Origin of the sequence: Amycolatopsis jejuensis (assembly GCF_000717335.1) — a bacterium.
GTDB lineage: Bacteria > Actinomycetota > Actinomycetes > Mycobacteriales > Pseudonocardiaceae > Amycolatopsis > Amycolatopsis jejuensis.
Genome location: NZ_JNYZ01000024.1, coordinates 56,721 through 114,391, shown reverse-complemented (window position 1 = coordinate 114,391; position 57,671 = coordinate 56,721). Strand labels below are relative to the sequence as shown.

Here is a 57,671-nt window from a genome sequence, read left to right as displayed (position 1 = left end):
AACCTGATTCAGCGATTCCAGAACCAATCCTTACCCCGAGCCTCACGCAGGGCCTGCTTCTTCCGATCGGGAGTAAGGCGGTCCAGATACAGCTTTCCGTCCAGATGGTCGGTTTCGTGCTGCAGACACTGCGCCATCACGTCCACGCCCTCGACCTCGATCGGCTCGTTCCGCAGGTCGACGCCGCGCACCACGGCGTGCTTCGCGCGCACGGTCGGGAACCACAGCTCCGGCACGGACAGGCAGCCCTCGCCGATCTCGTGCGTCTCTTCGGAAAGGTGGGCGATCTCCGGGTTGATCACGTACCCGGTCAGCCCGCCCACGTCGTAGCTGAACACCCGCAGCCCGACCCCGATCTGCGGTGCGGCGAGTCCGGCGCGGCCCTCGGGCTCGACGCCGTCGAGCAGGTCCTGCACCAGCGCCTCGATCTTGCTGTCGAACGTGGTCACCGGATCGCACACCGACTTGAGCACCGGGTCACCGAAATAGCGCAACGCGCGCATCGCCATGGTCGAACGTCCTTCCGCAGGGCCACGGGAAGTCTAGTGACGGCCGGACCACCGACCGGCGGCCCACGCACGGTTGCGCAGCGTCATCCACCCGGGGTGGTCGTGGCCTCGATCGGGTTCCGGCGCCACGGCGGCTTGCACCCCGTGCAGGGGCCTTTCTAGGCCAGACGAGCCAAGTACCCGCAATTTCCCCGGCCCGCGAGTGAAACCCGGCAACGCACCTTGTCCGTCCAAAACATTTCTCGCTAGCGTCGGGTGAAGCGGAAATGACTTCCGAAAGCGGGGCCGCGCACCGGCGCGGTTTCGGTGCGCGTCGATAACCCCATGCGGTCCGAAAGGAAGTTTCACGATGACCTCTGTTGCCCACCCGGTGACTCACACCGCATATCAGCAGTCGGTCGCCGACTACTGGAATGCAGAGAAGGACCCGGTGAACCTCCGCCTGGGTGACGTCGACGGTCTCTACCACCATCACTACGGTCTCGGCGACTACGACCCGGCGGTTCTCTCCGGCAGCGGAACCCCGCGTGACGAGGCGATCATCGCCGAAATGCACCGGCTCGAAACCGCGCAGGCCGACGTCCTGCTGCACCACCTCGGCCGGATCGAACCGGGCGACCGGCTGCTGGACGCCGGCTGCGGGCGGGGCGGCTCGAGTGTCATGGCGCACCAGCGGTTCGGCTGCCGCGTCGACGGGATCTCCATTTCCGAACAGCAGGTCGAATTCGCGAACGAGCAGGCGCGGAAACGCGGGATCGCCGATTCCGTGCAGTATCACCTCCGGAACATGCTGGACACCGGATTCGACAGCGGTGCATTTGCCGGAATCTGGAACAACGAAAGCACCATGTACGTCGACCTGAATGATCTTTTCGCCGAACACGCGCGCCAGCTCCGTTCCGGTGGGCGATACGTCACGATCACCGGGTGCTACAACGACGTCACCGGCGGGCGGTCGCGCGCGGTGAGCCAGATCGACCAGCACTACATCTGCAACATCCACGCCCGCAGCGACTACTTCACCGCACTGGCCGCCAACGGTTTCGTACCCATCAACGTCGTCGACCTCACCGCGGCCACCATTCCCTACTGGGAGCTGCGCGCGCAGTCGCCGGTCGCCACCGGCATCGAGCAGCCGTTCCTCACCGCCTATCGCGAAGGCAGCTTCCACTACCTGCTCATCGCCGCCGACCGCGTCTGACCAGCAGGTCCCAGGGAGGTCGCCATGTACGGAACCGCAGCCATCCGGCTCCATCCGGAGGCCGGGTGCACCACCGGCCTGCTCGGCGGGCCGCTCGGCTTGGGGACGTCGGCGGCGCGGATCGCGACGCAGTTCGCGCCGGTCGGCCCGCCCGATCCGGCGTATGCGGAACACCAATGGGGCGACGGCAGTGCATCGCCGCTGTACTGCCCGATCGTGGAGCGCGTGGACGAGCCGCTCGCCGAGGAGGTCGACCGGCGGCTGGTCGCGTGGGCGGAAGACTGCGGGTTCACCGGCGAAGGCTTGCACCAGATCGCGCACGCCGGGTTCGGCAGGCTGGTGATGCTCGCCCATCCCGATTGCGCCGATCCCGACCGGCTGCTGGTCGCCGCCCAGCTCAACGCGGCGTGGTGGGCGGCCGACGACTACTACGCCGACGACAGCACCCTCGGCGCCGCACCCACGGAGCTCCCGCCGCGCCTGGCGCTCGTCATGGCCGCGATGGATCCGGTCGCGCCGGCCGGCGAGTTCTCCGCACCGCTCGACGCGGCGCTCCAAGCGGACCCGATCCGGGTCGGGCTGCATTCGGCGATCGACCATCTGGGCAGGCACGGTTCGCCGGTGCTGGTCCAGCGGGTGTGCTACTCGACGTTCGCGATGTTCGTCAGCTGGGACGCGTACGCGGCCTGGCGGCACACCGGCCGGTATCCGCCGGCCTGGGAGTACCTGGCAGCTCGCCAGCACGACAGTTTCTACACATCCATGACCCTCATCGACGCCGTCGGCGGCTACGAACTCCCTGCGCCGCTTTACTACGACCCGCGCGTGCGAGAGGAGATGATGCGTGCGGGTACGGCGGCGGTGCTGGTCAACGATCTCTACTCGGTCGCGAAGGACGCGGCCGACGAGAAACCGGTCTGCAACATGGTGCTGCAGATCGCCGCCGACCGGAATTGCCCGGTCGAGGAAGCCGTGGAGATCACGGTCGGGCTGCACAACCGGATCGTCCGCGAGTTCGAGGAAGGACACCGGGCGCTGCAGGCGGTTCCTTCGCCGGAGCTGCAGCGGTTCCTCGACGGCGTCCGCGCCTGGATGGGTGGTGGCCTCGAATGGCATGCCACCAACCCCCGGTACCAATCCTGATCCCTGTGAGTGACAAGGTGGTTTCGCTGTGACTGTCATCGATCCGGTCGACTCCGCGGACGTGGAGGACCAGGAACCGTTGAGCTTGGGGCGGGCCGCGGCCCGGCAGCTGGCGACGACGACGAAGTCCGTACCGCAGATGCAGGGCATCAGCTCGCGGTGGCTGCTGAAGGTGCTGCCGTGGGTCGAGGTGTCCGGTGGTACGTACCGGGTCAACCGCCGGCTCAGCTATACCGTCGGCGACGGGCGGGTCACGTTCAGCCGCAACGGGTCCGAGGTCCGGGTGATTCCGCCCGAGCTCGGGGAGCTCGCGCCGCTGCGCGGGTTCGACGAGGAGGAGGTCCTTGCCGAGCTGGCCGGGAGGTTCGAGCAACGCGAGGTCGAACCGGGCGACGTGCTGGCCGAGTTCGGCAGCCGGTCGGACCGGGTGTTCCTCATCGCGCACGGAAAAATCACCAAAGTCGGCCTCGGTGCGTACGGTGACGAAACCGCGCTCGGCACGCTCGCGGACGGCGACTACTTCGGCGAGAACGTTCTGACCACTGCGGACGAGATCTGGGAATTCACCGCCCGGGCAGTCACGTCGGCTACCGTGCTGAGCCTGTCACGGCAGGAGTTCGAAGGGGTCCTGAACCGTTCGGACGCGTTGCGCGCCCACCTGGACGCCTTCATCGCCGGCGGATCCTCGGCCCGCAACGAACACGGTGAAGCTGAAATCGCCCTCTCCGCCGGACACGACGGTGAGCCGGCCTTGCCCGGAACGTTCGTCGACTACGACACCGCGCCGCGCGAGTACGAGCTTTCCGTGGCGCAGACCGTGCTCCGGATCCACAGCCGGGTCGCCGATCTCTACAGCGAGCCGATGAACCAGACCGAACAGCAGTTGCGGCTCACCGTGGAGGCACTGCGGGAGCGGCAGGAACACGAGCTGGTCAACAACCCCGATTTCGGCTTGCTGCACAACGCCGATTTCGCCCAGCGGGTGCCGACCCGCACCGGCCCGCCCGGCCCGGACGACCTCGACGAGCTGCTTTCGCTGGTCTGGAAGGATCCCGGATTCTTCCTGGCGCACCCCAAAACGATCGCGGCGTTCGGACGGGAATGCAGCAAGGCAGGCATTTACCCGGGTTCCGCCGACCTCGGCGGGCACCAGGTGCCCGCCTGGCGCGGGGTGCCGATCCTGCCGTGCAACAAGATCCCGGTCACCGAAACCCGGACCAGCTCGATTCTGCTGATGCGGACCGGTGAACAGGACCAGGGCGTGGTCGGGCTGCATCAGACCGGGCTGCCCGACGAATACCAGCCCGGCCTGAACGTCCGGTTCATGGGGATCAGCGAACAGGCCATCCTTTCCTACCTGGTTTCGGCCTACTATTCCGCCGCCGTTCTCGTGCCCGATGCGCTCGCGGTGCTGGAGTCCGCCGAAATCGGCCGGGAAGGCTGATCGGAGTGACGACGACGGAGGAGCCGAGGCTTTCCCTCGGCGTCGCCGCGGCCCGGACCCTGGCCACCACCACCAAGTCTCAGCCGCAGATGCGCGGGATCACTCCGCGGTGGCTGCTGTCGCAACTGCCGTGGGTGGAGGTGCCCGGCGGAAGTTACCGGGTCAACCGGCGGCTCACGTACACCGTCGGCGACGGCAAGGTGAGCTTCTTCCACACCGGTGCGCGGGCGCAGGTGATCCCGGCCGAACTCACGGAGCTGGAACTGCTGCGCGGCTTCGATGACGAACCAGCTCTCGCCGCACTGGCCGACGCGTTCGAGCAACGTGAATACGAACCCGGCAGCACACTCGTCACCGCGGGCGACGCTCTCGACCTGCTCGTCCTCGTGGTGCACGGCAAGATCACCCGCCACGGCAAGGGCGAGTACGGCGCCGAAACCCACGAGGGCACAGCCACGGACGGCGACCACTTCGGCGCAGAGCTGCTGGCCCGCGACGACGCAGTCTGGACCTTCACCGCACGCGCCGCGACCCGGGTGGTCGCGCTGGTCCTGCCCCTGGCGACGTACACCCGGCTCAACGGACGCGCCGATTCCCTGCGCACGCACATCGCAAGCGCAGCGACCCGGCCCCGGAAACCGCAGAACCGCAAGGGCGAAGCCAGTATCGATTTGTCCGCCGGACACGACGGCGAGCCTGTTTTGTCAGGCACGTACGTCGACTACGAACCCGCGCCGCGCGAGTACGAGCTGTCCGTGGCGCAAACCGTGCTGCGGGTGCACAACCGGGTGACCGACCTGTACAACCATCCGATGGACCAGCTCGAGCAGCAACTGCGGCTCACCGTGGAAGCCCTGCGGGAACGACAGGAACACGAGCTGATCAACAACACCAACTTCGGCCTGCTGCACAACGCCGACCTCAAGAACCGGATCACGACGCGAACCGGCCCGCCGACGCCGTTCGACATGGACGAGCTGCTCTGCCGACGGCGCAAGACCCGGTTCTTCCTCGCCCACCCCCGGGCCATCGCCGCTTTCGGCCGCGAGTGCACGAAAACGGGCGTGTACCCGTCGCCCGTTCTCGTGGACGGCAAACGAGTACAGGCATGGCGAGGTGTGCCAGTCCTGCCTTGCGACAAAATCCCGATCACCGAGGCAGGCACGACGTCGATCCTCGCAATGCGCACCGGCGAAGACGATGCAGGCGTCATCGGCCTACGCCCGAAATCCCTGGCCGACGAGTACCGCCCAGGGCTGAACGTCCGCTTCATGGGAATCAGCGACCGTGCGGTCACCTCCTATCTGGTCAGCGCGTACCACTCGGCAGCGGTTCTGGTTCCGGATGCTTTGGGCATCCTTGACGATGTGGAGATCGCCCGCTCCTGACCTCCTTTGGTGAGCGGGGTTCGCCATGCAGGTGAGTGATGCACCTGCAAGCCATTGGGGCGCCGGGGATCGTTGGCGCACCTCTTGGTGGTGTCGGGGTGGGTGTTGGTTGGCGGTGGGTGTTGTGGGCGTCGGGCAGGGCCGCCGAGCCTGGGGCGTCGTGGGGGTCGTGGGCATCGGTCGGCTGCGGGTGTTGTGGGCTTCGGGCGGTGTCACCGCCCGGGGACGCCGGTGAGTGTTGGTCGGCGGTGGGCGTTGTGGATGTCAGGGAGCGTCGCAGCGCTCGGGGGTGTTGGTGAGTGCTGGTCAGCGGTGGGCGCTGTTGGACGTTCAGGGAGCGTCGCAGCGCTCGGGGATGTTCGTAAGTGTTGGTCGGCAGTGGGCATTGTGGACGTCCGGCAGCGTCGCCGCACCGCCGCACCGCCGCACCGCCGCACCGCCGCGCCGTGGGCGTCGGAGGAACGTTGCCACGCCCGGGCAGTGTCTGTCAGCGGCGGGTGTTGTGGGCGTCGGGCAGTTTCGCCGCACCGGCGCGAGCTGCAGGCGTCGAGCAGTGTCGCCGCACCGGCGGGCGTCGGGGGCGTTGTTGGGTGTCGGCCGCCAACGGGCACCCTAGGCACCAGGGAGCCTCGCCGCACCGGCGCTGCGGGCGCTGTTGGAGTGGCTCCGCCGCACCGACCTGCGCCGACGAATACCGACGAACACCCGACGAATACCGACGAACACCCGACGAACACCGGCAGGCACCGGCAGGCACTCGACGAACACCGGCAGGCACCGGCAGGCACCCGACGAACACCGGCAGGCACCGGCCAGGACGGTCTCGGGCGGTGCGGAGCCCGCCCAACCCCAACGCGCTCGGGTGTGAACCCGCGAGCCAGTGCGCCCTGGTGTGCCTACACCCGTTAAGGGCGCGAGCGGTCCACCTATCCGCATGCTCCATGCAAAGGCAAGCCCTGCCCGGTCCATCCAGCGCGCCGCCGGTTGGGTGCACGCCTCGCATAGCGGTCGCCCCGCCCAGAGCATTCACGCGCCCGCGGACACCAAGCCGCCAGCGGGTCCGCGCCGACGAGCATCCCACGCTTCTCAAGCTCTCAAACGAAGTCCCTTCGGCGTCGCGCGGAAGCCGGCTTCCCGCAGGATCTCGGCGAGCTCCGAGGTGAGGGCGGCCTCACCGTCGGCGCGCTGGACGGCCAACTGTCCCAGCCAGCCTTCCCGTACGGCGGTCGACAAGGCGGACGCAGCGGCCTGCAGTGAGCCACGCTCGTCGGTGAAGCTCAGCAGCGAACGGCCGCCCCGTTCGACGTACAGCGCCGGGGTTCCGTCGACCAGCACCGCCAGCGCTCCGGCTTTGCGTGCCGGGCGGTGTTTCGTGTCGCCCGTTGCCGCGGGCCACGGCAGGGCGGCCCCGTACGGTTGCGCGGGATCCGCTGCCGCCAGAACCACGGCACGAAGTCCGTCGCTCGCCGACGGGGTAGGTCCCGAGAGCGCGCGGAGCCGATCGACCGCGCCTTTCGCCGCGAACTGCGCGGCCCCGAGACCCTCGACGACGTACCCGCGGATGACCTGTCCGGTGTCCTCCATCCCACGCAGTACCTTGTAGATCCCGGAAAACCCGCCGGTGACCCGTTCGGTGTCGAGCGCACCCCGGGTGAGTACGCCGTGCCGTTCCAGGAACGCCTCCGTCCGGGCATGGGCGCGACGGGTCGGGTCGGCCTCACGGGGTGGAGTGAGTGCCCATCGACCGGCGGCGGTGGGCGGGCCGGTGCGTGACGGCATGGCCGGACGGCCGGCGCGCATCCGGGCGTACCGGCCGCGCGGCGTCTGCCGACGTGGCTTGTGCGCACCATGTCCCGCGACCTGCGCTCGCAGCGGCGCGAGCGTGTCGCCGGTGACCAGCCCGGCCCACGCCAAATCCCACAGTGCCGCCACCACGTCGCCGTCGTTCGGTGGTTGCTCCAGACCCGGCGTGACGCGATCGGCCAGTTGCCGGAAGAACAACGCACCCCCCTCCAACGCCGTGACAATCGCTTCGTGCAATGGCCCGGTCGGCGGATTTTCCTCGACCTCGGGTAGCAGGAGGTCCGCGACGTCGGACGGGGCGAGCGCCAGCCAGCCGTCCCCGCCCGCGAGCGCACCGCAGCCTGCCCAGGTGACCTCACCGGCGGTGGTGAGCTCGTCGAGCAACGCGGGGGAGTAGCCCGGCAACCGGCTCGGCAGGATCAGCGACTCCACCGCGCTCGCCGGAAGTGGCGCGCCTGCCAGCTGTTCCACCACCGACAGCACGTCGTCGGCCGAGGGAGCGGACCGCAGCCGTGCGCCGATTCCGTGCCAAGCGGGCAGGAACCGGCCCAGTGCTGCGGGTTCCACCGGCTCGACTTCCGCCCGCAGCCGAGCGAGCGAGGCTCGCCGCAACCGTCGTAGCACAGCCGAGTCACAGAACTCGACGCCCACCCCGTGGGTATCCGGATGCCCGACGGGACTCAGTTCGCCCCGTACCAGCCTGCCTTCACCGGTGAGCCGGTCGAGAACACCGGTGACCACGGCGGTGCCCAGCCCGAACCGCCCGGCTGCAGCCGTCGCGGTGAACGGACCACGGCTTCGCGCGTAGCGGCCCAGCAGATCGCCCAGCGGATCCGCCACGGGTTCGGTGAACGCCTCGGGAACCCCCACCGGCAGCGCGACGCCCAGCGCGTCACGTACTCGTCCGGCGTCCTCGATCGCCAGGTACCGTTCCTCGCCACCGATGCGGACCCGGATCGCTCGACGCGCCGATTCGAGTTCTGCCAGCCATTCCGCCTGGATCCCTCGTTCCGAGGCTTCCACAGTGGACAGATCGCCGAGGAACCGCAGCAGATCGGCAGCGTCCTCTGCCGACCGGGCATGCCGTTCCGGGTCGAGCCGCTGCAACGACCGCTCGACCTTGGCCACGGCCTCGGGGTCGAGCAGCTCACGGATCGCCTCCGTGCCGAGCAGTTCGGCCAGCAGCGCGGAATCGAGCGACAGCGCCGCCGCTCGCCGTTCGGCCAGCGGAGCGTCTGTCTCGTACAGGAACATTCCGACGTAGCCGAACAACAGGCTCCGTGCGAATGGCGACGCGGCCGGCGTCTCCACCTCGACCAGCCGGACCTTGCGCGCCCGCACGTCGGCCATCAGCTCCCGCAGCCCGCCGACGTCGTAAACGTCCTGCAGAACTTCGCGCATCGCCTCCAGCACCACCGGGAATCGTTCGTACTTCGACGCCACCGAGAGCAGTTGCGACGCGCGTTGCCGCTGCTGCCACAAGGGTGTGCGACGACGGGGATCTCGCCGTGGCAGCAGCAACGACCGTGCTGCGCACTCCCGGAATCGGGCGGCGAAAACCGCCGAACCGCCGACTTCCGCCACGATCAGCTGCTCGACCTCTTCCGGGTCGAGCAGGACGTCGTCGGAGCCGATGGTGACCTCGCCGCCGTCGGTGTCGAGTGCGTCGGGCAGCCGCAGCACGATGCCGTCGTCGGAGTGCGCCACCTGCGCGTCGACCCCGCGGTTTTCCCTCAGCCGCGCGGCAATCGCGAGCGCCCATGGCGCGTTCACCTGCGCGCCGAAGGGCGAGTGCACCACGATTCGCCAGTCGCCCAGCTCGTCGCGGTACCGTTCGAGCAGGATGGTGCGGTCGTTGGGGACATGCCGCGTCGCCGACTTCTGTTCTTCCAGATATGCCAGCAGATTATCGCACGCACGCTGGTCGAGCCCCGCCGCGGCAGCGCGGTCCCGTGCGGTCGCTGTGTCCGAAGTGGACAGTTCGCGGACGAACGCGCCCAGCGCCCGCCCCAGTTCGAGCGGCCGTCCCGCGGCATCGCCTTTCCAGAACGGCATCCGCGCGGGTTCGCCGGGGGCAGGCACCACGATCACCCGGTCGTGCGTGATGTCGGTGATCCGCCACGACGACGTGCCGAGCAGGATCGTGTCACCGACCCGCGACTCGTACACCATCTCCTCGTCGAACTCGCCGACGCGCGAGCCGGGTTTGCCCTCGTCTCCCGGCGTCATCACGGTGAACAGACCACGATCGGGAATCGTGCCACCGGAGGTGACCGCCAGTCGCTGCGAACCCGGCCGCCCACGCAGCTCACCGCCGACCCGGTCCCACGTGATCCGCGCCCGCAGCTCGCCGAACTCCTCACTCGGGTAGCGGCCGGCGAGCATGTCGAGCACCGCGTGCAGTGCATCGTCCGGCAACGAGCTGAACGGCGCCGCCCGCCGCACGAGCGTCGCCAATTCCGGGACTGTCCACGATTCGAGCGCCACCATCGCCACCACGTGCTGGGCCAGCACATCGAGCGGGTTGCGTGGATACCGCACGGCCTCGATCGCCCCGGACGCCATCCGTTCCGCGACCACCGCGCACGACACGAGATCGCCGCGGAACTTCGGGAACATCACCCCGGACGACACCGCACCGACCTGGTGCCCGGCGCGGCCGACGCGCTGCAGCCCGGACGCCACCGTTGGCGGCGCCTCTATCTGCACCACCAGGTCCACCGCGCCCATGTCGATGCCGAGTTCGAGCGACGACGTGGCCACCACGCACGGCAGCCGCCCGGACTTCAGTTCTTCTTCGACGTGGGTGCGCTGCTCGCGGGACATCGAACCGTGGTGCGCCCGCGCGATCACCGGCGCCGCACCCGTGGTGACGCCGGATTGCCCGACGGCCTCGGCCGGGAACGCGTCGGCCGGAGACAGCCCGGTGTGCTCGGTCGCGAGTTCGTTGAGCCGCGCGGTGAGCCGTTCGGTGAGCCGCCGCGAATTGCCGAACACGATGGTGGAGCGGTGTGCCCGGATCAGCTCCAGCACCCGTTCCTCGACCGCCGGCCAGATCGACGGCCGCTTCACCGCCGCTCCGGCGATCTCCTCCTGGGTGCCGATACCGCCCTCCGACGGCAGTTGCGACAGCGAGGTCAGGTCGTCGAGCCGCTCCATCGGCGAAGCGGCCGGGCCGTCGAGGTTCGCCATGTCCTCGACCGGCACCTCCACCCGTACCTCGATCGTCTTCGCGAGTTTCGGCTGGACCACGGTAACCGGCCGCCCGCCGGCGAGGAACGCACTGACTTCGTCGATCGGACGCACCGTGGCCGACAACCCGATCCGCTGGGCAGGCCGGGGCAGCAGCGCGTCGAGCCGTTCCAATGACAACGCCAGATGCGCGCCGCGTTTGCCGCCCGCGACCGCGTGCACCTCGTCGACGATGACCGTTTCGACACCCTTCAGCGACTCGCGCGCCGACGAGGTGAGGATGAGGAAGAGCGACTCGGGCGTGGTGACCAGCACGTCCGGCGGGGTCTTCCCGAACGACCGGCGTTCGGCCGCCGTGGTGTCGCCGGTGCGCATGCCGACCTCGATCTCCGGCACCGGCAGCCCGAGCCGGCGCGCGGCCTGCGAGATGCCGGCGAGCGGTGCGCGCAGGTTGCGCTGCACGTCGACCGCCAGCGCCTTCAGCGGTGAGACGTAGAGGATCCGGCACCGCTCGCGCGGGTTCGCCGGTGGTGGTTCCACCGACAGCCGGTCCAGCGCCCACAGGAACGCGGACAGCGTCTTGCCGGACCCGGTAGGCGCCACGACCAGGGCGTGCTGCCCGGCGTGTGCGGCCCGCCAGGCCCCTTCCTGCGCGGCCGTCGGGGCGGCGAAGGCTCCGGCGAACCAGGTGCTGGTCGCCGGGGAGAAGAGGTCGAGGACGTTGTTTGCCACGGGATCCATCATGCGCGGCACCCCCGACAATTTCCGCGGTCCGGCCGGGGTACTCCTCGCCGGATCCCCTCGTGTGGGTGACCAAACGGTTCGGGCCGGAGACGCCGAAAACAGCTATGACCAGCATGAACACGGTGATAGCGACGACTGTGCCGGGTTCCGGGAAGATCGTGAGAGCGGTCGTACCGGCGTTCCGGCGCCGCGCCGGTGTTACGTACGCCGCGTGTTTCGCGGGTCTGCACGCACGGTGACCGGCCACGTGGCAGCATTCCCGCCAGCGCTGCCTGAATCGAGGGGAAGTAACTGTGCGGATCCTGTCGGTGGACCTCGGGACGTCCAACACCGTTGCCGTCCTTTCCGCGCACGGCAGGCCGCCTCGCGTCGTGGAGGTGGACGGGTCGGCAAACATGCCGTCCGCCGTGTTCGCAGGCGAAGACGGCACGCTCATGGTCGGCCGTGACGCTGAACGCCGTGCGCGCCTTGATCCGACGCGCTTCGAACCCAACCCGAAACGGCGTATCGACGAGCAGACGCTGTTGCTTGGTACGGACGTCGTGCCTGTCAACGAAGCGCTCGCCGCCATCCTGCGCCGTGTACTCGAGGAGACCACGCGCCAGTTGGGTGGTGAGCAGCCGGACGAAGTGCGGCTGACGCATCCTGCGCAATGGGGTCCGGTACGCCGCAACGTACTGTTGACCGCCGCGCGACTCTCAGGCTTTCGCGGGAATGTAGTGCTCGTACCCGAACCTGTCGCGGCCGCCGCGCACTTCGCGTCCTTCCCCGGCCGCGCACTTGCTCCGGGACAGGCACTTGCTGTGTACGACCTGGGCGCGGGAACGTTCGACGTCGCTGTCGTCGGTGCGAACCAGAACGGGTACACAGTGCTCGCCGAAGACGGTCTGCCCGACCTTGGCGGCCTTGACGTCGACCAGGCATTGATGGTGCACGTCGGACGCGAGGTGTCGCATTCGGACCCACAGCGCTGGCAACGACTTCTTCGCCCTGAATCCACGGCAGACCGACGTACGCGACGCGCGCTCCAAGAAGACGTGAAGGCCGCGAAGGAAGCACTGTCGCGACATCCGCAGACAGAAGTGCCAATGCCGGAGCCCTTCAAGGACGTACTCGTCACGCGCGGCGAACTCGAAGGCCTGGTGCGTCCGGCGATGCTACGCAGTGTGGAGCTGTTGTCGCGGACGCTCCGCGCTGCCGGGCTCACGCCGGACCGTCTCGCCGGCATCTACCTCGTCGGAGGCTCGAGCCGATTGCCGCTGGTCGGGTCCATGATCGCGGAGAAACTCGGGGTCGTTCCATCGAGCCTCGACCAGCCGGAGACGGCTGTGGCGCTGGGCGCGCAGCATGTCGCGCGCGATGGACTGTCGATGCGTACGCAGAACGTCGAGGACCAGGTTGCTTCGGGCACGTACGCGCCACCTCCGCCCCCACAGAGCAACTACCCGGCGTACGCGCAGCAGCCTGCACCGTCGTATCCATCTGGGCCTGCGCCGTCCAATTTTCCGACGTACACGCCTATGCCACCGGCGAAGAAGAGCCGCAAGAAGCTGTGGATCGGGATCGCGGCAGCTGTGGTGGTTGTGCTCGCAGCGGGGCTGACCGTGTTCCTGACGACCGGCTCATCGGTGCCGACGTACGCCGCCGAGCAGTGCCGTACGCCAGGACAGGCGGACTCTTCCGGCCTGACGGACTGTATGCGACAGCTCGCCGGCAAGGTCGCCGACGCAGGCGGCTGTGCTCCCGGTACGGGCAATGGCCCGGCAGCGCCGGCGAGAAGCCTGGGTACGACGGCGACGTGCGCCGCGCCGGGGCGGGCGGGCACGCAGGTGACGTACGTGCAAGGGCAGTCGGCAGCGGAACTGAAGCAGTACACCGACGGACTGCTCACGTCCGCGGGCGGTGACCGCACCGAAGCGGACTGGAAGGGCAACGCTCTGCAAGGGCATTACTCAGCGGCTGCCGGACGATCGTCGGCGGTCCTCGTGTTCACAGTGCAGGACCGGCCGCTCGTCGGGTTCATCTATCAGGTGAATTCCGGCGGGCAGGCGACCACGCCGGGTGCACTGGCCGATTACTTCGAGCAGAACGTCCAGCCGGGGGAGTGATCCCAGCGAAGCCGGGAAAGCTAGCATTCGCCTGATGCGTATCACGGTGTTCCGACGGCTGATGGCCGAGGAGTTCGGGGCCGGCCGCGCCGAGGTGCTCGCCAAGGACCACGTGTTCAGCGGGCTCGGCGGGCGCACGGTCGAAGAAGCGCTGACCGCGGGGGTTTCGGCCAAGGAGATCTGGCGGGAAGTCTGCGTGGCCTTCGAAGTGCCGCCGGAACGGCGCTGACCTGGCAGTTCCCTGGCCCGGCGGTGGTCAAAGGGGGAAAACCCAGCGCATGGGCGTGTCGCTGCAAGCCTCGAACATCTGTTCGTCTATGGTGTTGTGCACAACGGGGCCAGCGATCCACAGATCGGTCGCCGCGCCTGGAATTGTCGGTCCCTCCCCGTAGCGTCGGACCGGACAGAGCTTGTTCCCCGGACAAGCTTGATCTGGACAACCGAACACACACAGGCCCCAACCAGCGAGGTGGACTTCCATGCCAGCAGCACCCGACAAGGACAAGGCGCTCGAGCTCGCCCTTGCGCAGATCGACAAGCAGTACGGCAAGGGCTCGGTGATGCGCCTCGGCGAGGAGGGCCGCGCGCCCATCGCCGTGATCCCCACCGGCGCGATCGCCCTCGACATCGCGCTCGGCATCGGCGGCCTGCCGCGCGGCCGGGTCGTCGAGGTCTACGGCCCGGAGTCCTCCGGTAAGACCACGGTCGCCCTGCACGCGGTGGCGAACGCACAGCGCAACGGTGGCATCGCGGCGTTCATCGACGCGGAGCACGCGCTGGACCCGGAGTACGCCAAGAAGCTCGGCGTCGACACCGACGCGCTGCTCGTCTCCCAGCCGGACACCGGTGAGCAGGCGCTGGAGATCGCGGACATGCTGATCCGCTCCGGTGCGCTCGACATCCTGGTCATCGACTCCGTGGCCGCGCTCGTGCCGCGGGCCGAGATCGAGGGCGAGATGGGTGACTCGCACGTCGGTCTCCAGGCCCGGCTGATGAGCCAGGCGCTGCGCAAGATGACCGGTGCGATGAACAACTCCGGCACCACCGCGATCTTCATCAACCAGCTGCGCGAGAAGATCGGCGTCATGTTCGGCTCCCCGGAAACCACCACCGGTGGCAAGGCGCTGAAGTTCTACGCCTCGGTCCGGCTCGACGTGCGCCGCATCGAAACGCTCAAGGACGGCGGCGAACCGGTCGGCAACCGCACCCGCGTCAAGGTCGTGAAGAACAAGATGGCCCCGCCCTTCAAGCAGGCCGAGTTCGACATCCTGTACGGCCAGGGCGTCTCCCGCGAGGGCTCGCTCATCGACATGGGTGTCGACCAGGGGATCCTGCGCAAGTCCGGTGCCTGGTACACCTACGAAGGCGACCAGCTCGGCCAGGGCAAGGAGAACGCGCGGAAGTTCCTGCGCGACAACCCGGACATCGCCAACGAGATCGAGAAGCGCATCAAGGAGAAGCTCGGCATCGGCCCGCAGGTCGACGCCGAGGCCGCCGAAGCAGTGCCCGCGCCGGTCGACTTCTGACCCGGGGAGGGGAGGGATCGGCTGGTTCCCTCCCCGGTGCTCGGCGGTTCCTTCGGCGGGTTACGCGGGCCGGTTGAGTCCGGCTTCCGGTGGCCGGTTCGGCTGGACGGCTGAGGTTCAGGGGGCCGGCCGGGCTTCGGGCGCCGGGTTCGGCAGACCTGGTGGGCTGCCGTCGGCAGGTTTGGCTGGCTGGGCTCCTGGCGGCGGGTCTGGCAGACCGGGTTCGGCAGACCGGGTTTGGCTGGCGTCGGGTTTGGCTGGCTGGGCTCCGAGCGGCAGGTTCGGGGCAGGCGGGTTTGGCCAGCCGGGGTTCGGGTTGGCCGGATTGGTCAACGTGAGATTCGCCAGGTCAGGTCGCCAGGCCAGGCACGGGTGTGGCAGACGGCGGGCTGGTCGGCTCGGACAGGGCTGCTCGTAGTGGGCCGGGTTCGGCCCATCTCCGGCGGTGGGCAGGGCTGTTTTGGCTCAGCTCCGGCAGGGTTCCCGGCGGGGCTGGGTAGGGCTGGTTTGGCCGAGCTCCGGCAGGGCTGCTGGCGGGGCTGGGTAGGGCTGGTTTGGCCCAGCTCAGGCAGGGCTGCTGGTGGGGTTGGGTAGGGCTGGTTTGGCCAGCTCTGGCAAGGCTGCTGGGAGCGGGCGGCTGGTTGACCGGGTCCTGGCACCAGGCCAGGTCGGGCGGCTGAGGTCCGGCTGCCGTCGTCGAGCTGGTCCGGCCGGTTCGGTTCGGCCGAGCCGAAGCGGCGGTTGCCCGGGCGCGGACGACCGGGTCGGTCAACCCCGGGGCCCAGTCGGCGGACCTCCAGCCCGGCGGGATTCGGGCTGGAGTCGGCCAGACTCGGGTTCGGTGAGCAGGGCCTGGTCGGCCACGACGTTCGGCCGAGCGGGCCAGGGTCCGGGAAGAACGCCCGGCGGACCGGGTGTCGAGGTGACGGCGCCGTGATGGGCGGTGCCGGGAGTGGGAGTGCAGTCGTGGCCAGGGTGCCGAAGGTCGAACCGGCGGAGTTGCCCCCGGAGGAACGCGCCAAAAAGGCCAAGGAGATCTGCTTCGATCTCCTCGCCGCCCGGCCGCGGGCAGCCGAGGAATTGCGGCAGACGTTGCAACGCAAGGGGTTCGACAGCGACACCATCGAAACTCTGCTCGGCAAGCTCGACCGGGCCGGGCTCGTCAACGACGCCGAGTTCGCCGAAATCTGGGTCCGCAACCGGCACGCCAACCAAGGGCTGTCTCGCAATGCGCTCGTTGCGGAGCTGCGCCGTAAAGGAATCGACGGTGAGGTCGCGGCGCAAGCCGCGGAAGAAGTCGACCGCGACGCCGAGGAGCAGCGGGCTCGGGAGTTGGTACGCAAACGCCTCGGGTCGCTCGGGAACGTCGATGAGCAGACCGCGATCCGCCGGCTGCTCGGTTTTCTTGCCAGAAAGGGGTACCCACAAGGTCTTGCGTACACAGTGATCCGTGACGAACTGCGTGAGTTCGGGGCGGAGTCCACGGTGCTCGACGACGCCGTCGTCGACTGAGCGCCGAGGCGGACGAAAGCCCGCCACGACTCGCCGAGACGAGCGGTGACGGGTCCGGAGTCAGCCGTGCAACGCAGCGGCCTCGGCGGCGAGCGTCTCGACAGCGGCGAAGTCCTTGGCTGCCAGCAGTTTCGGCGGCGTCAGCCACGACCCGCCGATGCAGCCGACGTTCGGCAGCGCCAAATAGGACGGCGCCGACGACACCGTGATGCCGCCTGTCGGGCAGAAGTGCAGCCGCGGCAGGGGTCCGGCGATCGACTTCAGGAACGCGGCGCCCCCGCTGGCCTCCGCCGGGAAGAACTTCAGCGCGGTCAGCCCCCGCTCGGCGAGCCGCATGGCCTCCGACACCGTGCTCGCGCCCGGCAAGAACGGCAGCCCGGTAGCGAAGGCGGCGTCCAGCACTGCGTCCGTACAGCCCGGCGTCACCAGGAACTTCGCGCCCGCCGCGGTTGCCTGCGCAGCATGCTCCGGCGACGTCACCGTGCCGGCGCCGACGACGATGTCCGGCACCTCGGTGGCCACGCGCTCGATCGCGGCCAGCGCGACCGGTGTCCGCAGCGTCAGCTCGATCACCCCGATCCCGCCGGCGTGCAGGGCGCGGGCCGTCGGCACCGCGTCGTCGACGTCGTCGATCACTACGACAGGCATCACAGGGGACAGAGCGAGCAGGTCCGAGCCGGTGGTCACTGACCGACCTCCTGGGTCTGGAGAGCGTACGAGGACGTACCCATTGTCCCGCGTCCGAATGGTGGAAAGCCCCGGGCGAGGTCCAGTTCCGGGGTGAGCGCTCCGAAGACGCTCGCGCCCTGGTCAGCCGGGCCGACTGCGCGGCGAAGAGCGCCGAACAGCTCGCGCCCGGTGCCGGTCCACTCGGCTTCCGACGGCGGTGCATCCACCAGCTCCCGCTGCGCCAGGTCCGCGACCAGCACGTCGAGGGACCCGGAGCGTGCGTCGAACCGGATCACGTCACCGTCGGCGATCCGGGCGATCGGCCCGCCCACCGCTGCTTCCGGCGTCACCTGGATCGCGGCCGGGATCTTGCCCGAGGCTCCCGACATCCGCCCGTCGGTGAGCAACGCGACCTGGAATCCCCGGTCCATCAACACTCCCAGCGCCGGCGTGAGCCCGTGCAGCTCCGGCATGCCATTCGCCTGCGGACCCTGCTGCCGCAGCACCACGACCACGTCCCGATCGAGTTCCCCGGCTTCGAACGCGACGCGGAACGCGTCCTGCGAGGTGAACACTCGCGCCGGAGCCTCGACCACTCGATGCTCCGGTGCCACCGCCGACACCTTCGTGACCGCGCGGCCGAGGTTGCCCGCCATCATCCGCAGCCCACCGTTGGGCGCGAAAGGACGCTTCGCCGGGCGCAACACCTCCTCGTCGAGACTGCGCGTGGGCACGTCCCGCCACACCAGTTCGCCGTCGGACAGAATTGGTTCCTGCGTGTACCGGCGCAGCCCGACGCCCGCCACGGTGTGCACGTCTTCATGCAGCAGCCCGGCGTCGAGGAGCGTGCCGACGAGGAACTGGATACCGCCGGCCGCGTGGAAATGATTGATGTCCGCACTGCCGTTCGGGTACACGCGCGCCAGCAGCGGAACGATTGCCGACAGATCCGAGAAATCGTCCCAGCTCAGCTGGATTCCGGCCGCCGCAGCGACCGCGACCAGGTGCATCGTGTGATTCGTCGACCCGCCGGTGGCCAGCAGCGACACAATGCCGTTCACGAACGCTTTCTCGTCCAGCACCTGCGAAATCGGCGTGTACTCCGCACCCCGCGAGAGCGCGACCACCCGCCGGCCCGCCTCCTCGGTGAGCGCCTGACGCAACGGCGTGTTCGGAGGCACGAAGCTCGCGCCCGGCAGGTGCAGGCCCATCACCTCGACCACCATCTGGTTCGAGTTCGCGGTGCCGTAGAACGTGCAGGTGCCGGCCGAGTGGTAGGACGCGGCTTCGGCGTCGAGCAAGTCTTCCCGCGTCGCGCGCCCCTCGGCGTACAGCTGGCGCACGCGCGCCTTGTCCTTGTTCGGCAGCCCCGAATTCATCGGCCCCGCAGGCACGAGCACGGCCGGCAGATGTCCGAACGACAGCGCACCGATCAGCAATCCGGGCACGATCTTGTCGCACACGCCCAGCAGCAGCGCCGCGTCGAACATGTCGTGGGACAGCGCGATCGCCGTCGCCATCGCGATCACCTCGCGACTGAACAGCGACAACTCCATGCCCGGACGCCCCTGCGTGACGCCGTCGCACATCGCGGGCACCCCTCCGGCGAACTGCGCGACACCGCCTGCCGCCCGGACTGATTTCTTCAGCCACGCCGGGTATTCCTGCATCGGTTGGTGCGCCGAGAGCAAATCGTTGTAAGAGGACACGATCGCTACGCCCGGCGCGCGCAGTTGCCGCAGCGCTTGCTTGTCGATGCCGTCCATGGCGGCGAAACCGTGCGCGAGGTTGCTGCAGGCGAGGCCCCGGCGGACCGGCCCTTCCTCGAAAGCGGCCGCACTGCGGGCGAGATACGCCGCTCGCGTCTCGGCGCTGCGCTCGACGATCCGGGCGGTGACCTCGGCGAGGACAGGGTGCACCGCGGCGGTCGGTTTCGGGCTGCTGCTCATCTCCGGCTCCCGGCTCACAAGTCGTGACGGGTTCGCGAGACGGCGTCACTGACGTCGCGGGAACGTGACGGCTACCACGGTAACCCGGAGGTCCTCACGAGACAAAATCGATTCAGAAACAAGGTGGAGTGAGCAAGGTCACGTCCCCTCGTGGAGGCGTGATCGGGAGTCGGCTCGAGTGTGGGCTGGGAAGGTTGTGTTCCAGGTCTGCAGACGGCCATGATCCTCGAAACGGATTTGATGCGCACTTTACGGGGCGCTCGGAGCGGGGTGCATTTCGGACGTCGAGGATCATTGTTGCGGGGCGGGTTTGCTCAAGGCTGGCGGCGAATTGAGGGCCGGGACAGCGAACTCTGTCGCCGGATTCTTCGCGGCGGAATTGCCACATTTTCCTGATGCGAGCGAACCGCGCATTCGATGCCGGTGTCATTGATTCTGGCGCAGATTTCTGATTGTCGGTGAAATGGCATTCCGGCCAGATCGGTCGACGATGCTGAGCTGGGACTGGTTAGCGATCGGCGCGAGGCTATGGGCGCAGCCCACTCAGCTCGAGCCCATTTCCTCGGCAGTGCGTAAATTGCCGGTATCATTCCTTGTAATTCCCAATCTTCCTGTTTTCTGAGCTGTGATATCGAGGTGAGTGGAAGGTCTGGCCGCGTGGCCGAAGAAAATGCCGCTGTGGTGATGAAATTTTTTACATCTTCTGAGCGCTGAAGCGGACCGAATTGCTGCCCTTTGAGGGCCCGGTGGCAAGTTCTCGCGGACATTCTGGCGAGCCCGCTCCGGCTTTGATCGAACGGTTCATTCCCAGTAGCATTGAGTGATTGGCCAAGAACTCTTCGTATATCCAAAGCCTTCGAGTAAGTCGTCGTTCGTGCACTAGGCGCCCACCGCGCCCGGTTTGACCTGCGCAGCTTGACGTTCCGAGCTCTCGGGCGCATCCCTGGCAGGCCCGCTCTCCAAGGTCAACAGGCAACACGCACGTCGGTGTGCTACTTGTCACAGTGCACGACGCGAGGCAGAGTCGTACCTGGCGACGTTGATCGTCACCCGAACTGCCGGCCCCACCACCAGGGAGGCTCCCGATGTCCACCACAGAGATCGCCGAACTGCGGCGCACCATCGGCCAGTTGCGGCAGTGCGTGGGCGCATTGCGCTCCCGCTACGGCGACGCGTCCGCGGTGCGCAGGCTGGCCAACGACGTCGAGCGGCTCGACATCGACACTGCCGACCTCGACGGGCACCCGCCCGCTGTGCCCGCCCAGCCGAAAGCCGTCGAACGCGTTCCTGTTCCGGATACCCCGTACGACCCGGCGCTGTGGAGCGGCGCCGACGACGAGGGTGTCGGTGGCTACAAGCGCGACCAGCGGTGAGCGCCCCCGCTGACAACGACGTCAGCCGCGCCCGCACCGGCGTACGAGCGCCGGGGCGGGCGTTGCTCGCCGCCCGGACGCTGCGCACCGACCGGTGGTGGCTGCAACCCCTGCTCACTGTGCTGGGGCTGGCCACCTTCATCGTCTACGCGACGGTCCGGTCGTTCGTGCGCACCGCCTACTGGGTGCCGGAATACCACTATCTGACGCCGTTCTACTCGCCCTGTGTGTCCACGTCGTGTGTCGAGGGTTCGAGCCACTTCGGGCACTGGTTCGGCGAGCTGCCGTCCTGGCTGCCGCTGGGTGTGCTCGTGCTGCCGTTCCTGCTCGGCTTCCGGCTCACCTGCTACTACTACCGCAAGGCCTACTACCGCTCGGTATGGTTCTCCCCGCCGGCGTGCGCGGTCGCCGAACCGCACGCGCGCTACACCGGCGAGACGCGGCTGCCGTTGATCATCCAGAACGTGCACCGTTACTTCTTCTACGTCGCTTGCATCGTCTCGCTCGTCAACACCTACGACGCGATCGTCGCCTTCCAAAGCCCCACCGGTTTCGGCTTCGGGCTGGGCAACGTCGTCCTCGTGGTCAACGTCGTGCTGCTGTGGGCGTACACGCTGTCGTGCCACTCGTGCCGGCACGTCACCGGCGGGCGGCTCAAGCACTTCTCGAAACATCCCGTCCGGTACTGGATCTGGACGCAGGTCACGAAACTCAACACCCGGCACATGACGCTCGCGTGGACCACGCTCGGCACGCTCGTGCTGACCGACCTCTACGTGATGCTCGTGGCCAGCGGTGCGATCGCGGATCCGCGATTCGTGGGCTGACTCCGGCTTTCCCGACATTCCGGCAGCACAAGGCAGTTCTCCCCAGCTCGTGAGGTGGCTCATTCCATGACCGAGGTCGAACGGCACAACTACGACGTGGTGGTGATCGGTGCCGGCGGCGCCGGTCTGCGCGCCGTGATCGAGGCGCGTGAACGTGGTTTCAGCGTCGCAGTGGTGTGCAAATCCCTGTTCGGCAAGGCGCACACCGTGATGGCCGAGGGCGGGTGCGCGGCGTCGATGGGCAACGCGAACCCGAACGACAACTGGCAGGTCCACTTCCGCGACACCATGCGCGGCGGCAAGTTCCTCAACAACTGGCGGATGGCCGAGCTGCACGCCAGGGAGGCGCCGGACCGGGTCTGGGAACTCGAGACGTACGGCGCGTTGTTCGACCGCACCGCCGACGGCCGGATCAGCCAGCGCAACTTCGGCGGGCACACGTACCCGCGGCTCGCGCACGTCGGCGACCGCACCGGACTCGAGCTGATCCGTACCATGCAGCAGAAGATCGTTTCGCTGCAGCAGGAGGACTTCAAGGAGTACGGCGACTACGAGGCCAGGATCAAGGTCTTCGCCGAATGCACGGTCACCGAGCTCCTACTCGACGGCGGCGCGGTTGCCGGCGCGTTCGGTTACTGGCGCGAGAGCGGTCGGTTCGTGCTGTTCGAGGCGCCCGCCGTCGTGCTCGCGACGGGCGGCATCGGCAAATCCTTCAAGGTGACATCGAACTCGTGGGAGTACACCGGCGACGGGCACGCGCTGGCTCTGCGTGCGGGCGCGAAGCTGATCAACATGGAGTTCGTGCAGTTCCATCCGACCGGGATGGTCTGGCCGCCGAGCGTCAAGGGCATCCTCGTCACCGAGGGCGTCCGCGGTGACGGAGGTGTCCTCAAGAACTCCGACGACAAGCGGTTCATGTTCGAGTACGTGCCCGAGGTGTTCAAGGGCCAGTACGCAGACAGCGAGGACGAGGCCGACCGCTGGTACACCGACCAGGAAACCAACCGCCGTACTCCTGACCTGCTTCCGCGAGACGAGGTGGCGCGCGCGATCAACTCCGAGGTCAAGGAGGGTCGCGGCTCCCCGCACGGCGGTGTGTTCCTCGACATCGCGAGTCGCCTTCCCGCCGAGGAGATCCAGCGGAGGCTGCCTTCGATGTACCACCAGTTCAAGGAACTGGCCGACGTCGACATCACCAAAGAGCCCATGGAGGTCGGTCCCACCTGCCACTACGTGATGGGCGGGGTCGAAGTCGACCCGGACACCGGCGCGGCGAGCGTGCCCGGCCTGTTCGCCGCGGGCGAATGCTCCGGCGGCATGCACGGATCGAACCGGCTCGGCGGCAACTCGCTGTCGGACCTGCTGGTGTTCGGCCGCCGCGCAGGCCTTGGCGCAGCGTCCTATGTAGACGGTCTGGCTGCCCGGCCGCAGGTGGCTCAGTCCGATGTGGACTCTGCGGCGAAGATGGCGCTGGCGCCGTTCGATCCTCCGGCCGAGGGTACTCCGGAGAACCCGTACACCCTGCACACCGAGCTGCAGCAGTCGATGAACGACTTGGTCGGCATCATCCGCAAGGCCGGGGAAATCCAGCAGGCGCTGGAAAAACTCGCCGAGATCCGGCAGCGGGTGCGGCAGGTGACCGTGGAGGGGCATCGGCAGTTCAACCCTGGCTGGCACCTCGCGCTCGACCTGCGCAACATGCTGCTGGTGAGCGAATGCGTCGCGCGCGCAGCGCTCACCCGCACGGAAAGCCGCGGCGGCCACACCCGAGACGACTACCCGTCGATGGATCGGGATTGGCGGCACCGGTTGCTCGTCTGCTCCGCGCAGCCGGGTGACCATCCGCTGGTGCCGGACGTCGACGTGGTCGTGGAGGAGCAGGTGGCGATGCGGCCGGACCTGCTGGAGCTGTTCGAGCTCGACGAGCTGGGCAAGTACTTCACCGACGGTGAGCTGGAACCGCACCCCGGGAGGAACGCGTGAGCTACCAGGCGAAGTTCCGGGTGTGGCGGGGCGACGACACCGGCGGCGACCTGCAGGACTTTACCGTGGAGGTGAACGAAGGCGAGGTCGTGCTCGACATCATCCACCGGTTGCAGGCCACGCAGGCTGCCGACCTCGCCGTGCGCTGGAACTGCAAAGCAGGCAAGTGCGGCTCGTGCTCCGCGGAAATCAACGGCAGGCCGCGCCTGCTGTGCATGACGCGGATGTCGACGTTCACCGAGGACGAGGTCGTCACCGTCACGCCCATGCGTACCTTCCCGGTGATCCGCGACCTCGTCACGGACGTCTCGTTCAACTACACCAAGGCCCGGGAGATCCCGTCGTTCACCCCGCCGGAGGGGCTGAAGCCGGGCGAGTACCGGATGCAGCAGGTGGACGTCGAGCGCTCGCAGGAGTTCCGCAAGTGCATCGAGTGCTACCTGTGCCAGAACACCTGTCACGTGGTGCGCGACCACGAGGAGAACAAGGAGAGCTTCGCCGGCCCGCGCTACCTCATGCGGATCGCGGAACTGGAGATGCACCCCTTGGACGCCGCCGACCGTCGCGACGCGGCGCAGGACGAGCACGGCCTCGGGTTCTGCAACATCACCAAGTGCTGCACCGAGGTATGCCCGGAAGGCATCCACATCACCGACAACGCGCTGATCCCGATGAAGGAACGCGTCGCCGACCGCAAGTACGACCCGATTGTCTGGTTGGGGGACAAGCTCTTCCGGCGCAGCCGCTGACCCTGGCCGCACTCGACTTGCAATCGTCGCGGTGCTGCCCTGCGTCGGTGCCCGTCTTGGTTGACCGGGTCAGCGCGTGCCGGTGGTTCCTGCGCAGGTTCGCAGCGCGGGCGCCACTTGCCGTGGCGTCGACTCGTCGTGACTTCGGGTCCGGGGTGACGTCCACCCGCGGTGAGATCTACGCAGCACGGCTTCCCACCGCGCGATCGACCTGCGGCGGCGTCGATACGAGAGGTGCCGATGGGCAGCATTGATGGTGCGGCGTCAGTCCGCGGCATCCAGACGTCAAGTGATGCCAAGGGAACGTCGCTGACGGTTTAGCGGTATCAACGCGCGGCGGCATCGACGTCGCCCGGCACTAGCCAGCGGCAACATCGACGTTGACTGGACGCGATGGGATCGATGCCGACGATGCTCGGCATCGATGCGCGCAGCCGCATCGACGTTGACCCACCCGGACGGACAGCCGTGTGAGCGAATGGCTGTCGCACGGCAGTATCGGCCAACCGCGCCGGCGCCGTCGAATTGGAGCGCCAGTGCTGTCGACTTACCGCGTATAGGTTGCTGCAGCCGTCACGTCGAGTGGTTCGTGCCGAGCGGTGGCCTGGTCGGATACCAGGCCACCGTGCCGGCGACGCTCGAGCGGGTACGGCAACCCGCGGCTGTCTCCGACCGTCACACGACCTCGTCCCGTCGCCGCGGCAGCAGCTGCTGTTTGGTGCGTTTCGCCGGCGGTTTCCCTGTGGCGGCGGGATTTGGTTGTGTGGCGGCCGGAGGTCGTCGTGCGTGAGGTCGGCGCAGGCCCGGGCTATCAGGCCGGCCACACGCGGGTCGGGGGAGTGATCGAACGCACCTGTGCGTTGGCCACCGCACAGGGGATTCTCTGCACTTCCACACGGCCACTACGACGATGCTCGTGGGCTCTTGTTGCGTGGGTACTTCGGATATGAGACGACCGTAGCACAGGTCGCGGGTGGATGTGTGGCGCGAGTGGTCGTTCTGGGGCGGGCAGCGAAGCGAGACTTTCCACCCGGCTGGTGAGACGATTGGCTGATAGCGCAGCTGATGCGAGGGGACGGAGGCCTCATGATCACCGGTGCACACGTGATCCTCTACAGCAGTGATGCGGAGGCGGATCGGGCTTTTTTGCGCGACACGCTGGGGTTCACATCCGTCGACGCGGGACAAGGCTGGCTCATTTTCCGCTTGCCGCCGACGGAAGTCGCCGTGCACCCGGCCGGAGGCGGGCCGCAGCAGGAGTTCTACCTGATGTGCGACGACCTCGACGAGACAGTGCGACAGCTGACCGCGAAGGGAGCGGAGGTCGACGGGGAGGTGGTCACGGCGCCCTGGGGTACGCGGGTGTCGATCAGGTTGCCCAGCGGCGGATTGCTGCCGCTCTACCAGCCGCGTCATCCGCTTGCGCATGACCAGGGTTAGCCGGGTTGTTCGCGTCTTTGTCCGGGTTGACAAGGCTTCGTGCCGGGCAAGGTGATCACTGCCCTTGGCTTGGCCGGGGTTTTGTGTCCAATGTGGACTTGCCGGATTCTCTTGCCGGTCAGGGTGAGTTCAGGATGGTCGGTGCACAGGCGTGCATTGTGTTCGGTGGTTCCTTCTTGCTGTGTAACGGGATTCGCTCTCAGCTGAGCTGAAGAATCTGGATGTGGCGGTTCAGGTCTGGACAAACACAACTGGATCACGCCTGATTCGTGCACGGATTCGTTGGTGCTGTGGGGATCTCGGGTCGAGACAGGTGATCCGGGATCACACGTTCGAGTGATGTGGCGGGCTGGGTGGTCGGCGCGAGGCTCGAAATTGTCGTACCCGGATGGGACTCTGTCAGGGAAGTCATCGGAGACAGGGGAGGACACATGACGGTCGAGGCTTCACCGCAGGTGGTCGCGATCAACCGGGGCACCGAGCGGGCTGCCGATTCCGGTCGCACGCGCGGACCTGAACACGAGACGCTTGAGGTGTGGATCACCCGAGGGGTGCACGATAGAGGACGACGGGAGTCGCGGAGTGAAGGTCACGACATCGGATATCGGGGCCGGGCAGGTTTTTCGTCGTGGGCTCGGCGGAGGGGTGGATCGGTGGGTTCGACGTAGGTGGAGCAGAGGTCATCGGCTACGAGGAGGAAAGCGGGGAGTGTCGGTCGCACTTCTTTGACACTCAAGGGAATGCCGCGGTGAGTGGGCTGGTGGCTCAGCGGGATGCCTGTGTGCACCACGGTGAGACGAATCGGTCCACAGCGGAATTCAACGAAGACGGCCGGGTGCAGACGGTGGTCGACGAGCGGACTTACGGGACGGTGGATATCGGGTTTCGATGGAGGTGCGGATGCTCAAGGTCGGGTGAGAGGGCTGGGCTGAGCGGCAGTGGCGTGCTGGTCTGAGGAGGTCGGTGTGGCTGGAGACAGGAGGGTGACGTAGGAGAGGAAGTGATGGGGTGGGACGACGGCACCTGAGCTGGGAGCGCAACAACGTAGCTATCGGTGAAGGTGGTGGTCCTTGAAACGGCAGACCAACGGCGCCGCGAACGGGAAACCCCCGGCTCCGCTGGGATAGCGGTGCCGGGGGCTTCGGGGCCGCGGCCGAGCGTCGGGCGCACGTCAGGCGAGGGTGTCAGGCGAACCATGCCAGGCAACCCTGGCAGGCGACCTACGCTGGGCGACCCACGTCTGTCAGACGTGTCTGGCAGTCACGTCAGGCGAATGTCAGGCCGTCCCAGCCCCGGGAAGGGCTCCACCGCCACCGGCTCCGGCGGCGCCCATCACGACCTGCTCCGCGCGGTTGTCTGTCGTGTCGATGTGTTTCTTGCTGCGGCGGTTGCGCTTTTCCAGGTACGTCGCGAGTGCGGTCAGGAGGAGGCACATCACGATGTAGATCGCGGCCGCGACGAGGGTCGACGGGACGATCGGGCGGCCGAAGTCGCCCTGGGTGCCGATGTAGCGGGCGTAGTACAAGAGTTCCGGGTACGTCACCAGGAAGCCCAGGGCGGTGTCCTTGAGCAGCACCACCAGCTGGCTGATGATCGTCGGCAGCATGGCGCGCAACGCTTGTGGCAGCAGGACCGTGAACATCACCTGGGTCTTGCGCATGCCGAGCGCGTACGCGGCTTCGCTCTGGCCCTTCGGCAGCGAAAGGATGCCGGCGCGGAACACCTCCGCCAGCACCGAGCCGTTGTACAGCGTCAAGCCCAGCACGACCGCGAACAGCGGTGACGTGTCCACACCGAGAGTCGGGAGGCCGTAGTAGAAGAGGAACATCAGGATCAGCAACGGGATCGCGCGGAAGAACTCCACGACGAATGCGCAGATTCCGCGTATCCAGGCGTGATCGGAGAGGCGTCCGGCGGCGAAGACTGCACCGAACACCACCGCGAGGACCGCGCCGAGGGCGAAGGCCTTGAGGGTTGCCAGTACGGCGCTCGCGAGGTCGCTCTGCACCTGTGAGTACTGGAGCCACTCCCACTTGCGGCCGGAGAACTGGCCGCTGTCGGCGAAGCGGTACAGCACGTACGCGATCAGGGCCAGCACGACGACGATGCCGAGGACCGCGTAAAGCCGGTGGCGGACACGGGATTTCGGGCCCGGGGTGTCGAACAGGACGGTGCTCATGCGGCCACCTCACCGGTGCTCGGCACGGCCTCAGCCGTGAATGACACCGCGGCCGGTGCCGCGAATGACGCTGCCGTCGACGCCGCGAATGACGTCGCAGGCGATACCTCGGGCAGCGCCGAGGGCAACCCAACGGGCAGCGCCGAGCGCAACGCAACGGGCGATGCCGAGGAGAACGCCACAGGGAACTCCAAGGGAGACGCAACGGGCGACGCCGAGCGCAACGCAACGGGCGACGCCGTGCTTGAGAATGGTCCGGTCACAAGGATGCTCATCGGGCCACGCTCCAGCGCTTCTCCAGGCTGCGCTGCACCAGTGACAGCACCGACACGAGGATGATGAAACCGAGTGCCACCCACAGCAGGGCGACCATCTGGTTGTCGCCGCGTTCGGAGACGTACTGGCGGATCGCGCCGGCTTCGGCGACCGAGAAACCACTTGCGATCGTCGTGTTCTTCAGCAGTGCGATCAGGGTGCTGATCAGCGGCGGTACCACCGACCGCAGGGCCTGCGGGAGTACCACGCGGCCGATGATCTGGCCGAACGTGAGTCCCAGTGCTCGGCCTGCTTCGGCCTGGCCCACCGGCACCGTGTTGATGCCCGACCGCACGACCTCGCAGATGAACGCCGACGTGTACAGCGTGAGCGCCACCGCGGCCGAAGGGAAGTAGTCGATCTTGACGATGTCGAGGAGCGGGTAGGCGAACACGAGGAACGCGAACACGAGCGTCAGCGGCGTGTTGCGCAGCAGGGTGACGTACGCCGTGCCGATCGCGCGCAGTACCGGGACCGGGCTCACCCTCAGCATGGCGAGGATCGTGCCCAGCACCAGGCTGCCGGCGCCCGCGATGAGGAACAGTTCGATCGTGGTGAGAAAGAAGGGACCGAAGAGGTCCAGATTGTCGAGCAGGACGTCCATGGAGCCTTCCCCGCGTCCGTGTGCCGATGGTGGGTGTGGAGCGGCCGGTGGGCGAAACTTCCACCCACCGGCCGCCGGATCAGGTCAGTACCGCTCGATGGTCGGCTTCGTCGCGGATGCGCCCGACTTGCCGAGGGTGGCGTCGTAGATCTTCTGCCACGTGCCGTTGTCCAGCGCGGCCTGCAGCAGGTCGTCGATCTTGTCGCGCAGCACCTTGTCGTCCTTGTTCAGGCCGATGCCGTACGGCTCCTTCGAGAACGTCTTGCCCACGACCCGGAGGGCGTCCTTGTCCTGGGCGGCGTAGCCCTTCAGGATCGCGTCGTCGGTGGTGACCGCGTCGACGTCCTTCGTGGTCAGCTTCTCCACGCACTGCGAGTACTTCTGGAACTCGACGATGTTGCCCGGCTCCGTGAGGCCCTGCTCGCGCACGCGCTGGATCGGGGTGGACCCGGTGACCGAGCAGACCTTCTTGCCCTTCAGCGATTCCGGCCCGGTGATCGAGTTGTCGTCCTTGCGCACCAGGAGGTCCTGCCCGGCCTGGAAGTACGGCCCGGCGAACGACACGAGCTTCTTGCGCTTGTCGCTGATCGTGTACGTGCCGACGTAGTAGTCGACCTGGCCGTTCGAAATGGCCTGCTCACGGGCCCCCGAGTCGACCGTGGTGTACTTGATCTTGTCCTCGCTGATGCCGAGGCCGGCGGCGACCATGCGCGCGATCTCGATGTCGAAGCCTTCGAACTTGCCGGTCTTCGGGTCCTTCTGGCCGAGGCCGGGCTGGTCGTCCTTCACGCCGACGGTGATCGAGCCCGCGGACTTGATCTTCGTGAAAACCGGCGAGCCGTCGAGCTTCACGTCCTTCGCCACTTCGTAGGTGGGCACGGCGGCATTGTTCGCGCTTTCCCCGCCCGAGCCGGTCGGGGTGCCTTCCTTGCCGCAGGCCGTGAGCAGCAGCCCGCCGGCGAGCAGGCCGGCCGCGAGGGTGCGGATCCTCATGGTGACTCTCTCCTGTATCTGTGTCCGGGAACGTCGGTACCTGTCCGGGTACGGCCGATTACAGCCACCGCGGAGCCAGTGCGCCGGGGGAATCCCCCGAACGGGTCAGTGGGTCAGGATCTTGCCGAGGAAGTCCTTCGCGCGGTCGGACTTCGGCTTGGTGAAGAAGTCGTCCGGCGTGGTGTCCTCGACGATCTCGCCGTCGGCCATGAAGATCACCCGATCGGCGGCCCGGCGGGCGAAGCCCATTTCGTGGGTGACGACGAGCATCGTCATGCCGTCCTTCGCGAGGCCGGTCATCACGTCGAGCACCTCCTGGACCATTTCCGGGTCCAGTGCCGAGGTGGGTTCGTCGAACAGCATCACCTTGGGCCGCATGGCGAGCGCGCGGGCGATTGCCACGCGCTGCTGCTGGCCGCCGGACAACTGGGCCGGGTACTTGTCCGCCTGGTTGGCGATGCCGACGCGGTCGAGCAGCTCCATCGCCGTCTTGCGGGCCTCGGCCTGCGTGGTCTTGCGGACCTTCACCGGCGCGAGCATGACGTTCTCGACGATCGTCTTGTGCGCGAACAGGTTGAACTGCTGGAAGACCATCCCGACGTCGGCCCGCAGCGCGGCGAGCGCCTTGCCTTCCGCAGGCAGCGGGACACCGTCCACCGCGATCTCGCCGGAGTTGATCGGCTCGAGCCGGTTGATCGCCCGGCACAGCGTCGACTTGCCCGACCCGGACGGCCCGAGCACCACCACGACCTGACCGCGCGGGACCTCGAGGTTGATCTCCTTCAGCACGTGCAGATCGCCGAAGTACTTGTTCACGGCGGCCGCCTTGATCATCGGCGTCGCCACCTCCGTGGTCATCCTGGCCTCCAGAGCTTCGTTGGTCGTTCGGCGCCCGCGGGACCGGGATCCCGCTTCGCTGGCCGGAAACCTACTACCGTGACACCGGTTGTAAAGACAGCTTGAGCAATACTTAGGGTTTCAACTACGTATCGGATACAGCTGTCTGTGGCACTGTTCAGCCTAGCCGGATGAGTGACAGCCGCCACTCATGTGTCCACGGCGTGGTGTCGTGGCGTTCCGGGGTGCCCGCTACCGTGGTCGGGATCACCGGGGAGGCTGACCGTGCGGGTGCTGCTCGTGGAGGACGACGACCGGGTCGCGGGTGCGCTCGTACCCGCGCTGACCAGGCGTGGGCTGACGATGCAGCGGCTGGCCTCCGGGGCCGGGGTGCTCGAACGCGTCCACGACGTCGACGTCATCCTGCTCGACCTCGGCCTGCCCGACATCGATGGCGTGGTCCTGTGCCGCCGGATCCGCGCGGTCAGCGACGTCGCCGTGATCGTGGTGTCCGCGCGCGGTGAGGTCGACGACCGGGTGCAGGGCCTTCGTGCCGGTGCTGACGACTACCTGGTCAAGCCCTACGACGTCGAGGAGCTGCTCGCGCGCGTCGAGGCGGTGCGGCGGCGGCGCGGGGAGCGGGTGGCGCAGACCGTGCCGGTGGTCGAGGTCGGCGACGTCCGGATCGATCTCGCTCGGCACGAGGTCGTCGTCGCGGGCGAGCCGATTTCCTTGTCCCGCAAGGAGTTCCAGGTCCTCGCGCTCGTCGCGGGCGCGGGCGGTGCGGTGTGCTCGCGCGAGCAGGTGCTCAACGAGGTGTGGGGGCACCGCAGCGCCGCGGAGAGCCGGTCGCTAGATGTGCACGTGGCCACGCTGCGGACCAAACTCGGCCGTCCGGCGCTGATCGAAACCGTCCGCGGGGTCGGCTACCGGCTGGGCAACGGACGGGACTGAGCGTGCGCGTCCGGTTGCAGAGCATCGTCGTCACGCTCGTCGCGTTGCTCGTGTTCGGGCTCGGCATCCCGCTCGCGCTGAGTCTCGCGGGCAGCCTCCAGCAGCGGCTTTTCCTCGACCGGCTCACCGACACCGCGCGGTTCGCCTCGCTGCTGCAACGCCCGCTGCTCGACAACCAGCTGGGTCCGCTGGAGCCCAAGCTGCGCCGGTACACCGAGGTGTACGGCGTGAAGGTGGTCGTGGTGAACCAGGACGGCCAGCCGGTGCTGAGCTCACTCGGCGGTACGGACGCGGAGCGCATCGACCGGGCCGCGATCCAGGTGCCGGTGAACGAGGCGCTCGCCGCCCGCGCGCCGGAACCGGGGCCGCTGCTCCTGCCGTGGACGACCACTTCGCTGGTACTGGCCGAGCCGATTCTCATCGACGGCGAAGTGCGCGGCGCCGTGGTCACCGAATCAGCCACCGGCCACGTCCGCACGCAGCTGTTGCTGCAGTGGCTGGTGCTCGCCGTGGGCGCGCTGGTGGCGTTCGTGCTGGCGCTGCTCGTCGCGTTACCCGTGGTGCGCTGGACGCTCCGGCCCGTGAGACGGCTGGATGAGGCGACCGGCGCGCTGGTCGCGGCCGTGGTCAGCGGCCGCGAGGCGGAACCGGTGGGGGAGAGCGGCGGTCCGCCCGAGCTGCGGCAGCTGGGCCGTTCGTTCGACCGGATGGCGGCGAGCGTTTCGGAGGCGCTCACCGCACAGCGCGCGTTCGTCGCCGATGCTTCTCACCAGCTTCGCAACCCGTTGACCGCGCTGAAGATCCGGCTGGGCAACCTCGACGGGCACGTCGACGACGACACCGCGGCCGCCGATCTCGACGCGGCTCGGGTGGATGCCGGACGGCTCAACCAGATCCTCGAAGAGCTGCTGTCGATGGCCCGCGCCGAAGCCGCCGGCGGCGAGCTGGTGTCGGAAGATCTCGCCGCGCTGGTCGCCGACCGGGTCGCGGATTGGTCCGTGGTCGGGGCCGCGCGCGAGGTCACGCTGGAAAGCACCGTGAAGGTGGACGGCGCCCGCGTGCTCGTGCCGCCGCGCGGGCTGGAGGTCGTCCTCGATGCGCTGCTGGACAACGCGCTCAAGTTCACCCCCGCGGGCACCTCGGTCGCGGTGACCGCGGAACGCGACGGCGACCGGGTCACGCTCACCGTCCGCGACCACGGGCCGGGGTTGCGCGAGGACGAGCTGGAGCGGGCCACCGACCGGTTCTGGCGCAGCACGGCGCACCAGAATGTGCCCGGGTCGGGCCTCGGCCTGGCGATCGTCACGGAGATCGTCCGGCATTCCGGAGGAAACATTCACCTTTCGCTGCCCGAGGGCGGCGGCCTGCAGATCGCGATGGACTTCCCGGTCGCTTAGACCTTCTCTTCCCGGTAATACGCCAGCGCGCCCGGATGCAACGGCAGCGGTGCGGTCTCGATCCCCGGATGGACGTCGATCGACAGCGCTGCCCGGTTGACCGCGGCGAGCGCCGGACGGGAGTCGTAGAGACCCTTCGTGAGGGCTTTGGCGACGTCGGCGGGCATCGACGTGGGGACGACCAGGAAGTTCGGCACCACGAGCGTCGTGACCGGGCCGCTCTGGTCGTACGTGCTGCCCGGGATGGTCGCGGTCCCGTAGACCGGGCTGAACTCCTGCATCCCCGGCATCAGCGTGGCCATGTCGAGCAGCCGCAGGCCGATCTTGTGGGTGTACTGCGTGATCAGCGGGGTCGGCAGCCCGCCGGACCAGAAGAGCGCGTCGATCTTGCGGTCGGCCAGCGCGGCGAGCGAGTCCTCGAGGCTGAGCTCCTTCACCGTCACGGAGTCGCGAAGCCCGGCTACCTGCAGTACGCGCGCGGCGATGTACTCCACGCCCGACTCCGGCGAGCCGACCGCGATGTGCTGCCCGCGCAGCATCTGCACCGACGTGTACGGCGAGTCCGCGCGCACGACGATGTGCAGGTAGTCGTCGTGGATCCGGGCGAGCGTGGCGAGCTTGCCCGGATGCGCGGCGGCCGAGTCGGCGGCGAGGTCGGCCGCGACGAACGCGACGTCGGCGCCTCCGGACAGGACGCGGTTCAGGTTGTCGCGCGACCCCTGGGTGGCCAGCACCTCCGGCCGTTCGATGCCGAGTTCCCCCGCCCACGCGGTGGCCAGCGGCCCGGCGAGGTCGTGGTAGACGCCCCCGACCGACCCCGCCGCGACCCGCAGGCGCAGCCCCTCGAAGTCCGGACCGCACCCGGCGAGCAGCGCCAGAAGTGCCACGAGCGCCGCCGTCCGCCTCCATCGCATGGGGCGATGGTGCCAGATGCGGTCAGCCGGTGACGTCGGCAAGGCTCGAGCCCATCCGGATGGTGCTCAGCCACTGCGTCGCGGTCTCCGGTGCCTGGTGGTAGAGGCCCCATTTGAGGTAGTTGCGGGTGCCGTCGAAGGTGGTGCCGGTGTAGGTGGTGGAGCCGTCGGCGAACGTCTGGCGCACGCCGTCGAACCAGAACCGGATCGTGCCGTCGTGGCGGCCGGACGAGATCCGGAACGCGAATTCGTGCCACTCGTCATTCTTCGCGCGGGTCTGCCAGAGCGGGACCATCTCGTGCCCGGTGGTCCACTCTTCGAGCTTGAGCTGCCCGTCGCTCACCTTCAGCACGACGGGGTGGTTCGCGGTATCGCTGCTCGGGCTGCATTTCAGCTGGAACAGATAGCGGCTGGTGGAGTCGGCGATGCGGAACTTCGCCGACCAGCCGAGGTAATACGTGCTCCCGGCGGCGAGGTCCGGGCCGACGGCCTCGCACCGCTCCTCTCCGGTGAGCTGCGTGGCGACCCAGACGCGGCCCTTCTGCGGGTCCGCTGTGGTACGGAACTTGCCGTCGGCACACTGGATCGACCGGAACTGCCCGGTTCCCTCGGCCGGGTCGGCCGACCACGTGACCTGCTGCGGTGCCGCCGCGCCCGTGAGCGCGACCGCCGCCACGACCGCCGCCAGGCAGGCGGAAATCTTGCGCACAATTCCTCCTGAGGCGGCGGTCCGATTCCGAACAATGCCGGAGATGTTATCGGAAAGCGGCACGGGAATTCAACGAAAACAGGTGGCGGTACCCATTTTCTTTCCCGGTCAACGGCACCTTCTTCCGTCGGCACAATCCGATTCCGCGAGATCCGGGATTCGCCGTCCGGGCGGGCGGGCGGCTCCGCGCGGGTGCCGGGGTTTAGGCTGGAGGATGATGAACGCGAAAACCTACCAGATCCGCACGTTCGGCTGCCAGATGAACGTGCACGACTCCGAACGGCTCGCCGGGCAGCTCGAGGGCGCCGGGTACGTCCCGGTCGCGGGGCAGGCGAAGCCGGATCTGGTCGTGTTCAACACCTGCGCCGTGCGGGAGAATGCGGACAACAAGCTCTACGGCACCCTCGGGCACCTGCGCCCGGACAAGGTCGCCAATCCGGACATGCAGATCGCCGTCGGCGGGTGTCTCGCGCAGAAGGACCGCGGCGACATCGTGAAGCGGGCGCCGTGGGTGGACGTCGTCTTCGGCACGCACAACATCGGGTCGCTGCCTACCCTGCTGGAGCGCGCGCGGCACAACGCCGAAGCCGAGGTGGAGATCCTCGAATCGCTCGAGACGTTCCCCTCCACGCTGCCCGCCCGCCGCGAATCCTCGTACGCGAGCTGGGTGTCGGTTTCGGTCGGCTGCAACAACACTTGCACGTTCTGCATCGTGCCGTCGTTGCGCGGCAAGGAACGCGACCGGCGTCCCGGCGAGATTCTCGCCGAGGTCGAGGCTTTGGTGGCCGAGGGCGTGCTCGAGGTGACGCTGCTGGGCCAGAACGTGAACTCCTACGGCGTCGAATTCGGCGACCGGCTCGCGTTCGGCAAGTTGCTGCGCGCTTGCGGCGGGATCGACGGGCTGGAGCGCGTGCGGTTCACGTCGCCGCATCCGGCCGCGTTCACGTCCGACGTGATCGACGCGATGGCCGCGACCCCGAACGTGTGCCACCAGCTGCACATGCCGCTGCAGTCCGGATCGGACCGGGTGCTGCGCGAAATGCGCCGCTCGTACCGGTCCACGCGATACCTGAACATCCTCGACGAGGTGCGCGCCGCGATGCCGGACGCCGCCATCACCACCGACATCATCGTCGGCTTCCCCGGCGAGACGGAGGAGGATTTCCAGGCCACGCTCGACGTCGTCCGCGCGGCCCGGTTCTCCAGCGCGTTCACCTTCCAGTACTCGAAACGCCCCGGTACCCCGGCCGCGGACATGCCGGACCAGCTGCCGAAGGCGGTCGTGCAGGAACGCTACGACCGCCTGGTCGAGCTGCAGAACGAGATCTCCTGGGAGGAGAACCGCAAGCTGGTCGGCCGACGGGTCGAGCTGCTGGTCGCCGCGGGCGAGGGCCGCAAGGACGCGGAGACGCACCGGATGAGCGGACGGGCGCGAGACGGACGGCTGGTGCACTTCACGCCGTCCGGCCCGGCAGTGGACCGCGCGGTCCGGCCGGGCGACGTAGTGGAAGCGGTGATCAGCTACGGCGCGCCACACCACCTGGTCGCCGACGGCGACCTCCGGACGCATCGCCGCACGCGCGCGGGCGACAACGCCGAAGCAGGACTTCGGCCCACGACGAGCGGGGTCACCCTGGGACTGCCGGGCTTCGGCGCCCCGGCGGCGCAACCGGCCCCGGTGAGTGAGTGTGCACGGTGAGTGAACCGGGAACGCCGGCCGAGGTCGACCGGCAGCTGAGCGAGGAAATCGACGAGGCGGGCGAGCGCGTGGCCCGGACCGTCGAGCTGGGCAGGCGCGGGTTCACCATCTCGGTGATGATCTTCGTACTGCTGATCGCGCAGCTTCTGCCGTGGGCCGAGGGGCACGCCGGCTGGCAGGTGCTGACCGGTCAAGCCGGCGGCATCCCCCTGCTGTTCGCGGCGACGTCCACCGGCATCGGCGTACTGGCCGGCGCGGTCGCACTCGTGTCGCGCCGCTGGTGGGTCGCCTGGTGCTGCGCCGCGGGCGGCTGGTTCGCCTCGGTGGACGGCCTGCTCGCGATCTGGTCCCAGCAGTCCGCCCACGCCACCGGCGCCGCAGGCAACGGCCCGGGCTTCGGCATGATCATCGCCTGGATCGCCACCATCATCCTGGCCACCCTCTGGATGCGCACCGCCTTCTCCCGCGCCTGAAGTCCGTGAAGGGAACCTTCACGGAATCAGATTCCGTGAAGGTTCCCTTCACGGACTTTCACCGACACCCACCCAGCCGCACCCGCGCACTCACCAGGACCTGGGCACCCAGACCCGGCCCTGCACCCCGATACGAAGCCAAAAACACGGTCGGGAGGGGCTAGTCAAGGCATCTTTCCCGCCTTGACTAGCCCCTCCCGACCGTTGTCACAATCCAGCTTCGGGGTGCCCGCCAAACCTCACCGATCAGCCACCGCAGCCTCGGCAGCCTCCATCCACTCCCGCCACTGCGCCGCCTGCTCATCAGCCTTCCGGGCTCGCCGCTCATCCCCGGCAGCCCGCGCCTTCGCCGCCTGCGCCTCGAACTGCTCGACCCGCTCCCGGAACTGCGCCGCCCTGGCCTGTGCTTCCGGGTCGGTGCGGCGCCACCGGCTGTCCTCGGCCGATTTCACCGCGTCCTGCACGGCCTTGAGCCGTCCGTCCAGTTCACGGATGCGCTCGCGCGGCACCTTGCCGATCTCGTCCCACTGCTCCTGGATCCGGCGCAGCGCGGACTTGGCCGCGTCGAGGTTGGCCGCCACGTCGATCTTCTCGGCCTCGGCGAGCAGCTCCTCCTTGCGCACCGCATTGCCCGCGAACTCCGCGTCCCGCTCGGTGAACACTGCCGACCGGCGGGCGAAGAACGCGTCCTGCGCGGCGCGGAACCGCTGCCACAGCGCCTCGTCGCTGTCCTTCGGGGCCCGGCCGGCGGCCTTCCACTCGGCCATCAGCTCCTTGTACCGTCCGGCCGTCGCGCCCCAGTCGTCCGAATCGGACAGCGTCTCGGCCTCGGCGATCAGCTCTTCCTTGCGGTGCTTGGCACTCGCGCGCTGCTTGTCCAGCTCGGCGAAGTGCGAGCCGCGGCGGCGGTTGAACGACTCGCGGGCCTTCGAGAACCGTTTCCACAGCTCGTCGTCGGTCTTGCGGTCGACGCCCTTGACGGTCTTCCACTCGTCGAGGATCGCGCGCAACCGGTCGCCCGCGACCTTCCACTGGGTCGAATCGGCAGCGATCTTCTCCGCTTCCCCGGCCAGCTCCTGCTTGCGTGCGACCGCGGCAGCCCGTGCTTCCTCGCGCTCGTGCTTGACGTTGACCAGGGCCTTCTCCGCCAGCCCGATCACGAACTCCAGCCGCGCGGTGAGCGCGACGAGGTCGCCGACCACGGCAGCCTCGCCCAGTCCGTCGCGGATCTGGGTCGCGCTCGACAGCGCGTGCTTCGGGTCGCCTGCGCCGGAGTTCAGCCGCGTTTCGAGCAGCTCGACCTCGGTCCGCACGTCGTCGAAGCGGCGCGCGTAGTGCAGGAGCCCCTCCTCGGGCGTACCTGCCTGCCAGACCCCGACCTCCCGCTCGCCTTCCGCGGTGAAGACGTAGACGGTGCCCTCGCCGTCGACCCGGCCCCAGGTGGCGGGCGTGGGTTCGGCGGGCGGCACCGGCGGCGCGGCTGGGCCGGCGGCCTGCGCGTGCGGCACCGGGTGCGGTGCCGGAGTGCCGGGGGACGTGTTCTCCTGGGCCATCGCAGGCTCCTTATCGCCTGTACGCCCGCGGCTGCGGGCGCCCCGCCGCGGAGCGGGGCCGGGTTATGCTGTCGTGCTCTCCGGGGGCATGGGGCCCCAGCGGCATTCAAGCAGCTCAGCGCCCGCCGTGGTACTGGATGAGCCGCCTGAAGCCGTTGATCCTACTTCGACTTGACGCTCCGTGCCCGTGTCCCGGTCCGGCCGGGTACCGTTCGCCAGCGTGATCAGCCCTGCTCAGCCGCCTCGTCCGGTGGCCGTCGTCGGCCCCACCGCCACCGGGAAGACGGCGCTGGCCGTGGAGCTCGCGCTCGAGCTGGGCGGCGAGGTGGTGAACGCCGACGCGCTGCAGCTCTACCGCGGAATGGACATCGGCACGGCCAAGGCGACCCCGGCGGAACGGCGCGGGGTCCCGCACCACCTGCTGGACGTACTCGACGTAACCGAAACGGCGTCGGTCGCCGCCTATCAGCGTGACGCCCGGTCCACGATCGAGCGGATTCTCGATGCCGGCCGGGTGCCCGTTCTGACCGGCGGCTCGGGCCTGTACGTGCAGGCGGTCCTCGACGATCTCCGCTTTCCCGGCACCGACCCGCAGGTGCGCGCGCGGCTCGACGCCGAAGCCGCCGACCTCGGTACCGCGGCGCTGTATACCCGCCTCGGCGAGCGTGACCCGGTCGCGGCGGCCGCGATCCTGCCCACGAACACCCGGCGCATCGTGCGGGCGCTGGAGGTCATCGAGATCACCGGTGAGCCGTTCTCCGCGAACCTGCCGAAACCGGGTCCGGCGCGCTGGGACACCGTGCTGATCGGGATCGACCGCGAGGTCGCCGAGCTCGACGAACGCGTCGACCTGCGGGTGGAGCGGATGTTCGAGGCCGGTCTCGTCGACGAGGTACGCGGGTTGCTCGGCCGTGGCCTGCGCGAAGGCAAGACCGCTTCACGCGCGCTCGGGTACCAGCAGGTGCTCGCCGAACTGGACGGCGACGGCGACTTCGCCGCGGCGGCTGCGGCGACCGCGCAGGCGACGCGGCGGTTCGTCCGGCGGCAGCGTTCGTGGTTCCGCCGGGACAAGCGGATCCGGTGGTTCGACGGCGGGTCGCCGGGATTGGCCGCGCGGGTTGCCGCCGTGCTCGGCCAGTAGGCTGGAAGCATGGGCGGGATCGAGTTCCTCAAGGGCCACGGCACGCAGAACGACTTCGTGCTGCTGCCCGACGCGTCCGGCCGCCTCGACCTCACGGCGGAGCGGGTCGCCGCGCTGTGCGACCGGCAGCGCGGGCTGGGCGCGGACGGCGTGCTGCGCGTGGTGCGCGCGTCGGCGATCGGGGCGGAATCCGCAGGCGAGTGGTTCATGGACTACCGCAACGCCGACGGCTCGATTGCCGAGATGTGCGGCAACGGCGTGCGCGTTTTCGCCCGTTACCTGGTCGACTCAGGGCTGGCCGGCGGCGGCGAGTTCACTGTCGGTACCCGGGCGGGCGACCGGCCGGTGATGGTGCATCCGGACCGCTCCGTGACCGTCCACATGGGACCGGCGACGGTCACCGGCACGTCGGTCACCACGGTGGCCGGACGGCCGTTCTCCGGCGTGGTCGTGGACGTCGGCAACCCGCATCTGGTGTCCGTGCTCGACGACGACGTCGCCGGTCTCGACCTGCGTGACCAGCCGGACTTCGACCACGACGTGTTCCCGTCCGGCGTCAACCTGGAGTTCGTCAACCTGCTCGGCGACGGTGCGCTGCGGATGCGCGTGCACGAACGCGGGGTGGGGGAGACGCGCGCGTGCGGCACCGGCACGGTCGCCGCGGTGGCCGCCACGGTGCACCTCGCGGGTGCCGACCACGGGGAGTCCACTGTGGACATTCCCGGCGGCCAGGTCACGGTCACCGTCGCGCGCGGTGCGTCCACGCTCACCGGACCGGCCGAGATCGTCGCCCGCGGCGAGCTGGACGAATCCTGGTGGCTCGCCGCGGGCTCCTGATCAGCCGATCGTCACTGCCACGGACAGCTCGCCTTCCTGTGTGGTGATGGCGTTCACCGAGCCCGCGATGCGGATGTCGTCGGCCACCGTGGCGAAGGCGTCGAGAATGTCGGTGGGGGCGGTTACAGTGAGAGTCTCCACCGCAGACCGCATTGACACCTTTGCATCACTCTTCGCCCGCCGTACCGCCGAGATCACCGAACCCGCGAGTGGTAGCAGCGACGCGTCCCCGGCGTGTTCCGGCGCAGCTGGCCACTGCGCCTGGTGCACCGAGCCGTCCTGCCACCATGACCACACTTCCTCGGTGGTGAACGGCAGCACCGGCGCGAACATCCGCACGAGCGCGGACAGGACTGTCCGGAGCGCTGCCCGGGCGGAATCCGCTGCTGCCTCGCCGCGGTCGCCGTACGCGCGGCCCTTCACCAGCTCCACGTAGTCGTCGCAGAAGGTCCAGAAGAACGTCTCGGTCACCTGCAGTGCCCGTGCCTGGTCGAGTGCTTCGAACGCGGCGGTCGCGTCTTCGCGCACCTTCGCGAGGGCGGCGAGTACCGACCGGTCGAGCGGTTCCGTCGCGGTCGCTTCCGGTGCGGGGGCGCCGAGACCGAGTACGAACCGGCTCACGTTCAACAGCTTCGTCGCGAGCCGTCGCCCGACCTTCATCTGCCCTTCGTCGACCGCCGTGTCGACGCCGGGCCGCGCGCTCGCCGCCCAGTAGCGCACCGCGTCGGACCCGTGCCGGTCGAGCAGATCCTGTGGCGTGACGACGTTGCCGACCGATTTCGACATCTTCTTGCGGTCCGGGTCGAGCACCCAGCCGGAGATCACCGCGTCGCGCCACGGCAGCACGCCCTCCTCCAGCTCTGCGCGAACCGCAGTGGAGAACAGCCAAGTCCGGATGATTTCGTGAGCCTGCGGCCGCAGCGAATACGGAAACACGCGGCGGAACAGATCGTCGTCAATGCTCCAGCGACCGGCGATCTGCGGCGTGAGCGACGACGTCGCCCAGGTGTCCATCACGTCCGCCTCTGCTACGAAACCACCCGGCACGCCCCGCTGCTCCTCGGCGTAACCGGGCGGCACGTCGGTGCTCGGGTCCACCGGCAGGCTCTCCTCACCAGGTACCAGCACAGCGTCATGGTCTGGCTCGCCGTTCGCGTCGAGCGGGTACCAGACCGGGATCGGCACGCCAAAGAACCGCTGGCGGCTGATCAGCCAGTCGCTGGTCAGGCCTTCGACCCAGCTGCGGTACCGCACCTGCATGTGCGGCGGCACCCAGTTCAGTTCGGCGCCGCGGTCCAGCAGTTTGGCGCGCAGTGCGTCGTCGCGGCCGCCGTTGCGCAGGTACCACTGGCGGCTGGTGACGATTTCGAGCGGCTTGTCGCCCTTTTCATAGAACTTCACCGGATGCGTGATCGGCCGCGGTTCCCCGCGCAGGGCCCCGGCTTCCCGCAGCAGGTCGACCATGATCTGCCTGCCGGTGTGCACGGTCTTGCCCGCCAGCTTTGCGTAGGGTTCCGCCGGAACGCCGGGTGGCGGCTCGGCGCGGAACCGGCCGTCGCGGCCGATCACCGGGCGCGTTTCGAGCTGGAGCGCACGCCACCAGGTGACGTCCGTGGTGTCGCCGAACGTGCACACCATCGCGATGCCGGAGCCTTTCTCGGGATCGGCGAGGTGATGCGCGTGCACCGGCACCTCGACGCCGAACACCGGCGTGCGCACCTTCTGTCCGAAAAGGACTTGGTACCGCTCGTCGTCCGGATGCGCCACGAGTGCAACGCACGCGGGCAGCAGTTCGGGGCGGGTCGGGGAGATCACCACCTCCTGGTCGCCCGCGGTGAACACCGGATCGTGGTACGCGCTCGGCCGTTCGCGATCCTCCAGCTCGGCCTGGGCGACGGCGGTGCGGAAGGTGACGTCCCAGAGCGTCGGGGCTTCGGATTGGTACGCCTCGCCACGCGCGAGGTTGCGCAGGAACGCGCGTTGCGAGATCTGTGTGGTCGCGGGGTCGATCGTCTGGTACGCCAGCGTCCAGTCCACCGACAGCCCGATGTTCCGCCAGACCTCTTCGAACACTTTCTCGTCGGTTTCCGTCAGCTGGCGGCACAATTCCACGAAATTGCGCCGCGACACCGGTAGCGCGTTCTTGCCGGGCTTTTCCGGTGGCGTGAACGACGGATCGTAGGGGAGTGAAGGTTCACAGCGCACGCCGAAGTGGTTCTGCACGCGACGTTCGGTGGGCAGGCCGTTGTCGTCCCAGCCGACCGGGTAGAACACCGACCGGCCGCGCATTCTTTGGTAGCGCGCGAGAACGTCGGTGTGCGTATAGGAGAAAACGTGCCCGATATGCAATGAACCGCTGGCGGTGAGTGGCGGCGTGTCGATCGAGAATACGTCCGGGCGGGTGCGGTCGAACCCGTATACGCCGTCGCGCTCCCACACCGGTACCCATTTTGCGGACAAGCCGTCGACGCCGACCTGGTGCGGGATCTTCTCGTTCATGCCCTGCACTTTAGGCGGCAGGTACAGCGGTTTCCTTCGGCAGATCCCGCAGGTGCCGCAGCGGCGAGCAGACGACCCACAGCGCACCGGCGACCTGCCCGGCCATCGCGGTCCACAGCGCGCCGGTGAGCCCGAGCCATTCGCCGAGCGCGCCGCCCAGCAGCCCGCCGAGCGGCATGGTGCCCCACACGACGAACCGGACGCTCGCGTTCATCCGGCCCAGCAGCCGGTCCGGCGTGATCGCCTGCCGGTACGAGACCTGCGCGATGTTGTAGAGGATCACGCCGAACCCGGTTGCGGCCAGCCCCAGCCCGGCGAGCGCGATCCGCCAGTCCGGCGCGGCGAGCGGGACCAGCAGCGTCCCCGGCCACACCAGCACCGGGACCAGCCAGATCGAACGGGCCTGCCCGATCCGCCGGACGATCGGCCCGGCGCACAACGCGGCCGCGATACCTCCGATGCCGCCCACCGCGAGCAGCCCGCCGACCGCAGCCGGGGCGAGTCCCGCGGTGCGGGTCAGGAACAGCACCTCGACCGCTTGCGCGGCGGCGCCGAAGAGGTTCGACGTCGCGGTGCAAGCGACGATCGCCCGCAACGGCCGGTCGGTCGCCACGAATCTGAGCCCCTCGAGCATCTGCGGCAGAAGACGTTCGTGCTCCGCGCGTCCCGGGCGGGCTTCGACGGTGCGGATTCGCCACAGGCACAACGCGGACGTGAGGTAACCGAAGCCGGTGATCATGACCGTGCTGGCCGCGCCGGCGAACTGCACGAGCACACCGGCGACGCTGGGCCCGGCGATCTGCGCGGACGACTGCACGCCCTGCAGTTTCGCGTTGCCCTCCAGGAGCCGTTCGCGGCCGACGAGCGCGGGCAGGTACGCCTGGTAGGAGACGTCGAAGAACACCGTCGCGAACCCGGTGAGCAGCACGACCACGAGCAACTGCGCCATGGTGAGCACACCCGTCCACCACGCGATCGGAATGGTGAGCAGGAGCGTCGCGCGGATCAGGTCGGCAGTGAGCATGACCGGCCGCTTGCGCATGCGATCCACCCATACGCCCGCGGGCAGGCCGAGGAGCAGGAAGCCGAGCGTTTCGGCCATCGTGAGCAGGCCCATCTCGAACGGCGTCGCCGCCAGCGTGACCGCGGCGAGCAGCGGGATCGCCGTGATCCCGACGAACATGCCCAGCTGGCTCGCCGTGTCGCCGGCCCACAACCGGCGGAAGTCCGCGTGGAAGAACAACGAAGTGCGCTGCACCCGATCGAGTGTTCTTGAGTGATTGGAAAGTGTCAATCACTTTGTTTAGGCTGGTCGCATGGCCAGGAAACGCCGTTCGTCCACCGAAGCCGAGGCCGCCGCGCTCGCGTCCGGAATACGGCTGCGCATCATCCGGTTGACCTCCTTCGAGGCGATGACGAACAAGGAGCTCGCGGAGCGGCTCGGCCGTGACCCGGCGACCACGCTGCATCACGTCCGACGGCTGGTCGACACGGGTTTTCTCGTCCCGCAGGAGCCTCGGCGCGGCACGCGCGGGGCGAAGGAAATCCCGTACCTGTCCACCGGGCTTTCGTGGGAACTGTCGAACGAGTCCGGTACCGCCGCGGTCGCCGTCGGGGAGGCGATGTTCGAGGCCTACCTGGCGGAGATGGCGGAAACCACGCAGGCCGAGGTGGACACCAGCCGCCTGGTCGTGCAGGTACCTGCCGAGGTCGTCGAGGAGTTCAAAGGACGGCTCGCCGACCTGCTCGACGAGTTCCAGCGCCGCCCCCGCGACCTCGCCGCGGACCGCACGGCGATTTACGTCTCGGTCTATCCCAGCCGGTAATCCACTCGGCTCCCGCGCGGAATCGTGGGAGCATGGAGGCACGATGACAGAACAGACACACACCGACCCCAACGACACAGACTTCTACGACGACTCGTACGACCCTTCCGTCGGCGAGATGGAGCTCGAGGACCGTGCGTCACTGCGCCGGGTCGCGGGCATGTCCACCGAACTCGAGGACGTCACCGAGGTCGAATACCGGCAGCTCCGGCTGGAGCGGGTCGTGCTGGTCGGCGTGTGGACCGAAGGCACCGCCGAGCAGTCCGACGCGTCGCTGGCCGAGCTGGCGCGGCTGGCCGAAACGGCTGGTTCGGAGGTGCTCGAAGGCCTCGTCCAGCGGCGCGCGAAGCCCGACCCGGCCACCTACATCGGGTCCGGCAAGGTCCGCGAGCTGCGTGACGTGGTCATCGCCACGGGTGCCGACACGGTGATCTGCGACGGTGAGCTTTCGCCCGGCCAGCTGCGGCAGCTGGAGGAGAAGGTCAAGGTCAAGGTGATCGACCGCACCGCGCTGATCCTCGACATCTTCGCCCAGCACGCCCGTTCGCGGGAAGGCAAGGCGCAGGTCGAGCTGGCCCAGCTGCAGTACCTCATCCCGCGGCTGCGCGGGTGGGGTTCGGCGCTGTCCCGGCAGGCCGGTGGCCGCGCCGGCGGCGCGAACGGCGGCGTGGGCCTGCGCGGCCCCGGTGAGACGAAGCTGGAGACCGACCGGCGGCGGATCAGCAAGCGCGTGGCCAAGCTACGCCGCGAAATCGCGGCGATGGACACGATCCGCGAGACCAAGCGCGGCCGGCGCCTGGCCAACGACGTCCCGAGCATTGCCATCGTCGGCTACACCAACGCGGGCAAGTCGAGCCTGCTCAACGCGCTCACCGGAGCCGGGGTGCTGGTGGAGGACGCGCTGTTCGCCACCCTGGACCCGACGACCCGGCGCGCGCAGACGGCCGACGGGCGCACGTTCACGCTCACCGACACCGTCGGGTTCGTGCGGCATCTGCCGCACCAGCTGGTCGACGCGTTCCGCTCCACCCTGGAGGAGGCGGCCGACGCCGACCTGCTGCTGCACGTGGTCGACGGATCCGATCCGGCGCCGGAGGACCAGGTCAACGCGGTACGCGAGGTGCTCGCCGAGATCACCCGCACCCGCAAGGAGCCACTGCCGCCAGAGCTGCTGGTGATCAACAAGGCCGACACGGCCGACGAGGTCACCCTGGCCCGGCTGCGGCACGCGCTGTCCGGTTCGGTGCAGGTTTCGGCGCGCACCGGCTCGGGCATCGCCGACCTGGCAGAGGTACTCGCGGAGCGGCTGCCTCGTCCGGAAACGGTGCTCGACGCACTGGTGCCGTACGCACGCGGCGAGCTCGTGTCCCGGGCGCACGCCGAAGGTGAGGTGCTGGAGGAGGAGCACGTCGCCGACGGCACGCGGCTGCGGGTGCGGGTCCGGCCGGACCTCGCCGCCGCGCTGCGGGCGTTCGAAACCAACTCCTCGGCGCTCTGAACGTCTTCCGTAGTGCACGGCCTGCGCAGGCCGTGCACTACGGAGGTGGCTTGGTGCGGCTCGTCCTGGCGATGACGGCGGCTTTTCTGCTGGTAGGCGCTGTCCCGGCGGCGGCTTCGCCGCCCCCGTCCCCGGAAACGCTGTGCCGCATCACGGACAAGCGGATCGACGAACTGTCCGGCCTGGTCTCCGACGGCGAACACTGGTACGCCATCAACGACGGCGGCTCGAAGGTGCAGGTTTTCGTGCTGGACCGGAAATGCCAGGTGCAGAAGGTACTCACGGATCCCACAGACCCGTACGACGTCGAAGACCTGGCCCGCTCCTCCGACGGCACCCTGTGGCTCGCGGACACCGGCGACAACCGTGCCAAGCGCGACACGGTGGCGCTGCTGGCCTTGAAGCCCGGCGGCGGCGTGACCACGCACCGCCTCACCTATCCCGACGGCGCCCACGACACAGAAGCCCTGCTGCTGGACCAATCCGGCACGCCATTCCTGGTGACCAAAGACATCCTGGGCAACGCCAAGGTGTACAAACCGGCCACCACGTTGGCATCACCGGGTCCGACTGCGCTCCAGCAGGTCGGCTCCTTGCGCATCCACGGCACGGACACTCCCGGCGGCCCAGTGGGCTCATTCGGCTCAGTGCTGGTGACAGGAGGAGCAACCAGCGCCGACGGCAAGGTCATCGCCCTGCGCACCTACACGGACGCGTACGTGTACGCAGCCCCGGACGGCGACATCGCCGCCGCCCTGCAACGAGAACCGGTCCGCATCCCACTGCCCAACGAAAACCAAGGCGAGGCGATCGCCTTCGAACCGGACGGCACCTTGCTGTCCGCAGGCGAGGGCTCGGGCCAGCCGATGCGCGCCGTGAAGAACGCCACGTCTTTGGTGACGCCAACGGAAACCGCAGCACAACCGCCGTCGTCCGCGAGCCCCGCACCGGGTGGCGACAGCAGCGGTGTCCCGGTACTGCCCGCCGCAGGCATCGCGGTGGCCGCCGTTTTGGGCGGATGGTTCCTGCTGAGCAGGAAACGCCGCCGCTGATCCTGGCGGTGCTGTCCGCACCTCGCTGGTCTCGCTTGCGCTCAGGCGATAGCTCGCGGAAGCTGCTTGCAGCCTGATTGCAGCTGGCGGTGTTGCCTGCACCTCGCTGGCGTCGCCTGCGCCCTGGCCAAAGGTCGCGAGTGCTTGTCCGCACCCCGGCTTCAGCTGGCGGTGGTGCCCGGACCTCGCTGGCGTCACCTGCGCCCTGGTCGTAGGTCGCGAGTGTTGCCCGCATCCTGGCTTCAGCTGGCGGTGTTGCCCGCACCTCGCTGGCGTCACCCGCGCCCAGGCCAAAGGTCGCGAGTGCTTGCTCGCACCCCGGCTTCAGCTCGCGGTGCTGCCCGCACCTCGCTGGCGTCGCCTGCGCCCTGGCCGTGGGTCGCGAGTGCTGCCCGCATCCCGGCTTCAGCTGGCCGTGCTGTTCGCGCCTCGCTGGCGCCGTCCGCAGCCTCGTCGGTTGCTAGTGCTGCTCGAAGTTAGGCCGCAGCTCGCTGACGTTGCCCGCACCTGGCAACAGCCCGCTGGCACTGCTTCCCATCTCGATCGCAACCCCTCGGCACGGCCCACATCTCGGCCCCATCGCGTACCGCCAAACCTGCCAGGCCACCGCCCAAACCCGCGGCCCACTCACCCCGGGCGGGGAGAGGGACGGGGAGCGAGCGCGATCACCTCACAACCGTCGCAATACCGCCACCACCTTGCCCAGGATCGAGGCGTCGTCGCCCGGGATGGGGTCGTACGCTGCGTTGTGCGGCATCAGCCAGACGTGCCCGTCCTTGCGCTTGAACGTCTTCACCGTGGCTTCGCCGTCGATCATCGCGGCCACGATGTCGCCGTTTTCCGCAGCCGGTTGCTGGCGGACCACGACCCAGTCGCCGTCGGTGATGGCGGCGTCGACCATCGAGTCGCCCGTGACGCTCAGCAGGAACAGCTCACCTTCGCCGACGATCTCCCGTGGCAGGGGGAAAACGTCCTCGACGGCTTGCTCGGCCAGGACCGGGCCACCGGCTGCGATCCGCCCGACCAGTGGCACGTACGCCGCTTTCGGCATCGACGGCTGCTGGTCGAGATCGATGCCCATCGGGTTGTCGTCGGTGGAGGAGAGCACCCCCACTGCGCGCGGCCGGTTGGCGTCGCGGCGCAGATAGCCCTTGCGCTGCAACGCGCGCAGCTGATGCGACACCGACGACGTGGACGTGAGCCCCACCGCCTCGCCGATCTCCCGGACGCTCGGCGGGTAGCCGAAGCGGCTCACCCACGTGCGGATGACGTCGAGCACCTGTTGCTGGCGGACGGTCAGCGTCTCGTCCACGTCGTACACCTCCGGCATGGCGCTCACTTTTCCTGCACTCTCCGCGCCGGAGCCGCGCGCGGACCGCTTGGTCCCTTTCGCCGCGGTGCCTTTCACCGTGTCCTTCTCCAACGCTGTGTCGCCTCCAGCCGTCCCGCGGTCGCCTCGCTGACGTCCCGCGCGTTTCCGCATTCGCCGATCCGGTTCCGCTTGCCGCGAACACCCGACCGGCGGCACCTGCCGGAGCCGGTCCGGCAGATGTCCTGGTCACCGACGTTAGTCACCGAACGCGACGATTTCAAACATCTGTTCGATCGACACGCCGTGTCCTCTCGATTTTGTCGGTGCGGGGTGGTAGACCTTCGCACGGACGTTCGATAGAACGCCTGTTCGACCCGAAGCGTACCGCAGCCGGTGCGTCACCCGGACCGAACGGATCAGCAGGTCACGAGGAGGTTCCGCCATGTCGATCCTGGCAGACCGCGGGCTCGTCCGCCCGCTCCGGCCCGTCCCCGCCGGGCGCCCCGCCACAGGTGGGAGCACCCCTGGCGGCGGCGTTCCCGCCCGCCGGGAACCCGGTCCGAGGGGTCCCAAGGGCGCGGAAAGCGGCCCGGCGCGCCCGTCGGACCGGGATCTGGAGGCAGTGGAAGCCACCCGAAAGGATGATCTTCCGGCTGCCGCTCGCGGCGGTGGCGAGGGGGGTGAGGTGGTGGACCTTCGCAGCCGGAGTGCCCGACGGGCTGCTGTCCGGTCGCGTGAGGGCGCCGGTGCGCGAGAGTCCCGGCGGGGTCGAACCGGGGCAGTCCGGTCCGCCGAGCGGGCCGGGTTCCAGACCTCGGCGCCGTCTGCGGGGAGTCGGCGCGCAGGGGGGGACGCACCTGGGCGAGACGCAACCGCGAGTGTCGACGTGGACGCGTCGGTGCGCGAGGACCTCGGACACGCAGCCACCCGCAACGGCTGCGACGCACCGGCGAGCGGTGACCGCCGCACCGCGGCCACCACGCGTGACGACCTCGGTCAGGGATCAGTGCGGGACGACCGCCGCAACGCACCGGCGCCGGATCGCCGTGGGACTCGCATCCGCGACCGCGGCTATGTCTCCGCGCGAGCCGATCACCTCGACGCGTCCGCTCGGACCGGCCGCGGGGCAAGTGCCCTGGACGCCCGCGGCGACGCGCCCGCGCGAGGCGACGACCTTGACGCGTCCGCTCGGACCGGCCGCGGGGCAAGCGTCCTGGACGCCCGCGGCGACGCGCCCGTACGAGGCGACGAGCTCGACGCGTCCACTCAGACCCGCCGGGGGACACGCACGCAAGACGACCGCCCCCAACGCGACCGCCCCGCGGATGGGAAGCTCCGCAGCCGTACCCCGGTCCGCCACATCCCCGCCGCCGTTCCCGCCAACCCCGGACGTACCGCGCGTGACCGACGGGGAGAGCCGGTGCGGCCGCCGTCCCGGGCGCGGGTCGTCGCCGGGGCGGCCAAGCAGACCACCTGCGGCACCGGCACCGTCACCCGGCCGTCCGTCCGGTGGCCGTGGCTCGTCGCGATTGCCGTTGCGGCTTGTCTTGTCGTCACCGGGCTCGGGATCTTCGGTGCCGGGACTCCGGGCGGTGCCGTGCCGTCGCAGACTGCCTCCGTCTCGGTTCAGCCCGGCGACTCCCTGCACGCCCTCGCTGCCCGGTTTGCGCCCGATGCCGACCAAGGGGCCGTCGTCGCGCGGATCAAGGAGCTCAACGGTCTCGACGACTCGCCGCTGCTTCCCGGCATGCCGCTCACCGTGCCCGTCGCCTGGTCGGGTGGATCCGGATCGTGACCTTCGGAAACCACCCGGTCGCACCTTGCGGTGGCGCTGTTTCACCCTCTCGGGTTGCTTGCGTCCGCTCGGGTGGCGATCTAAGGTTTACCCCTATATCTAGTAGTTACATCGCTGTAGTTGGTCCACAGGTAGGGGTAGACTGGCACCAGTTATCCACAGCTGGTCGGTGTTCGTCCACCGGATGTCCACAAGTTGATCACCAGGCGCGGGGTCGCGCGCGGTGGTCGGGGTCCAGGCCGTAGCGTGGCGGCAGGGGCCGGCTGGGACAAGGAATCGGCCGGCGCGGAGGGGAAGGTGATCGGCGGATGAGGTGCCCGTTCTGCCGGCATGCGGACTCTCGGGTCGTCGACTCCCGAGAGGTGGACGAAGGACAGGCGATCCGGCGGCGGCGCTCGTGTGCGCAGTGCGGCCGGCGCTTCACCACGTCGGAGACGATGGTGCTCGCCGTCGTCAAGCGGTCCGGCGTCACCGAGCAGTTCAGCCGGGACAAGGTGGTCAACGGCGTGCGGCGGGCCTGTCAGGGCCGGCCGGTCGACGACGACGCGCTGCAGAAGCTCGCGCAGCGCGTGGAGGAGTCGATCCGTTCCGCCGGCCTGGCGGAGATCCCGAGCCACGAGGTCGGCCTTGCCATCCTCGGCCCGCTCCGGGAGCTCGACGGCGTCGCCTACCTCCGGTTCGCCAGCGTCTACCGCTCGTTCTCCTCGGTCGAGGACTTCGAGAAGGAGATCGCCGACCTGCGGATCGCCATGGCGGGAACTGCGGAGGACAAGGAGCACGCCGGCGACGACTGACGTCACCGCCGGTCGTGGGGAGCGAGGGACAAGGCCACATGACCGAAACCGTGGGAACCGGCGCCGCGGCCGGACGCAGCAAGAAGAAGACGACGAACGGCGGGCTCACCGTCCGGCGCGTCTTCACCACCGAGGGGACGCACCCGTACGACGAGGTCGCCTGGGAGAAGCGCGACGTCGTCATGACCAACTGGCGGGACGGCAGCGTCAACTTCGAGCAGCGCGGGGTGGAGTTCCCGCAGTTCTGGTCGGTCAACGCCACGAACATCGTCACCAGCAAGTACTTCCGCGGTGCCGTCGGCAGCCCGCAGCGCGAGAACAGCCTCAAGCAGCTGATCGACCGCGTCGTCAAGACGTACGTCAAGGCCGCCGGTCAGCACGGCTACTTCGCCGGCCCGGCCGACCTCGAGATCTTCGAGCACGAGCTCACCTGGATGCTGCTGCACCAGGTCTTCAGCTTCAACTCCCCGGTGTGGTTCAACGTCGGCACGTCGTCGAAGCAGCAGGTGTCCGCCTGCTTCATCCTCGCCGTCGACGACACGATGGAGTCGATCCTCAACTGGTACCGCGAGGAGGGCCTGATCTTCAAGGGCGGCTCCGGCGCGGGCCTCAACCTCTCGCGCATCCGCTCCTCGAAGGAACTGCTCACCTCCGGCGGCACGGCGTCCGGTCCCGTCTCGTTCATGCGCGGTGCCGACGCGTCCGCGGGCACCATCAAGTCCGGCGGCGCCACCCGGCGCGCGGCGAAGATGGTCGTGCTCGACGTCGACCACCCGGACATCGAGGAGTTCATCTCGACCAAGGCGCGCGAAGAGGAGAAGATCAAGGTCCTCCGCGACGCCGGGTTCGACATGGACCTGTCCGGCGCCGACATTTCGTCCGTGCAGTACCAGAACGCGAACAACTCGGTCCGCGTGTCCGACGAGTTCATGCAGTCCGTCGAGAACGGCACCGACTTCGGCCTGCGTGCCCGCCTCACCGGCGAGGTCATCGACCGCACCGACGCGAAGAAGCTCTTCCGCAGCATGGCGCAGGCGGCGTGGGACTGCGCCGACCCGGGCGTGCAGTACGACAGCACGATCAACGACTGGCACACCTGCCCCGAATCGGGCCGGATCACCGCGTCCAACCCGTGCAGCGAGTACATGCACCTCGACAACTCGAGCTGCAACCTCGCGTCGCTCAACCTGCTGAAGTTCGTCTCGCAGGACGGCACCTTCGACGCGCCGCTCTTCGCGAAGGCCGTCGAGTTCGTCATCACCGCGATGGACATCTCGATCTGCTTCGCCGACTTCCCCACCGAGCCGATCGCCGACACCACCCGCAAGTTCCGCCAGCTGGGGATCGGGTACGCGAACCTCGGCGCGCTGCTCATGGCACTCGGGCACGCGTACGACTCCGAAGGCGGCCGCGCGCTCGCCGCCGCGATCACCTCGCTGATGACCGGCGTGTCGTACCGGCGTTCGGCCGAGCTCGCCGGAGTCGTCGGCCCGTACGAGGGTTACGCTCGCAACGCCGAGGCGCACCAGCGCGTGATGCGCAAGCACGCCGCGGCCAACGAGCTGGTCCGCACCTACCACGGCAACGACGCGGCCGTCCGCGCGCTCGCGTCGCAGGAGTGGCAGCAGGGCATCGAGCTGGGCGGCCGCAACGGCTGGCGCAACGCACAGGCGTCGGTGCTCGCGCCCACCGGCACCATCGGTTTCATGATGGACTGCGACACCACGGGCATCGAGCCGGACTTCTCGCTGGTGAAGTTCAAGAAGCTCGTCGGCGGCGGGTCGATGCAGATCGTGAACCAGACCGTGCCGCGCGCGCTGCACGTGCTGGGTTACCAGGACGAGCAGGTCGAGGCGATCGTCGAGTACGTCGCGCAGCACGGCCACGTCGTCGACGCGCCGGGCCTGCGCCCCGAGCACTACGAGGTGTTCGACTGCGCGGTCGGCGACCGGTCCATCGCGCCGATGGGGCACGTCCGGATGATGGCCGCGGTGCAGCCGTTCATCTCGGGCGCGATCTCGAAGACGGTCAACATGCCGGAGTCGGCGACCGTCGAGGACGTCGAGGAAATCTACTTCCAGGGCTGGAAGCTCGGCCTCAAGGCGCTCGCGATCTACCGCGACAACTGCAAGGTCGGGCAGCCGCTGTCCACGGCGAAGAAGAAGGAAACCGAGGCCGAGCCGGAGAAGGTCGTCGAGTACCGCCCGGTGCGCCGCCGCCTGCCGAAGAAGCGTCCGAGCCAGACGGTGTCGTTCACCGTCGGTGGCGCGGAGGGCTACCTGCACGCCGGTTCGTACCCGGACGACGGCCTCGGCGAGATCTTCGTGAAGCTCGGCAAGCAGGGTTCCACGCTGGCCGGTGTGATGGACGCCTTCTCGATGTCGATCTCGGTGGGGCTGCAGCACGGCATCCCGCTCGAGTTCTACGTGTCGAAGTTCTCCAATCTGCGCTTCGAACCGGCAGGCATGACCGACGACCCGGACATCCGGATCGCCACCAGCGTCATGGACTACCTGTTCCGCCGCCTCGCGCTCGACTACCTGCCGTACGAGAAGCGGGCCCAGCTGGGCATCTTCACCGCCGACGAACGCTCGGCCGAGGTCGAAGCGACCTACGGCGGCAACAACGTCGACCTCGAAGCGCTGCGCACCAGCGTCGATTCCTCACCGGCGCGAGCCGAGGAAGAACCCGCGGCGGACACGTCGCCCCGCGACGCGCACAGCACGGCCGAACTGATGGAACTGCACCTCGGCAAAGCCGCCGACGCACCCCTGTGCATGACCTGCGGGACCAAGATGCGCCCCGCCGGCTCCTGCTACGCGTGCGAAGGCTGCGGCGCCACGTCCGGCTGCAGCTGACGGTTCAGTGTCCGGGCCCTGGGACCTCCCGGGCCCGGACACGGTGTTTTCCGAGGCGGTCAGATGAACCTCTTGTCCGCTGGTTACCGCGTCGTGGAGCGGCCGGTTCCGGCCGACGGGATGGACTCCGGTTTCCGGCGCGACGATCTGGTGTCGATGAGCGAATGCGTCGCCACGGTGCTCGAAGACGACTGGTTCCGCGACCTCGGCCAGGCGCAACGCCGGGCCGCCGAAACCGGGATGCAGGTGATCGAGGTCGGGTTCGCGGCGGACGAGGCCGAGCCGATCGTCCGCGAACTCCACAGCACGCACGTCGTGGCCGGACGGATTGCCGAAGGCGTAGCGCCGTCCGGTGAACTGCTCGGGTTCGAACTCGTCGGACAAGACTGCGGCCTCTGGCACACCTGGGCTTGCCTCGGCGGACTCGCCGACGACGTCCACGGCGCGACCGGCATCACGCCCGGGCGGTACGGCCTGATCCACGACCAGGACGCCGCGCACATCGCAGCTCGCTGGCTCACCGCATCCGGGCTCGGCGACCCGAAAGTGTTCCACTGGGCGGCGGCCGGGATCTACGTACCCGGGTAGATCCCGCCGCACGGGCACCTCCGGGGCCCGGTCTAAGTGAGCTTCGACCATAGGAACTCGTACGCGACCGCCGAGCGGAAGGCCAGCTGTTCGTTGTCCGCCGCAGCTCCGTGCCCGCCTTCGATGTTCTCGAAGTACTCCACCCGATGCCCCTGCTCACGCATCCGCGCGACCATCTTGCGCGCATGCCCGGGGTGCACGCGGTCGTCGCGCGTGGACGTGACGAACAGGATCGGCGGGTACGCCCGATCGGCCGACACGTTCTGATACGGCGAGTACTTCGCGATGGACTCCCACTCGGCCGGGACGTCCGGGTCACCCCATTCGGCCATCCACGACGCGCCCGCCAGCAACAGGTGGTAGCGCTTCATGTCCAGCAACGGCACCTGGCACACGATCGCGCCGAACAGCTCCGGGTACCGCGTGAGCATCACGCCCATCAGCAACCCGCCGTTGCTGCCGCCCTGGATGCCGAGCCGGGCGGCCGTCGTGACGCCGCGCGCGACGAGATCGCGGGCCACCGCAGAGAAGTCTTCGTACACCTTGTGCCGGTCGGCCTTCACCGCTTGCGCGTGCCACTCCGGGCCGTACTCGCCGCCGCCGCGGATGTTCGCGACCACGTACGTACCTCCGCGCGACAGCCACGCCCGCCCGACCCCGCCGCTGTACGCGGGCGTCAGCGAAACCTCGAAGCCGCCGTACCCGGTGAGCAGTGTCGGACCGCCTTCCGCGCCTGATGGCCGGACCACGAAGTACGGGATCTTCGTGCCGTCCTCCGACGTCGCGAAGTGCTGGCTGACCTCGATGCCGGAGGCGTCGAAGAACGCCGGAGCCTGCTTCAGCACTTCGACGTCGCCGCCGACGACGCCGCGGCTGAGCGTGGACGGCTGGACGTAACTGGAGGAGTCGACCAGGTACTCGTCATCGACATCCGGTTCGGTGTCCACGATCTCCGCGTTGCCGAATTCCGGCGCACCGCCCAGCTCCGCTTCGGCCCAGCCGTCCGGCCCGGGCGTCAGCACGCGAAGCTCCGACTTGACGTCGTGCAGCGTCGCGAGCAGCAGATGGTTGCGCGTCCACGCGTGGTAGTCCAGCGACGTGTGCGCGTCCGGCGTGAACAGCGCGGTGAAGGCACGATCGCCCGACTGGAACGCGGCGTACCGGATCGCGAGCAGCGAACCGGCCGGGTGTTCAGTGCCGCCGACGGTCCACGCGGTACGCGGTTGTACGAGCAGCCATTCGCGGTGCACAGACACGTCGACGTCGTCGGGTACGTCGAGTTTCGTCAGTCCGGACGGCGTTCGCTCGAACACCTCGGTGCGGTAGAAGTCGAGCGAACGGTGCACGAAGTCGCGTTCGAAACCCTCGGTCGGATCGTGGTAAGCCATCACCGCGACGTCGTCGGGCTTGCCTTCGAACACCGTCACTGCCGCCTCGAGCGGGGTGCCGCGCCGCCATTCCTTGACCAGACGGGGGTAGCCGGACGTCGTCAGCGTGCCGGGTCCGAAGTCGGTGCCGACGTACACGCGGTCCTCGCCGATCCAGCCGACCCGGTTCTTCGCCTCGGGCAGGAAATAGCCGTCCGGCACGAACTCGTGCGCGTCGAGGTCGAACTCGCGCACGACGGTCGCGTCCGCGCCACCGCGCGACAGCTGCACGAGACCGAGCCGGTGCCCGGGGCGCAGGACCGCGGCGCCTTTCCAGACCCAGTTCTCGTCCTCGGCCGCGGCGAGCGCGTCGACGTCGAGCAGGGTCTCCCAGCTCGGTTCCGCGGTGCGGTACTGCTCCAGCGTGGTCCGCCGCCACAGCCCGCGCGGGTGTTCGGCGTCCTGCCAGAAGTTGTAGAGGTGCGGTCCCCGGCGCGTGACGTACGGGATCCGGCCGCCCGCGTCGAGCACCTCGCGGATCGTGTCCCGCAGCTGCCCGAACCGCTCGCCGGCGGTGAGCACGTCCAGCGTCTCCGCGTTGCGGGAGCGGACCCATTCGAGCGCCTCGTCGCCCGTCACGTCTTCCAGCCACAGGTACGGATCTTCGACAGTCATGGCGTCCAGTCTCGCTGCCCGCCGCGGGTCCGGCCAGGGGGCCCGGCGTTCCCGTTTCGTGATCCGGCGCGGCCCGGCCTCTCCGTATGCTGTGCGCGAGGGGGAAGGATGACGTACCTGGCCGGCGGCTCATGGCCGCCCGCACCGCCGCCGCTGCGGAAGCCGCCGCGCCGCGGGCCCGGCACTGTGCTCGGCGCGGTGACCGCATTGGCGATCGTCGCGGTCACGCTCGCGCTGATGGCTGCGGTGCCGCACGAAGTGTCCGGCCGGGCGATGGTCGCGGTGGACGCAGGTTCGGTCCCGGCCCGGCAGGACGCGAAGCCGGTGCCGAAGCTCGCGGGCAACCCTCTGATGGCCGGTGACGTCGCGCTCGCGCCGGTCTCGTGCGATCTGCCCGACCTTGCTCGCGACGGTGCCAAGCTCGAGGTGTACTACACCGCGCTCACCGCGTGTCTGGAGCAAGCGTGGCGGCCCGCGCTGGAGAAGGCGGCCGAGCCGAGCCTGCCGGTGAAGGTGTCGGTGACGCTGCCGAAGACGAGCGCGTGCGGCAGTGCGCCGACGCGCGAGGAAGCTGTCGCGTACTACTGCGGCGGCGACACCACGATTTACGCGCCCACCGAGTGGATGCTGTCCGATGCCGGATTGAGCCGCGCGCGGCATCTCGCGACCATGGCACACGAGTACGGCCACCACGTACAGCGCGAGAGCGGAATCCTCGACGCCGCGAGTGACGAGATGACCGCGCCCCAGCCGAGCAGCCCCGCGGACAAGGCTGTGGTGCGCCGGATCGAGTTGCAGGCCAACTGTTTCGGCGCGCTGTTCCTTGCGGCCACTGCCGGGCACGGTTCGATCAGCCGTGCCACTGCGAACGCCGCGGTTGCCGACTACGGCCGCGCAGACGACAGCGGTGACCACGGCAGCCGCGCGAACCAGCTCGCGTGGGCGCGGGCTGGGTACAACGGCAGTGGGCCAGCAGCGTGCGATACCTGGTCGGCGCCGGCGGACAAGGTCAGCTGACGCGCGGGTCGCGGCCGAGCAAGCCGAGGAAGCGGTCGATTTCGCTGGCGTCGTCGGCGACGGGCACTACTGGCGCGAAAGTCCCCCTCGCGACGCGTTCCGCCGGGTCGGCCGGGATGCCCATGGCGAACTTCAGCGCAACGTGCACTGCTTCCGGTACTGGCTCGTACGCGACGTCGAACGTGCGCGCGAGATCCCAGCCGTGCGCGACGGTGTCGACGAGGT

General features: G+C 68.8%; 43 protein-coding genes (1 of these 43 only partly in view). 27 read left to right on the top strand and 16 right to left on the bottom strand.

Annotated elements, in window-relative coordinates; translation table 11 throughout:
• Positions 1–8 precede the first annotated feature (8 nt).
• Positions 9–509 carry a peptide deformylase gene (def, locus tag OO71_RS30565; RefSeq protein WP_033293411.1) on the bottom strand — a complete coding sequence of 167 codons (501 nt, stop codon included), beginning with the start codon at positions 507–509 and terminating at the stop codon, positions 9–11.
• Positions 510–858: 349 nt separating this feature from the next.
• On the opposite strand from def, the gene OO71_RS30560 reads away from it, so the two are divergent.
• The 4 genes from OO71_RS30560 to OO71_RS30545 are packed head-to-tail and all read left to right on the top strand — an operon-like array spanning position 859 to position 5,685.
• A complete protein-coding gene (locus OO71_RS30560; protein ID WP_033293410.1) occupies positions 859–1,710 on the top strand; it encodes a geranyl diphosphate 2-C-methyltransferase in 852 nt (283 codons plus the stop codon).
• A 24-nt stretch (positions 1,711–1,734) separates the two neighbouring features.
• Positions 1,735–2,853, top strand: a complete 1,119-nt coding sequence (locus OO71_RS30555) for a family 2 encapsulin nanocompartment cargo protein terpene cyclase (RefSeq protein ID WP_033293409.1) — start codon at positions 1,735–1,737, stop codon at positions 2,851–2,853.
• 28 nt (positions 2,854–2,881) lie between these two features.
• On the top strand, positions 2,882–4,297 hold the full coding sequence (locus OO71_RS30550) for a family 2B encapsulin nanocompartment shell protein (protein WP_033293408.1): 1,416 nt from the start codon (positions 2,882–2,884) through the stop codon (positions 4,295–4,297).
• A gap of 5 nt (positions 4,298–4,302) precedes the next feature.
• The gene (locus OO71_RS30545) at positions 4,303–5,685 is read left to right on the top strand and encodes a family 2B encapsulin nanocompartment shell protein (RefSeq protein ID WP_033293407.1); all 1,383 of its coding nucleotides are present in this window, start codon (positions 4,303–4,305) and stop codon (positions 5,683–5,685) included.
• 1,086 nt (positions 5,686–6,771) lie between these two features.
• On the opposite strand, the gene OO71_RS30540 is transcribed toward OO71_RS30545, so the two are convergent.
• A complete protein-coding gene (locus OO71_RS30540) occupies positions 6,772–11,421 on the bottom strand; it encodes an ATP-dependent helicase (RefSeq protein ID WP_425388713.1) in 4,650 nt (1,549 codons plus the stop codon).
• Positions 11,422–11,717: 296 nt separating this feature from the next.
• On the opposite strand from OO71_RS30540, the gene OO71_RS30535 reads away from it, so the two are divergent.
• The 4 genes from OO71_RS30535 (at position 11,718) to OO71_RS30520 (ending at position 16,570) form a co-directional block, all read left to right on the top strand.
• Positions 11,718–13,532 (top strand): Hsp70 family protein, encoded by a 1,815-nt coding sequence (locus OO71_RS30535; RefSeq protein WP_033293405.1) that lies wholly within the window; start codon positions 11,718–11,720, stop codon positions 13,530–13,532.
• 34 nt (positions 13,533–13,566) lie between these two features.
• On the top strand, positions 13,567–13,761 hold the full coding sequence (locus OO71_RS30530; protein ID WP_033293404.1) for a DUF3046 domain-containing protein: 195 nt from the start codon (positions 13,567–13,569) through the stop codon (positions 13,759–13,761).
• 250 nt (positions 13,762–14,011) lie between these two features.
• Entirely contained in the window at positions 14,012–15,058 is a 1,047-nt protein-coding gene (gene recA, locus OO71_RS30525) for a recombinase RecA (RefSeq protein ID WP_033293403.1), read from the top strand.
• A 936-nt stretch (positions 15,059–15,994) separates the two neighbouring features.
• The gene (locus OO71_RS30520; RefSeq protein WP_051792467.1) at positions 15,995–16,570 is read left to right on the top strand and encodes a regulatory protein RecX; all 576 of its coding nucleotides are present in this window, start codon (positions 15,995–15,997) and stop codon (positions 16,568–16,570) included.
• Between the two features lie 60 nt (positions 16,571–16,630).
• Here OO71_RS30520 and eda read toward each other — a convergent pair whose 3' ends face one another.
• Positions 16,631–17,257, bottom strand: a complete 627-nt coding sequence (eda, locus tag OO71_RS30515) for a bifunctional 4-hydroxy-2-oxoglutarate aldolase/2-dehydro-3-deoxy-phosphogluconate aldolase (protein ID WP_033293402.1) — start codon at positions 17,255–17,257, stop codon at positions 16,631–16,633.
• The gene (edd, locus tag OO71_RS30510) at positions 17,254–19,188 is read right to left on the bottom strand and encodes a phosphogluconate dehydratase (RefSeq protein ID WP_033293401.1); all 1,935 of its coding nucleotides are present in this window, start codon (positions 19,186–19,188) and stop codon (positions 17,254–17,256) included. The genes eda and edd overlap by 4 nt, the downstream gene beginning before the upstream one ends.
• Before the next feature lie 1,085 nt (positions 19,189–20,273).
• Here edd and OO71_RS30505 point away from each other — a divergent pair.
• The 5 genes from OO71_RS30505 to OO71_RS30485 all read left to right on the top strand — a co-directional run bounded on the left by OO71_RS30505 (position 20,274) and on the right by OO71_RS30485 (position 25,560).
• On the top strand, positions 20,274–20,561 hold the full coding sequence (locus tag OO71_RS30505) for a hypothetical protein (protein WP_033293400.1): 288 nt from the start codon (positions 20,274–20,276) through the stop codon (positions 20,559–20,561).
• Entirely contained in the window at positions 20,558–21,388 is an 831-nt protein-coding gene (locus OO71_RS30500) for a hypothetical protein (protein WP_033293399.1), read from the top strand. Before OO71_RS30505 ends, OO71_RS30500 begins: the two co-directional genes overlap by 4 nt.
• Before the next feature lie 66 nt (positions 21,389–21,454).
• A complete protein-coding gene (locus OO71_RS30495; protein ID WP_033293398.1) occupies positions 21,455–23,371 on the top strand; it encodes a fumarate reductase/succinate dehydrogenase flavoprotein subunit in 1,917 nt (638 codons plus the stop codon).
• Positions 23,368–24,120: a succinate dehydrogenase/fumarate reductase iron-sulfur subunit gene (locus tag OO71_RS30490; protein ID WP_033293397.1), complete on the top strand. Its 753-nt coding sequence runs from the start codon at positions 23,368–23,370 to the stop codon at positions 24,118–24,120. The genes OO71_RS30495 and OO71_RS30490 overlap by 4 nt, the downstream gene beginning before the upstream one ends.
• Positions 24,121–25,206: 1,086 nt before the next feature.
• The gene (locus OO71_RS30485) at positions 25,207–25,560 is read left to right on the top strand and encodes a VOC family protein (RefSeq protein ID WP_033293396.1); all 354 of its coding nucleotides are present in this window, start codon (positions 25,207–25,209) and stop codon (positions 25,558–25,560) included.
• A gap of 1,276 nt (positions 25,561–26,836) precedes the next feature.
• Here the strand turns inward: OO71_RS30485 and OO71_RS30475 are convergent.
• From OO71_RS30475 to OO71_RS30460, 4 genes are all read right to left on the bottom strand, one after another.
• A complete protein-coding gene (locus OO71_RS30475) occupies positions 26,837–27,739 on the bottom strand; it encodes an amino acid ABC transporter permease (RefSeq protein ID WP_051792466.1) in 903 nt (300 codons plus the stop codon).
• A gap of 271 nt (positions 27,740–28,010) precedes the next feature.
• A complete protein-coding gene (locus OO71_RS30470; RefSeq protein ID WP_033293394.1) occupies positions 28,011–28,658 on the bottom strand; it encodes an amino acid ABC transporter permease in 648 nt (215 codons plus the stop codon).
• Between the two features lie 84 nt (positions 28,659–28,742).
• On the bottom strand, positions 28,743–29,651 hold the full coding sequence (locus OO71_RS30465) for a glutamate ABC transporter substrate-binding protein (RefSeq protein ID WP_033293393.1): 909 nt from the start codon (positions 29,649–29,651) through the stop codon (positions 28,743–28,745).
• A 105-nt stretch (positions 29,652–29,756) separates the two neighbouring features.
• Complete coding sequence (locus OO71_RS30460) at positions 29,757–30,485, bottom strand: amino acid ABC transporter ATP-binding protein (protein WP_211260647.1); 729 nt, start codon at positions 30,483–30,485, stop codon at positions 29,757–29,759.
• A gap of 288 nt (positions 30,486–30,773) precedes the next feature.
• On the opposite strand from OO71_RS30460, the gene OO71_RS30455 reads away from it, so the two are divergent.
• Both OO71_RS30455 and OO71_RS30450 read left to right on the top strand, forming a co-directional pair.
• Positions 30,774–31,442, top strand: a complete 669-nt coding sequence (locus OO71_RS30455; protein ID WP_033293391.1) for a response regulator transcription factor — start codon at positions 30,774–30,776, stop codon at positions 31,440–31,442.
• 2 nt (positions 31,443–31,444) lie between these two features.
• Positions 31,445–32,839: a sensor histidine kinase gene (locus OO71_RS30450; protein WP_033293390.1), complete on the top strand. Its 1,395-nt coding sequence runs from the start codon at positions 31,445–31,447 to the stop codon at positions 32,837–32,839.
• On the opposite strand, the gene OO71_RS30445 is transcribed toward OO71_RS30450, so the two are convergent.
• Together OO71_RS30445 and OO71_RS30440 are read right to left on the bottom strand one after the other, a co-directional pair.
• Positions 32,836–33,753, bottom strand: a complete 918-nt coding sequence (locus tag OO71_RS30445; protein ID WP_033293389.1) for a TAXI family TRAP transporter solute-binding subunit — start codon at positions 33,751–33,753, stop codon at positions 32,836–32,838. The genes OO71_RS30450 and OO71_RS30445 overlap by 4 nt on opposite strands.
• Positions 33,754–33,775: 22 nt before the next feature.
• On the bottom strand, positions 33,776–34,462 hold the full coding sequence (locus tag OO71_RS30440; RefSeq protein ID WP_051792465.1) for a heparin lyase I family protein: 687 nt from the start codon (positions 34,460–34,462) through the stop codon (positions 33,776–33,778).
• Between the two features lie 217 nt (positions 34,463–34,679).
• On the opposite strand from OO71_RS30440, the gene miaB reads away from it, so the two are divergent.
• Together miaB and OO71_RS30430 are read left to right on the top strand one after the other, a co-directional pair.
• A complete protein-coding gene (miaB, locus tag OO71_RS30435) occupies positions 34,680–36,161 on the top strand; it encodes a tRNA (N6-isopentenyl adenosine(37)-C2)-methylthiotransferase MiaB (protein ID WP_033293388.1) in 1,482 nt (493 codons plus the stop codon).
• Entirely contained in the window at positions 36,158–36,634 is a 477-nt protein-coding gene (locus OO71_RS30430) for an Rv2732c family membrane protein (protein WP_033293465.1), read from the top strand. Before miaB ends, OO71_RS30430 begins: the two co-directional genes overlap by 4 nt.
• A 239-nt stretch (positions 36,635–36,873) precedes the next feature.
• On the opposite strand, the gene OO71_RS30425 is transcribed toward OO71_RS30430, so the two are convergent.
• Positions 36,874–38,187 carry a DUF349 domain-containing protein gene (locus OO71_RS30425; RefSeq protein WP_033293387.1) on the bottom strand — a complete coding sequence of 438 codons (1,314 nt, stop codon included), beginning with the start codon at positions 38,185–38,187 and terminating at the stop codon, positions 36,874–36,876.
• Between the two features lie 220 nt (positions 38,188–38,407).
• Here OO71_RS30425 and miaA point away from each other — a divergent pair, with 220 nt between their 5' ends.
• Together miaA and dapF are read left to right on the top strand one after the other, a co-directional pair.
• The gene (gene miaA / locus OO71_RS30420; RefSeq protein ID WP_033293464.1) at positions 38,408–39,328 is read left to right on the top strand and encodes a tRNA (adenosine(37)-N6)-dimethylallyltransferase MiaA; all 921 of its coding nucleotides are present in this window, start codon (positions 38,408–38,410) and stop codon (positions 39,326–39,328) included.
• Positions 39,329–39,337: 9 nt separating this feature from the next.
• A complete protein-coding gene (gene dapF, locus OO71_RS30415; protein ID WP_084145394.1) occupies positions 39,338–40,165 on the top strand; it encodes a diaminopimelate epimerase in 828 nt (275 codons plus the stop codon).
• On the opposite strand, the gene valS is transcribed toward dapF, so the two are convergent.
• Both valS and OO71_RS30405 read right to left on the bottom strand, forming a co-directional pair.
• Positions 40,166–42,664, bottom strand: coding sequence for a valine--tRNA ligase (gene valS, locus OO71_RS30410; protein ID WP_033293462.1), 2,499 nt, complete (start codon positions 42,662–42,664; stop codon positions 40,166–40,168).
• Positions 42,665–42,674: 10 nt separating this feature from the next.
• Positions 42,675–43,922: an MFS transporter gene (locus OO71_RS30405; protein WP_033293386.1), complete on the bottom strand. Its 1,248-nt coding sequence runs from the start codon at positions 43,920–43,922 to the stop codon at positions 42,675–42,677.
• 58 nt (positions 43,923–43,980) lie between these two features.
• Here OO71_RS30405 and OO71_RS30400 point away from each other — a divergent pair, with 58 nt between their 5' ends.
• The 3 genes from OO71_RS30400 (at position 43,981) to OO71_RS30390 (ending at position 47,040) form a co-directional block, all read left to right on the top strand.
• A complete protein-coding gene (locus OO71_RS30400; RefSeq protein ID WP_033293385.1) occupies positions 43,981–44,490 on the top strand; it encodes an ArsR/SmtB family transcription factor in 510 nt (169 codons plus the stop codon).
• Between the two features lie 43 nt (positions 44,491–44,533).
• Entirely contained in the window at positions 44,534–45,988 is a 1,455-nt protein-coding gene (hflX, locus tag OO71_RS30395) for a GTPase HflX (protein WP_033293384.1), read from the top strand.
• A 71-nt stretch (positions 45,989–46,059) separates the two neighbouring features.
• On the top strand, positions 46,060–47,040 hold the full coding sequence (locus OO71_RS30390) for an SdiA-regulated/phytase-like domain-containing protein (RefSeq protein ID WP_425388712.1): 981 nt from the start codon (positions 46,060–46,062) through the stop codon (positions 47,038–47,040).
• Between the two features lie 670 nt (positions 47,041–47,710).
• Here the strand turns inward: OO71_RS30390 and lexA are convergent.
• Positions 47,711–48,370 carry a transcriptional repressor LexA gene (gene lexA / locus OO71_RS30385; RefSeq protein ID WP_033293461.1) on the bottom strand — a complete coding sequence of 220 codons (660 nt, stop codon included), beginning with the start codon at positions 48,368–48,370 and terminating at the stop codon, positions 47,711–47,713.
• Positions 48,371–49,238: 868 nt separating this feature from the next.
• Here lexA and OO71_RS51755 point away from each other — a divergent pair.
• The 4 genes from OO71_RS51755 (at position 49,239) to OO71_RS30360 (ending at position 54,387) form a co-directional block, all read left to right on the top strand.
• The gene (locus OO71_RS51755; RefSeq protein ID WP_245633827.1) at positions 49,239–50,147 is read left to right on the top strand and encodes a LysM peptidoglycan-binding domain-containing protein; all 909 of its coding nucleotides are present in this window, start codon (positions 49,239–49,241) and stop codon (positions 50,145–50,147) included.
• A 308-nt stretch (positions 50,148–50,455) separates the two neighbouring features.
• Positions 50,456–50,941 carry a transcriptional regulator NrdR gene (gene nrdR, locus OO71_RS30370; RefSeq protein ID WP_033293381.1) on the top strand — a complete coding sequence of 162 codons (486 nt, stop codon included), beginning with the start codon at positions 50,456–50,458 and terminating at the stop codon, positions 50,939–50,941.
• 38 nt (positions 50,942–50,979) lie between these two features.
• Complete coding sequence (locus tag OO71_RS30365) at positions 50,980–53,799, top strand: vitamin B12-dependent ribonucleotide reductase (protein WP_033293380.1); 2,820 nt, start codon at positions 50,980–50,982, stop codon at positions 53,797–53,799.
• Between the two features lie 63 nt (positions 53,800–53,862).
• Positions 53,863–54,387: a hypothetical protein gene (locus OO71_RS30360; protein WP_033293379.1), complete on the top strand. Its 525-nt coding sequence runs from the start codon at positions 53,863–53,865 to the stop codon at positions 54,385–54,387.
• A gap of 32 nt (positions 54,388–54,419) precedes the next feature.
• Here the strand turns inward: OO71_RS30360 and OO71_RS30355 are convergent, their stop codons facing one another.
• Positions 54,420–56,429: a prolyl oligopeptidase family serine peptidase gene (locus OO71_RS30355; protein ID WP_033293378.1), complete on the bottom strand. Its 2,010-nt coding sequence runs from the start codon at positions 56,427–56,429 to the stop codon at positions 54,420–54,422.
• Between the two features lie 108 nt (positions 56,430–56,537).
• Between OO71_RS30355 and OO71_RS30350 the strand changes: the two genes are divergently transcribed.
• A complete protein-coding gene (locus OO71_RS30350; RefSeq protein ID WP_033293377.1) occupies positions 56,538–57,446 on the top strand; it encodes a neutral zinc metallopeptidase in 909 nt (302 codons plus the stop codon).
• Here OO71_RS30350 and OO71_RS30345 read toward each other — a convergent pair.
• On the bottom strand, positions 57,439–57,671 hold the 3' end of the coding sequence (locus OO71_RS30345) for a TIGR03086 family metal-binding protein (protein WP_033293376.1). 340 nt of this gene lie beyond the right edge of the window; the window shows 233 of its 573 coding nt (coding positions 341–573); its start codon lies beyond the right edge, outside the window; it ends in the stop codon at positions 57,439–57,441. The genes OO71_RS30350 and OO71_RS30345 overlap by 8 nt on opposite strands.

Bases quoted from the DNA above. Each gene is read 5' to 3' on its own strand.
- OO71_RS30495 (WP_033293398.1), top strand. From the start codon at position 21,455: ATGACCGAGGTCGAACGGCACAACTACGACGTGGTGGTGATCGGTGCC.
- lexA (WP_033293461.1), bottom strand. From the start codon at position 48,370: ATGCCGGAGGTGTACGACGTGGACGAGACGCTGACCGTCCGCCAGCAA.
- edd (WP_033293401.1), bottom strand. From the start codon at position 19,188: ATGAGCAGCAGCCCGAAACCGACCGCCGCGGTGCACCCTGTCCTCGCC.
- OO71_RS30485 (WP_033293396.1), top strand. From the start codon at position 25,207: ATGATCACCGGTGCACACGTGATCCTCTACAGCAGTGATGCGGAGGCG.
- hflX (WP_033293384.1), top strand. From the start codon at position 44,534: ATGACAGAACAGACACACACCGACCCCAACGACACAGACTTCTACGAC.
- OO71_RS30560 (WP_033293410.1), top strand. From the start codon at position 859: ATGACCTCTGTTGCCCACCCGGTGACTCACACCGCATATCAGCAGTCG.
- OO71_RS30350 (WP_033293377.1), top strand. From the start codon at position 56,538: ATGACGTACCTGGCCGGCGGCTCATGGCCGCCCGCACCGCCGCCGCTG.
- miaB (WP_033293388.1), top strand. From the start codon at position 34,680: ATGAACGCGAAAACCTACCAGATCCGCACGTTCGGCTGCCAGATGAAC.
- OO71_RS30390 (WP_425388712.1), top strand. From the start codon at position 46,060: ATGACGGCGGCTTTTCTGCTGGTAGGCGCTGTCCCGGCGGCGGCTTCG.
- OO71_RS30540 (WP_425388713.1), bottom strand. From the start codon at position 11,421: ATGGATCCCGTGGCAAACAACGTCCTCGACCTCTTCTCCCCGGCGACC.
- def (WP_033293411.1), bottom strand. From the start codon at position 509: ATGGCGATGCGCGCGTTGCGCTATTTCGGTGACCCGGTGCTCAAGTCG.
- OO71_RS30470 (WP_033293394.1), bottom strand. From the start codon at position 28,658: ATGGACGTCCTGCTCGACAATCTGGACCTCTTCGGTCCCTTCTTTCTC.
- OO71_RS30400 (WP_033293385.1), top strand. From the start codon at position 43,981: ATGGCCAGGAAACGCCGTTCGTCCACCGAAGCCGAGGCCGCCGCGCTC.
- OO71_RS30460 (WP_211260647.1), bottom strand. From the start codon at position 30,485: ATGATCAAGGCGGCCGCCGTGAACAAGTACTTCGGCGATCTGCACGTG.
- OO71_RS30445 (WP_033293389.1), bottom strand. From the start codon at position 33,753: ATGCGATGGAGGCGGACGGCGGCGCTCGTGGCACTTCTGGCGCTGCTC.
- OO71_RS30465 (WP_033293393.1), bottom strand. From the start codon at position 29,651: ATGAGGATCCGCACCCTCGCGGCCGGCCTGCTCGCCGGCGGGCTGCTG.
- OO71_RS30475 (WP_051792466.1), bottom strand. From the start codon at position 27,739: ATGAGCACCGTCCTGTTCGACACCCCGGGCCCGAAATCCCGTGTCCGC.
- recA (WP_033293403.1), top strand. From the start codon at position 14,012: ATGCCAGCAGCACCCGACAAGGACAAGGCGCTCGAGCTCGCCCTTGCG.
- valS (WP_033293462.1), bottom strand. From the start codon at position 42,664: ATGAACGAGAAGATCCCGCACCAGGTCGGCGTCGACGGCTTGTCCGCA.
- OO71_RS30425 (WP_033293387.1), bottom strand. From the start codon at position 38,187: ATGGCCCAGGAGAACACGTCCCCCGGCACTCCGGCACCGCACCCGGTG.
- OO71_RS30505 (WP_033293400.1), top strand. From the start codon at position 20,274: ATGTCCACCACAGAGATCGCCGAACTGCGGCGCACCATCGGCCAGTTG.
- OO71_RS30365 (WP_033293380.1), top strand. From the start codon at position 50,980: ATGACCGAAACCGTGGGAACCGGCGCCGCGGCCGGACGCAGCAAGAAG.
- OO71_RS30530 (WP_033293404.1), top strand. From the start codon at position 13,567: ATGCGTATCACGGTGTTCCGACGGCTGATGGCCGAGGAGTTCGGGGCC.
- OO71_RS30555 (WP_033293409.1), top strand. From the start codon at position 1,735: ATGTACGGAACCGCAGCCATCCGGCTCCATCCGGAGGCCGGGTGCACC.
- OO71_RS30360 (WP_033293379.1), top strand. From the start codon at position 53,863: ATGAACCTCTTGTCCGCTGGTTACCGCGTCGTGGAGCGGCCGGTTCCG.
- OO71_RS30355 (WP_033293378.1), bottom strand. From the start codon at position 56,429: ATGACTGTCGAAGATCCGTACCTGTGGCTGGAAGACGTGACGGGCGAC.
- dapF (WP_084145394.1), top strand. From the start codon at position 39,338: ATGGGCGGGATCGAGTTCCTCAAGGGCCACGGCACGCAGAACGACTTC.
- nrdR (WP_033293381.1), top strand. From the start codon at position 50,456: ATGAGGTGCCCGTTCTGCCGGCATGCGGACTCTCGGGTCGTCGACTCC.
- OO71_RS30520 (WP_051792467.1), top strand. From the start codon at position 15,995: ATGGGCGGTGCCGGGAGTGGGAGTGCAGTCGTGGCCAGGGTGCCGAAG.